Source organism: Oceanicaulis sp. HTCC2633, from assembly GCF_000152745.1.
In the GTDB taxonomy this organism is placed as follows: Bacteria; Pseudomonadota; Alphaproteobacteria; order Caulobacterales; family Maricaulaceae; genus Oceanicaulis.
The window spans coordinates 2,838,115-2,892,939 of the sequence record NZ_CH672428.1; the positions used below are offsets into that span (position 1 = coordinate 2,838,115).

Sequence of the window (54,825 nt, forward strand, 5' to 3'; positions counted from 1 at the left end):
GCGGTCTTGGCCAGAACGCCGATCTCGTCCCCGCGATCCGCGCCCTGAACCTCGACATCGGTTTCTCCGGCCGCCAGCCTGCGCAGGCAATCGGTGATGTTGGCGAGCGGGCGGACCACGGACCACATCAGGGTGATGGTCGCCGCCAGGGTCAGCAGGATCAGAGCCAGGGTCATGCCCAGCATCACAAGGACAGTGTTGCGCGCCTCAGTCCGTCGAGCAGACGTGTTCATGACAATGTCGCGCGCCAGCGTCTCTTCGAGTTCCATCAGCAATTCGATGCGCCGGGTCGTGAGTTCAAACCATTCAACCCCGGTCATGTCCGCCAGCGGAGCGCCGTAGCCGGCTTCGGCAATGTTCTGTCGAGCGGCGTCAACCGCCAGGGAATCCGATTGCGCCAGAACGGCGTCCAGCCGCTCTGCCCAGGGTTCGCCCAGGATTTCGCGGAATTCCTGGAAATAAGCCCGCTGCCGCGCCGCCAGATTCAGGGCGTTCTGATGCAACGCCGGCGAGATGGATCCGGAAGCGTAGATGTTCGATCCCACAGCCCGCTCTATGCCGGCGTTTTCCTTGGCGGACATCAGGTTCAACAGGCCGATCAACTGCGCCGAGACGTCGCTTGAAGCGCCCAGATGAGACAGATCAGCCACGCTGTTCAGCATTGCCGAGATCGTCTGTGTATAGGGGCCTACGGTTTGTCCCATGTTCAGGTTCAGCGAGTCGATCTGCCTGCGGTGCTCGGGAAGCGCCGCCAGAAAATCGTCCACTTGAGACAGGGACTGAGCCAGATCAGGATCCTCAAGCGCTTCGCCTGCTTGCAGACGCGCTGCGGCGTACCGGGACATGGCCGTGTCGGTGGCCTGTCGCTGATCCTGCATGAATCCCTGATAGCTGGCGTCGCCGCCGCTGCCGACAAATCCTGCGGATCGGCCGCGCTCGCGTTGTAGCTCATGGACAAGCTGGCTGATGTCCCGGGAGAACTCTGTCGCCTGCTCAGCGTCGCGCATATTGCCCGCAATGCGCCATTCCTGGAGCACCAGGCTGGAAGAGAAGTACAAGAGGGCAAGCGTCGGCAACAGGGCGGACACGATCATCCGCCAGGTGACGGGGATGTTGGACAGCATGGCGAGAGTCTCCCGGAGTGCTTGCAGAAGCCTTGCCTGCTTGGGTTGATGGGCTCTTAATCACTCGCGCAGGGCGGGTGTGGATTCCGAGCGGGGGCGCCTTCACTCGGGATCAGGAATGTAGTTTCCGAGATTGTCGGTGCGCGTTTCGCGATCGCGACGCATGGCGCGGTTCACGCCCGGCGTGTTGATGGCGTCGCGCCGGGACTCGCGCAAGGCGAGCATGATGCGTTCAACTTGCGAGGGATTTGCGCCGAGCTGCCTGAGCTGGAACTCCATCCGGTCCAGATCCTCAAGAAATTCCGGCGGTTTCTCTCCAAGACCTTGCAGGCCAAATCGCGCCAGATTGGGGGCGTTGGGATTGGGACCTTCCGGACAGTCGCCGGCTTCCAGATTGGCGGCTGAGGATGACAGGCAGAAACTCTCTCGCACCATCTCCCGGACGCCGCCCAGTGACAGAACCACCCGGAAGTCATCCGGATCCAGCCGGGTTTCCGCGCGGGCCAGAATATCGGCGAAGCTGGGCGGCGGAGCGGAAGCGCTCCCGTCAACAGGGCGTTGCTGGGTCGTGGCCACGGGGGCGTCCGGACGGGAGGCGCTGGCCGCGGCGGGGCTGGGCGCGCCGGGTGAAGGCCGCAAAGCGTCTGAAGACTCATCGGACGCGATTGCAAGACCGTCCGGAGAGAGGGCGGGCTCCGGTTCGGACTGACCGACAGGCTCTGTGTCCGGGGTTTCGGGCGCGGCGGGCGGAGCCGCGATTTCGGCGGTCTGATCCTCGGTCACAGGCGCCGGGGTCTCACGCACAGGCTCGCGCGTCTCTTCACTGAGCGGGGGTTCGACCAGCTGGGCGTCGCTCTGAGCGTCAGGCGCGCTGATAGTGTAAAAGCGCACATCCAGCCGCTCCACATCCCCATGGATACGCAGCAACTCACCCGGCGGGGTGCTGAGAAGCAGCGCGATCAGTCCCGCATGCAGACCCAGGGCCAGGCCGTAGGGCAGGCTGCGCCGTGTCGCATCGCTGAGCCGGTCGCGGCTGAGGGCGGGAGACATGAGGGAAGACCGGCTCACGACCCAACAGATGAGGCCATTGCGCCGGGCTTTCAATCGTCAATCAGTCAGACACTGTGCTCTGGACGACGCTCTGGTAACTGTCGCTTGAGACGTAAAGCGATTCCGCGCTGGCCGGTCCGGCGTGGAAGGTCCAGCCAATGGCGAGCAGACACAGGGCGGCAAGGCATAATCCCAGAAGGCCTGCGCTGGATGTGTCGTGCTTCATGGTGCGGCCTCCCTGCTGTCGGTTTGATGAACCGGCGATGAATCAACACTCACGCGATGTCGGGGCGCGTCTGGGGCTCAAATCGGGCGCTGGCGTGATCAAATGTGTTGATTTGCGGGCAAGGCGGTTGTCCGCCGCGAAGAGGGGCGTAGGGTGTCGGCGAGACAGCCGAGGACGCCAACATGTTGACCGCCTATCTGGGACCTGAAGGCAGTTTCACCCACCAGGCGGCTCTGGCCCTGGCGCCTCAACCCACCCATCTCGATCCGAAACCCGATCTCGTGTCCGTGCTGGACGCCTTGCGCTCTGGCGCGGCGCGCTATGCCGTCGCCGCCATTGACAGCGCTGCAGGGCCCATTGCCGAGACCGTCGCTGCGATCGAGGCGGGGTGGGCCGAGCGCCTGGGCGAGCATGCGATCGCCGTGAGTTTCGACCTGTATCGCAGACTGGATGACGACACGCCGCTGATCGGTCTGGCTGGACATGAAAAAGCCCTGGCGCAGCTGAGCGCCTATATAGACAACAAGCGCTTGCTTACGCGGGTGTTTGCTTCGAATACTGCCGGCCTGGCGGGGATCGCGGCTGAGTCCGAGCCGGGCTGGGGCGCCGTGGGGCCGGCCGGGCTGGGATCGGCCTATGGATTGCGGGTGGCCGAGCGCGCCCTTGAGGCGCCGACGCAGCTGGTGACTCGCTTTGTTTTATTGCAGCGTAAGTCGGCATGATGCGCCGCAGCGAAGATTTTGATCGAGGAGATTTCCATGTCCGCTTCCGCCTCTGACCTGTTCCGGTCTTCTGAAGCGCTTGCACGCGTACAGCCGTCTGCGACCATTGCGGTCAGCCAGAAGGCGCGCCAGCTGAAAGCGGAAGGCAAGGACGTCATTGGCCTGGGCGCGGGCGAGCCCGATTTCGATACGCCTGATCATATCAAGGAAGCGGCGATCAACGCCATTCGCACTGGCCAGACCAAATACACCAATGTGGACGGCATTCCGGAGCTCAAGGACGCGATCTGCGCCAAGTTCAAGCGCGATAACGGCCTGGACTACAAACCGTCCCAGGTGAACGTGTCGCCGGGCGGCAAGCCGGTTATCTATAACGCTTTCCTCGCCACGCTCGATCCGGGCGACGAGGTGGTGATCCCCGCGCCGTACTGGGTGAGCTATCCTGAAATGGCGGTGATGTGCGGCGGTACGCCCGTCTTCGCGTCCGCCGGCGTCGAGGACGGTTTCAAGCTGACGCCGGAAGCCCTGGAAAACGCCATCACGCCGAAGACGCGCTGGGTGCTGCTCAACTCGCCCTCCAACCCCACCGGCGCCGCCTACACGGCGGACGATCTCAAAGGGCTGGCAGAGGTGCTGGAGCGCCATCCTCATGTGCTCATCCTGACCGACGACATGTATGAGCACCTTGTCTATGACGACTTTGAATTCGCCACCATCGCTCAGGTCGCGCCGAACCTTTATGACCGCACCCTGACGATGAACGGCGTGTCGAAAGCCTACGCCATGACCGGTTGGCGCATTGGTTACGCCGCCGGGCCGGAGAAGCTCATCAAGGCCATGGCCAAGGTGATGAGCCAGACCACCTCCAACCCCTGCTCGATCAGCCAGTGGGCCTCGGTTGCGGCGCTCAACGGCGATCACAGCTTCCTCAAGCCGCGCAACGCCGCGTTCAAGGCGCGCCGGGATTCCATGCTCAGGAAGTTCGAGACGGCGCCGGGTCTGATCGCGCCGACGCCGGAGGGCGCCTTCTACATCTTCGCCGATTGCGGCGGGCTGATCGGCAAGACCTCCCAGGGCGGGCATTTCCTCAAGACCGATCTTGATGTCTGCGAGGCGCTGCTGACCGAAGAGGGCGTGGCCGTGGTGCCGGGCACCGCTTTTGGCGCATCGGCCGGGTTCCGCTTGTCTTACGCCACCGATGATGCCGCACTGGAAGAAGCCGGAAAGCGTATTGTCCGCTTCTGTCAGGCCGCCGTTGGCGAATAGACAAAATCTATAGCTCTGTTCGAGAAACTCAGTTGGCGTTTGTGAGGCTTCATCCCCACATTCTCCTTATGGGTTTTTTACCGCAAAGGAGGCGGCAATGGACATCAATATGGGCCTGAGCAAGGAGCAGCGCGAAACCATGGCCAAAGCGGTCACGGCTTTTCTGGCTGACACCTATGCGCTCTATTTCAAGACGCACGCCTATCACTGGAACGTCACCGGCCCGCGCTTCCACGATCTTCACGCCATGTTTGAAGAGCAATACACCGCGCTCTGGACCGCGACCGACGAGATCGCCGAGCGCATTCGGGCGCTGGGCGTTCTGGCCCCGATCTCCTATGACGAGATGGCCGCATCGGCGAAAATCAAGCATGACGGCTCGACCCCGGACGCCAACACCATGGTCGCCAATCTGGTGGCGGGCCACGAACAGGTCGTCCGTACAGCGCGCGAGGCGCTGAAGCTGGCTGAAGAGCATGGGGACGAGGCGACGGCCGATCTGGTCGCGCCGCGCATCACCGAGCATGAGAAGACCGCCTGGATGCTGCGCGCCACCCTGGGCTAGGCGCTGCTCATTGCAATCAAGAAAAACCCCGCCAGCGCTTGCACTGGCGGGGTTCTTTGTGACGTGCGCTCGAGGGGGAGGGTGCGCACGTCCATGACGTTCGGAGCGGCTGAAAAAGCCTTATATAAAAAGAAAAGAGCTGGCCCCGCGTCGGCGGTGACCAGCTCAGTTTAGCATACCTAATCGGGGAGGAGACGGTATGCGCTAAAAGGGGAAAGCAGATGAAGCACCCGCTGTCGGGGGGCTATATGCCTCCTTCGCGCATGCCGCACAACAGCCCCTTCGCCATAGCCGTTATGCGTTTTTGCGGACCTGCAACAATTGCGTCAGGTCATTGCCGCATTGCTGTCGCAATTGGCTCAAAACGTCTCGAAATGGGACGAAAGTCCTACTCTCGCCAGAGTTTGACCTCTTCCATGATGAAATCGCGGAAGGCTTTCACCCGGCGCGAGGCGCGCAATTCTTCAGGAAAAATGAGATAGACCTCGAAGGGCGGGCCCTCGATCTCATCAAACAGGCGTTTGAGCCGGTCATTCTCGCGCGCCACATAATCGGGCAGGCCCACAAGTCCCAGCCCGGCTTCGGCCAGACGCATCATGCCGTGAATGGTGCTGGCTTCGGCGAGCGCTTCGCGCGGCTTCTGCCCGGGCTCCCGTCCCAGATCCAGATGCCAGTTCAGATTGGGGATGGGCGCCAGATTGCGCGGCCCGTAGCCGACAAAGTCATGCCGGTCGAGATCCTCAAAGCTGTCCGGCGCGCCCTTGCGCTCGAGATAGGCGTCAGACGCGTAAAGATGCTGGTCCACGACCATCAGCTTGCGTTGGATCAGATCGTTCTGGGTCGCGGCCCAGGGACGAAGGGCGACATCGGCTTCGAGGTTTGAAATATCGAGCTCGTGATCGACCAGGAGCAGGCGCACGCGGATTTGCGGGAACAGCGCATTGAAGCGCGCCAGACGCGGCGCCAGCCAGGTCGCCCCCATGGCGGTCGGCGCGGTGACGCGCAACAGGCCGCTGGGCTCGTCCCGGCAGTCCAGCACATTGGCTTCAGCCAGCGCGATCTTGCCCGCCACGTCCTTGCTGGCTTCAAACAGCACCCGGCCTGGCTCGGTCAGCAGAAGGCCGCGGGTATGGCGGTGAAACAGCTTCACCCCCAGCTCGCCTTCCAGCGCCGAAATCTGGCGACTGACGGCCGATTGCGACAGGGCCAGCGATTCCGCCGCGCCCGTCAGTGACCCGACCTCCGCCGCGGCGTGGAAGGTTTTGAGCTTGTCCCAGTCCATGTCGGGCCTTCTACAATCTGATGGTCATGCCGTCGGCGAGCGAGTTGCGATATGCGCGCCAGGCGGGGAAAAAGCCCAGCACGGCGGCTGCGCCCGTAACAGCGCCGATAATGCCCAGATCGTAAAGTCCCGGCGTCAGCCCCGGCAAGACAAGACCGAAGCGCGCTTCGAGAAGCGGGGCGAGGGCGTTGAGCGCGCCATAGGTGGCGATTGTCCCCAGCCCGGCCCCCGCCAGCGCGATCAGCGCTGCTTCGGCGACCAGAAGCAGGAAGACGTGGTGGGGGCGGGCGCCGAGGGCGCGCAGGATCGCCATTTCCCGCCGCCGTTCATTCAGGCTGGTCAGGATGGCCGTGAGGATGGAGACCAGCCCCGTGAGGACCACAAAGGCCGCCACAGCGGCGAGGGTGCGCTCGGCCACGCCGACAATGCTCCACAACTGGGCCAGCGCCACGCCGGGGATCACCGCCTGAAGCGGCTCCTCGGGATAGGTGTTGATCGCGCGCTGCAGACGCAGGGCGGCGACAGGGCTGTCAAGACCCACATAGAAGGCCGTCAGCTGATCCGGTGTCAGGTCTCGCGCCCGCAGCTCTTCTGCGGACAGGGTCGAGCCCGACCCGGTGGCGCCGCCAAGATGGATGGCCTCGATGGCGTCCAGCGTCACCATGACCGACTGGTCGAGCGGCGTGCCGGTGGGCTCAAGCACGCCCACCACGGTGAAGGGGTTGCTGTCATGCTCGATGAAGCCGACCTCGCCCATGCCGTGCGCGACGACGATTTCGTCGCCGGTCCGATAGCCCAGATCGCGGGCTACAGCCGCGCCGATCACGGCGTCAAACAGATCCTCGAACGGTGCGCCGCTGGCGAATTCGAGATGCCGGCCGCCGCCATATTCATAATGCTCGAACAGGCCCGGCGTGGAGCCGATCACCCGGTGGCCGCGATGGGAATCGCCCAGGCTGATCGGCACGGTCCAGGCGACGCCAGGCGCGCTGGCGACGGTCTCATAGCTTTCCCAGGTGATGTTGTTGGTGGCGTCGCCAATATGAAACACTGAATAGAGCAGCAGATTCACGGGACTGGAGCGCGCGCCGACAATCAGGTCAACGCCCGAGATCGTGTTTTCGAAGCTTTCGCGCGCGCCGTGGCGCACTTTCTCGACGCCCAGGAACAGCATAACCGAAATCGCGACGGTCAGGACGGTCAGAATGGCGGTGGCGCGACGATTGCCGATGGATCGCAGCGCGAGATTGAGAATGGGAAGGCGCGCCATCAGACCGTCTCCTTCACGCTGGCGGTGTTGATGGTCTGAAGATCAAGCGCGCGGTCGAACTGGTCCGCGAGCCCGCCATCATGGCTGACGAACAGAAGCGCCGCGCCCGACGCCGTGCATTCCTCTTTGAGAAGCGAGATGAAGGCGTCCCGGCTGTCCGCATCGAGCGCTGAGGTGGGCTCATCGGCCAGGATCAGGCCCGGCTTGCCGATCAGCGCGCGCGCGGCGGCGACACGCTGCTGCTGGCCGACGCTGAGATTGGAGGCGCGCTGGGACCAGACCTCTTTGGCGTCAAGGCCAAGGCGCTCGAGCAACCGTTTCGCTTCAGCCTGCTCGCCGCCGGCCGCTTGCGCCTGTTTTGCGCGTTCGTCGGAGAACCGGCAGGGCAGCATGACGTTCTCGCCCACCGGCAGATAGGGCAGCAGGTTGAACATCTGGAAGATGACGCCCAGATGGGCCGCCCGGAAGGCGTCGCGCCGGGACGAGGAGAGGGTCTGCATGGACTGCCCCAGAATCTCCAGCTCGCCGGAGCGCGGCTCGAGAATGCCCGAGATCAGGCCCAGAAGCGTCGACTTGCCCGACCCGCTGGGACCGCGCAGGAAAATCCGCTCGCCGGCTTCAACGCGCAGCGTCTCTATCGCTATGACGTCAGCCGAACGCCGCGTGTAGGCGAAATGCAGATTGGAGAGGGCGAGGGCGGGGGGCGCAGTCGTGGTGCTCATGCGCTATTGTGTAACGTCGCCGCCGCGCTCCGCCAAGTGAAGAACCGGTTACGCGGCGTCGGACGCCTTGTCGCGGGCAGCGTCCAGGGCCGCCAGATAGCGTTCGGCTTCCAGAGCCGCCATGCAGCCCATGCCCGCCGCCGTGATGGCCTGACGATATTTGTCGTCGGTCACATCGCCCGCGGCGAAGACGCCGGTGATGGAGGTGGACGTCGAGTCCGGCGCGGTCACCAGATAGCCGCCATCCTTGGTTTCAAGCTGGCCGGTGAACAATTCGGTCGCCGGGGCATGGCCAATGGCGATGAAGACGCCGTCCGCCTTGCGTTCGGTGACTTCGCCGGTGTTGACGTTCTTCAGCTTCACGCCGGTCACCGCCTTCACGGGCTTGTCTTCGCCCGTCACCTCTTCGAGCACGCTGTCCCAGACCACTTCCACCTTGGGGTGGTTGAACAGGCGGTCCTGCATGATTTTCTCGGCGCGAAGGGAATCGCGACGGTGCACCAGCGTCACCTTGGAGGCGAAATTGGTCAGGAACAGGGCTTCCTCGACCGCGGTGTTGCCGCCGCCGACCACGACCACTTCGCGGCCGCGATAGAAAAAGCCGTCGCAGGTGGCGCAGGCGGAGACGCCATAGCCCTGGAATTCCTGCTCGCTCTCAAGGCCCAGCCATTTGGCGCTGGCGCCGGTGGCGATAACCACGGCGTCCGCGGTGTAGATATTGCCGCTGTCGCCCTTCAGGGTGAACGGACGCGCGCTGAGATCGGCCTCGACGATCAGGTCATCGGCGAAGGCCGTGCCCATGTTTTCCGCCTGCGCCTTCATCTGCTCCATCAGCCACGGGCCCTGAATGGGATCGGCGAAGCCGGGATAGTTCTCGACATCGGTGGTGATGGTCAGCTGACCGCCCGGCTGCATGCCCGAGATCAGCAGCGGCTCCAGCATGGCGCGGGCGGCGTAGATCGCGGCGGTGTAACCGGCGGCGCCGGATCCGATGATGACAAGCTTGGCGTGGCGGGTGTCGGCCATGGCCGGCTCCTTCGTCTGTAATGGCCGCGCAGAATGCCCTGAGTCGGACGGCGCGCAGGCGAGTGTTTGAATTGCCCCTGATGTCGCCTTCCTAGGCGAGGATTTCAAGCACGGCTTGCGCCGCTCTGTCGGTTTCGTGAAGCGGCTCGTACTCCCAGCTCTCCAGCCGGCCCAGATACGGGCGGACTGCGCCAACGCCTTCAAGACCCGCATACAGATGGCGGAACTTGCCCGGATCGCCCTCCACGCCCAGCCGGTAGACGGGCGCGCCGGTGGCGGCGGCTTCACACAGCATGTTGGTGGAGTCTTCGGTCACGCAGATCCAGTCCGCCGCGGACAGGAAGGCGAAATAGGGGTTCGGGCCGTCCCCTTCATGAAACCAGACCCGCTCGGCCTGGCCATAGCGTTCGCGCAAGGCGGTCGTCAGTGCGTCGGGCGTGCGTCGCGAGACGGTGATCATCAGCGAGCCGGCCTGACGGCGAATGGAATCCACTTCCTCCAGCAAGTGCGTGCAGGCGGCGTCAGTGAAACGGTGATGCTTGCTGTCTCCGCCAATCAGGATCGCGGCTTGCGGGCCGGGCAGGGCTTCCAGGCGCTGGGCGAAGGCGCTCGCGCCCTCGTTCAGCCGTTGCGGCGTGATGCGATTGGGCGAGCCCAGAATATTGAGCACTTTCGGCCCGCTCATCCGGTCATGGCGTGGCGCGATGATCAGGTCAAACAGGTCGGCATGACTGCGCGGCTTCTGCACGTAGACAAAACGGGTGCGTCGCCATTGCTTGCGATGCAGAGAGGCTGCGCGCACTGCGGCCCGCCCGCAGCCAATCCACAGATCGGGCTCGATCATGCCGGCGTCCGGCAGTTCGCCCGTGCGCGGCACATGGATGGGCAGAGTTTGCAATGGTGTCAGACGCCCCACCGCTTCGGCCAGACCAAGCGCCTGATTTTCAATGCCTCGACGCCCGTCGGACACCACAATGCATGAGCGAGTTTCCATGCCCGTCATGGTGATCGGAATGCCTGCATCGTCAAGCGCGAAGGGCGGTTCGGTCGATTGGGAGTTGACGTCCGCCAGAATCGTGCGACAGTTGTAGCGTAAACAAGCGAGGTGTCACATGACGACCGAACCCAATCCCAGCGAGCTTGAAGTGCTCAAGGCGCTCTGGTCCTCCCAAAGGCTGAGCGCGCGTGAAATCCACGACCGGATCGGCGAAGCCCAGGACTGGTCCTATTCCACCACACGCACCGTCATCCAGCGCATGGTCGACAAGGGGCTGGTCCACAAGGATAGCGTCCATGGTCTCGCCGTCTTCGCGGCGGCCGATCGCAAGGTCGATCTGATCAGTCGTCTGGTGCGCAGCTTCACCGCCCGCGTTCTGGAAGCTGATCCGAGCGCTTTGCCGGCGTCCGCCTTTGCAGGCAGCCGCCTGTTGGACGAGGCCGAACGCGCCGAACTCGACGCCCTGCTGAAAGCCGGCGCGGGCGGGGCATCTGATAATGATAATGAGGAGGAGGCAGGGCAATGACCCTCATGGATTTGATCTGGACGAGCGCGGCTAGCATTCCCGCCGCCCTGTCCGCCTGGCTCGCAGCTCGCGCGCTGGAGCCGCATCTGTCGCCTCGTCTGGGCGTGCGCCTGTGGCAAGCCGCCCGGCTCGCCGCCTTCGCGCCGGTTCTCGTGGTGCTGGGGTCAGGCTTGATCCCCCACCTGAAAAGCGCCAATGCGCCAAGCGCGCCGGTCACACTGGGGGTGGGAACGGAACAGACTGTGCCAGTCGCCATGCCGCTGTTCCAACCGGTTCTGGACTTCGCTGAGCTGAGCATTTCATCCATCCCTGCGGCGCTGCTGCCGCTGATCGCCGGGCTTTATCTCGTAGGGCTCGCCTTGATGGCGGTGCGGGGCGTGATCCAGCGCGGGCAGATCCGCACCCTGATGCGGGCCTCGATCGCGGAAGAGGGGCGTCTGTCCCAGCTGGCCCAGGTCTGGCGGGCGCGCCTTGGCTTGCCGCAAACCCTCGCTCCGGTGCGGGTGGTGGACGCGGTGATCTCGCCCTTCGTGGTGGGGTTCAAGCCGGTCATTCTGGCGCCCGATACGCTGGCGAAGCGTGACGACGCCGAAGCCGCCATCGCTCATGAGCTGATGCATATCAAGCGCGGCGATGAGCGCGACCGTCTGATCGGAGAGGCTCTGAGCGCCCTGATGTGGTTCAACCCGGTCTATCGCGCCATCGAGCGTCGCCTCGCGGCGGCGCGGGAGCTGGCGTGTGATGCGGACGTGCTGGACGCCATGGGGCCGGAGCATCGCCAGCATTACGCCGAGGCGATCGCCGGGCTGGCGCCCATGCCGGCGGTGGCGACGGGCTTTCTCACGGACCTTGAACGCCTGCGCCTGCGTCGGGTCCGGGCGGCCTTGAGCCATACGGGCCGCAAACCGCGGATGCTGGTCGCGATGATGGCAGGCGCCGCGATCTTGCTGGCGGGCGCGCCGTCTGCAGCCCTGGCGGTGATGTTGAGCGGGCAGGATACCGTTCAGATCGTGGAGCCGCGTGTATTGAGCGAATCAGTTGGGGCGCAAATACTTGCGGCGCAGGAAGCGACCAATGCCGGAGAGTATCAACAGGCCTTGGATATCCTCAGCGAAACCAGACCAATGACGCCGTATGACCGGTATGTCGTTGAGGAGCTTCGAGCGCGCGCCCTATTTCGTATGAATGACTATGCTGGCACGATCACGGCTTTTCAGGCTGCGCTTGAGAGCGGCGGCGCCAGTAGGTTGGATCAGGGGCGAAATATCTTTGCGCTGGTGCAGCTCTATCTTGTTCTTGATCGCGAAACCGAGGCGGCCTTGTGGGCTGAACGGTATCGGTCAGAAGGTCATGAAGTCTCTGATCGGGTGGCCCTGACCTTCGGCCAGCTCTACCTGCAAATGGAGCGCTTTAATCAGGCGCGCCAGTATTACGAGCAGGTTGTTGAAAATGATCCAGAGGTGAGCGTCGACACGCTCATTGCTTTGGACTTCGTTTATCAGGAGCTCGGTGTGCCCGCGACATCGGACCTGCGGCGCTATCTCGAGGCCCGCATCGAGGCAATGGGCGGCATCGAGGCTTCAGAGGCAGTCATCATCGATACCGAGAACTGATCGTTCCCATTTCCGGATAAACTTACGGCCGGCGCATCGCGCCGGCCGTCTTGTATTCAGAGCATGAAGGCCGAGCCTATTTCCACTCGACCTTGAGGATCTCGTAGCTTTTCACGCCGCCGGGCGCGTTCACCTCGACGACATCGCCTTCTTCCTTGTTGATCATCGCGCGGGCGATGGGGGAAGACAGCGAGATCTTGCCCGATTTCACATCGGCCTCGTCATCGCCGACGATCTTGTAGGTGCTTTCCTGATCGGTGTCCTCGTCGACCACGGTGACCGTGGCGCCGAACTTCACCTGCGTGCCCGACATCTTGGAGACGTCGATCACCTGGGCGCGCGCAATCTTGTCCTCAAGCTCCTGCACACGGCCTTCGATCCAGCCCTGGCGTTCCTTGGCGGCGTGGTACTCGGCGTTCTCGGACAGATCGCCATGTTCGCGCGCTTCTGAAATCGCGGCGATCACGGCGGGCCGTTCCACGCTCTTGAGGTGCTTGAGTTCTTCGTCGAGCGCTTTATGGCCCTCGGCGGTCATCGGAATTTTCTGCATGAATGTCCGGTCTCGTGATCAGTGCTCTGGCGAACTGACAACTCTGTTCAGCCGCCAGATGGCCCATTACGATAAGATTGCAACGAGCGCGGTTCAAGCTGGCCTGCATCAATCGCCGCAATTGACTTCACCGCGGCGCGTGAGGCGGAGGCTGTCGTATAGCACGGAACCTTCATTTCCAGCGCCGTCCGACGGATGGAATAGCTGTCGATCATCGAACGCTGGCCCTCGGTAGTGTTGAACACCAGCTGGACCTCGCCATTCTTGATCGCGTCCACGATATGCGGACGCCCTTCGAACACCTTGTTGATGCGCTGGACGGGAACCCCGGAGTCTTCCAGCGTCTTTGCGGTGCCGGTGGTGGCGAGGATCTTGAAGCCCAGAGAGGTCAGGCGATGGCAGGACTCGATCATCATCGCCTTGTCTGATTCCTTGAGCGAAATGAACACGGTGCCTGATTTGGGCAGGTTCACGCCCGCGCCCAGCTCTGCCTTGGCGAACGCCGCTTCAAAGCGTTCGTCAATGCCCATCACCTCGCCGGTGGAACGCATTTCCGGGCCGAGAATCGGGTCAACGCCGGGGAAGCGCGAGAATGGCATCACCGCTTCCTTCACCGCGATATGGCGGGTCGGCATGGACGGGGTGTCAAACTCGGTCAGCTTGGCGCCGGCCATCACCTTGGCGGCGATCTTCGCGACCGGCGCGCCAATGGTCTTGGCGACGAAGGGCACGGTGCGGCTGGCGCGCGGATTGACCTCGATCAGGTACACCACGCCGTCCTTTACGGCGTACTGCACATTCATCAGGCCCTTGACGTCGATGGCCTTGGCCAGCGCCTTGGTCTGGCGACGCAGTTCGCTCACGGTCTGATCCGACAGCGAGTGCGGGGGGAGCGAACAGGCGCTGTCGCCCGAGTGCACGCCCGCTTCCTCGATATGCTCCATGATGCCGGAGATCCAGACATTCTCGCCGTCACAGACCGCGTCCACATCCACTTCCGATGCGTCCGACAGATAGCGGTCAAGCAGCAGCGGCGCCTTGCCGGACACATGCACGGCCTCGCGGATATAGCGGCTGAAGCTCTCGATATCGCGCACGATCTCCATGCCGCGTCCGCCCAGCACGTGCGATGGACGCAGCACCAGCGGGAAGCCCAGCTCTTCAGCCATCTGGCGGGCTTCCGCCTCGTCATGGGCGATGGCGTTCGGGGGTTGCTTCAGTTTGAGATCATCGAGCAGCGCCTTGAAGCGCTCGCGGTCTTCAGCAAGGTCGATCGCGTCCGGCGCGGTGCCAAGGATCGGCACGCCCGCCGCTTCCAGCTCCGGCGCCAGTTTCAGCGGGGTCTGCCCGCCATACTGGACCACCACGCCCAGAAGCTCGCCTGACTGCATCTCGGTCTCGATCAATTCGAGCACGTCCTCGGCCGTCAGCGGCTCGAAATAGAGCCGGTCTGCGGTGTCATAGTCGGTGGAGACGGTTTCGGGGTTGCAGTTCACCATGATGGATTCAATGCCCATCTCGGCGAAAGCGTAGGCCGCGTGACAGCAGCAATAGTCAAACTCGATGCCCTGGCCGATCCGGTTCGGACCGCCGCCCAGAATGATCGCCTTCTTGCGACCGGTGGGCTGGCTCTCGCACTCCCCGCCGCGCTCATAGCTTGAATACATGTAGGGCGTGGGCGCGGAGAATTCGGCGGCGCAGGTGTCCACGCGCTTGTAGACCGGACGGACGCCGAACCGCTTGCGCAGGGCTTTGACCTCGGTCTCCTCGATCTTTGCGAGGGTGGCGAGCCGCTTGTCGGAGAAGCCCATGGATTTGAGCGTCAGCAGCTCGTCGCCATTTTGCGGCAGACCCAGCATGCGCACCTGATCCTCGGCATGGATCAGGGTTTCGATCTGGCGCAGGAACCACGGCTCATAGGAACAGGCGGCGTGGATCTGCTCCACGCTCAGGCCCTCGCGGAAGGCCTGAGCGATGACGAGCAGGCGGTCCGGAGTCGGGCGCGAGAGGGCGGCCAGCACCGCCTGATGGCGGGCGGCTTCGTCCTCGGCCTGGTCCAGCCCCTCGATCTCGATCTCGTCAAAGCCGGACAGCCCGGTTTCGAGGCTGCGCAGGGCTTTCTGCACGCTTTCGGTGAAGCTGCGGCCCATGGCCATCGCTTCGCCGACCGACTTCATCGAGGTGGTCAGGGTCGCCTGGGCGCCGGGATATTTCTCGAAGGCGAAGCGCGGGATCTTGGTGACCACATAGTCGATGGTCGGCTCAAAGCTCGCCGGGGTCGCACCGCCGGTGATGTCGTTGTCGATCTCGTCAAGCGTGTAGCCGACCGCCAGCTTGGCGGCGACCTTGGCGATCGGGAAGCCAGTGGCCTTTGACGCCAGAGCCGAGGAGCGCGACACGCGCGGGTTCATCTCGATGACGACCATGCGGCCATCAGCGGGGTTCACGGCGAACTGGACGTTCGAGCCGCCGGTCTCCACACCGATCTCGCGCAGCACGGCGATCGAGGCCGAGCGCATGCGCTGGTATTCCTTGTCGGTCAGGGTCAGGGCCGGGGCGACGGTGATGGAATCGCCCGTGTGCACGCCCATCGGGTCGATGTTTTCGATCGAGCAGATGATGATGCAGTTGTCCGCTTTGTCGCGAACCACTTCCATCTCGTACTCTTTCCAGCCCAGAACGCTTTCCTCGATCAGCACTTCTGTGACCGGGGAATTGTACAGGCCCGAAGTGACGATCTCGCGGAACTCTTCCACGTTATAGGCGATGCCGCCGCCGGTGCCGCCCATGGTGAAGGAGGGGCGGATCACGGCCGGCAGGCCCAGCTCCTCAAGCACGACCTCGGCTTCGGCCATGGTGTGCACGGTGCGCGATTTGGGGCTTTCAAGGCCGATGGAATCCATGGCGTTGCGGAAGCGCTCGCGGTTCTCCGCCTTGTCGATGACGTCCGCTTTCGCGCCGATCATCTCCACATTGAAGAGGTCGAGCACGCCGCGCTTGTCGAGCTCCAGCGCGCAGTTGAGCGCGGTCTGCCCGCCCATGGTGGGCAGAAGGGCGTCGGGGCGTTCCTTCTCGATCACCTTGGCGACCATTTCCGGGGTGATCGGCTCGACATAGGTGGCGTCGGCAAGGTCCGGATCGGTCATGATGGTGGCGGGGTTGGAGTTCACCAGGATGACCCGGTAGCCCTCTTCCTTCAGCGCCTTGACCGCCTGAACGCCGGAATAGTCGAACTCGCAGGCCTGACCGATCACGATAGGTCCAGCGCCGATGATCAGAATGGACTGGATGTCTGTGCGCTTGGGCATGGCCGGCCTCTTCGAGTTTTGCACGCGCGCGCGAAAACGCAGCCTCGGACGTGCCCTTTGCGGGCGGAGGCGGCGTGCGGCGCTGATGATGTACGCTGAAACCCGTCCTTAGACCCTAATGCGTCGCTTGGCGAGACCTGAATGCCGTGTTTCCCACACCTCGGTCTGTCAGGCCTGCATTTGGGGAAAAGGGGAGAAAAGGACTTGAAAAATCGCCCCCGGCGCGAAAAGTTGGTCGTCATGAGGGGGAGAATATCAATGAAAAACCTGGTTCTAACGGCCGTCCTTTCCGGGCTGGCCCTGATGTCGGGCGCGGCAAGCGTCCAGGCGCAATCGATCGATGATTTCGCGTCGACGCCGCTGGACGCCCATCCGCGTCTGTCGCCCAATGGCCGCTGGCTGGCCACGCACTGCACGCAGCGATCTCGTGTCGCGGCCTGCGTCTATGACCTCCAGGCCAATGCCCTGGCTCATATCATTCCCGCGCCGGAAGGCGCGTGGCTGGACAGCGCCTCTTTTGCGTCTGACGACTTTCTTCTGCTCAGCCTGTCTTCGTACAACACGATGAATACTGGCAACGGCATTCGCCGTTTCCAGGTCTCGCGCACATTGTCCCTGGATGTTGCGAGCGGCGAAGTCGCCCTCCTGGCGCCAGACCTGCGCGGCAGCACCAATACGACCAATATCGTCTCGCTGAACATTGATGATCCGGACACGGTCATCATGGAGATGAACTATTATCGCGATTCACAGGCCCAGACGGGGTCGCGCTATGCCTCCGCCTCGGGCTTTGAAAGCCTTCTTTATGAAGTCGACCTCGCCTCGGGAGACACCGACCGTCTGGATCGCTCGGAGATCATGGGCCGTGTCGTGGACGCGCAGGGCGAGGTGGTCGCGGAAATCCATTTCGAGGAAAGCTCCAGCCTGTATGAAATCCGCGAACCGGGGCGAAACGGCGATGTGATCTACTCGCGCACCCATCTCAGTGATGCGCCCTCTATTCTGGGCTTCATCGGAGAGAACGCGTTCCTCGCCATCTTCCCGAGTGAGCGCGGCGGCTATCGCCGGATCGACCGGAGCACGGGCGAGATCTCCATGCTCGGCGACATCGAGCTCGATATTGTCTCCTGACCCATCTGGGATCAGGACAAGCGGCTGGTGGGGTTCTCCGGCGAGCGCGACGGGCTGAAGGCGCAACATCTGTTTGATGAGGGATTGCGCAATGACGCCCGGGCGCTCGGCAATGCGCTGGGGGCGCCTGTCATCATCGAATCCTTCACGCCGGACCGGAACATGCTGCTGCTGACCCTGTCCGAGCCGGGGCGTCCGCAAACCTATTATCTGTACGAGCGGTCTGCGGGCAGTGTTGCGATCGTGGCCGAGGGCTATCCCAACCTGTCCGAAGCCGACCTCCCGCAACGGCGCTTTTACGCTTATGAGGCGTCGGACGGGCTCCAGCTGGAAGGGGTGCTGACCACGCCGCCGGGCTGGACCGAAGCGGATGGCCCGCTGCCGCTCATCGTACTGCCCCATGGCGGTCCGGCCAGCCGGGATGATCTGGACTTTGACTGGTGGTCACAGGCCTATGCCTCTGAGGGCTATCTGGTCCTGCAACCCAATTTCCGCGGCTCCACCGGCTATGGCGTCGAGTTCCAGCAAGCCGGTTATGGCGAGTTCGGAGACCGGATGGTCGAGGATGTGCTTGATGGCGGCCGCGCGCTTCAGGCGGCGGGCCTCGCCCGACCCGACCCATTCTGCGTCGCAGGGGCGTCCTATGGCGGTTACGCAGCGCTGAGAGCTGCGATCATGGCCCCGCAGGAGGTCGCCTGCGTGGTCGCGGTCGCGCCCGTGACGGATCCGGTCGACCTTCTGGCCGAGGCGCGCAGTTTCGGCGGCAGCGTCTTCGCCTATGACTTCTGGGAGCAATATATCGGCGACATCGTGTTCGACCGCGATGAAGCGTCCCGGATTTCGATCGCCCGAAACGCCGCTCGCTTGACGGCCCCGGTGCTGCTCATGCACGGCGATGATGATGCGGTTGTCCCGCTGGAGGCTTCCGAAGCATTGCGGCGGAACATGTCCCGCGATCAGTCGCTGGACTATGTCGAGCTCGAAGGAGAGAACCATTTCCTGCATCTGGGCGCGTCACGCCAGGTCCTGCTGACCCGGTCTCTGGCCCTGTTTGACGAGACGCTCCGCTAGACGCGTACGGGTGCAGCGTCCTGACAAGCGTCTTGCACCCTCACAATTCCAGGCGCTAAGAGGATAAAGTCTGACTTTATCCTCGAGGGCCCCATGTCCGAGCTATCGCGTTCAGCGCCAGAACAAACCGGCAAAGGGTCGGGGCTGGCCACCTTCCTGGCGTGGGTCTGCCTCGCCGGGGCCGCCCTGGCGCCGCTGTTTCAGACGGTGAGCTGGCTGCTGACGCCGGCTTTCATCGAGAGCCTCATCCTCAACGCCAGCGGCGCACAGGACCTGTCCTGGCTGGAGCTTCCCATCCGGCTGGGCGCGCTGGCGATCTGCCTGCCCGTCGCGCTGGTGACCAGCTATGCGCTGTTGAACCTGCGCAGCTTCTTCCGCCACACCTCGCATGGCCGAACCTTTTCAAGGCGCGCGCTGTCGGGGTTCAAGGTGTTCGCCTGGTCAATCGCTGCGCTGGCGGTGCTGGCCCCGCTTCAGGGCGCGGCGCTGAGCGCCTTCCTCTCCTGGTGCGCGCCGGGCGAGGGCGGACAGCTCCAGCTTGAACTGGGTTCGGATGACCTGACCACCCTGTTCGTGGCGCTGGTCTTTGTCAGCGTGGCCCATCTTCTCGATCGCGCCTGCGCCCAGCAGGATGAGCTGGACACCTTTATATGAGCGCACGCATCGAGGTGCGTCTGGACGTGATGCTGAGCAAGAGACGCATGACGTCCAAGGCGCTGGCGGAACGGATCGGGGTCTCCGAAGTCGCGCTCTCCCAGATCAAGACCGGCAAGATCAAGGGTATGCGCTTCTCCACGCTGCTTGCCCTGTGCGAGGTGCTCGATTGTGAGCCGGGGGATCTGCTGGTTCTGGTGCGCGACGAGGACTAGCGCGACAGCGCCGCGCGTTCACGCTCCAGATTGGCGCGGGCCTGCGCCTCGAAACGCTGGCGATAGGGCTCGGTATGAAAGATCGCCGGGCGGTCGAGCTGAGCGCTCACAAAGGCCAGCCGTCCCTTGCGGAACGCGCCTCCGGGCGCCCAGACATGCTCCTGCCGGACCTGTCTGACATGGCGGTCATACTGTTCAGCGGACGTGCCCAGAATCGCGCAATCCATATCCAGAAACAGCGCATCGTCGGCATCGTGACCGCCGCCGGCATGATCAGCGGTCGCAAGGATCAGCATGTGCACCCGCCGGGCGAGCTCAGCATCAGCCCCCATTTCGACGAGCGCGCTCTGCGCCCAGCCCGCGCTGCGGGCCTCATTGTCCTTGCGCCAGCTCTTGTAGATCGCGTCCTGAAACCAGGCGGCATAGGTCAGGCGCGGCAGATCCTTGATGCGGTCCGCGTGCGCCTCGATTTCCTGGAACAGGAAGGCCAGATGCTCCAGCCCGTGATAGCGCCTGAGCCAACCGGCATGATTGGCGATCACGGCTTTGCCGGTCTGGAGCTGGCGGTCCTCCAGCCCGAAGCGGACAAGGTCGGCGCGCCAGAGCGTCAGGGCGTAGTCGCGGTTCATGGTCTAGCTGTAGGAGAAGAAGCGGGCGAGACGGGCCGAGGCGGCTTGCGGGTTGCGTGCGCCTTCCAGCTGGGCCAGCAAGGCGGGAGACAAGGCGCTTTCATCAAGAGCGTATGCCGAGCTTGTCTGCGCGCCGATCACATGGGCCGAGGCCGATTGCTGGGCGGTGACGCCCCGCTTTGAGTCGTTCTCGTCCGCCTGCTCGGCGGTCTCCCCGGTTGCGCCGCCGGTGGCGGCGTCGGCCTCGGTCAGATTGGCGCTGCCGCCCTTCACGCTGGTTGCGCCATTGGCGGGCGCATCCTGTGTGCTGGTGTCGCCATTGGGGTTCGCCTGGGCGAAATTCTGTTGATCGAGGAGCGCGGCGAAAAGCTGTGCGGACAGGCTCTCATTGAGTTTGCCGGCCCGCTCTTTCTGGGACAGTTCCGCCGCGGCGGACGCCTCTTCGGTCTTGCGAGCTTCCTCGGCCGACTTGGTAGGGTTGGGCAGGGACATTTCGCCCAGGGCGGCGCCCTTGGCGTGCTTGCTGTCCCATGGCGTCCAAGACGGGCCGGTGATTGCGCTGGCGCTCATCAGGGTCTCCCGATATGCGGGCTGCCGAATGGGGGCAGGCCTTGCCTATCAAAATGTGCTGAGCGGCAGATTCTTCCGCCTGTGTCACCGTCCCGGAGAGAGCGGCTGAACGGCTTTGCGTTCGCGTGACCGGCCTTGTCAGACAGGTCTGATCGAGGTCCCGCGCCTCTCATCAGAGTGCAGGCGCGAGGGGATTCATTGCCGGAAATGCAACCGTCGTGCCGGTCTTCGTCTAGCGCAGCGACAGGTCGCGCCAGAGCTGGGGCTGGATGTCTGCGGATGTGCGGGTGCGGTCCGAGACCAGCCAGTAGGCGCGCTCATGCAGAAGCGGAATATTGGGCATGGCCTCGAGAAACACCGCTTCAGCCTGTCGAAAGTGCTCCGCACGCGCCTCGCTGTCGATCACGGCGAAGGCGTCCGCCATGATGGCGTCAAACCGGTCGCGCTCCGGCCCGGTCCAGTTGGTGTTGTCGGCGAAGCCGTCCCGGCTGAAGGGTTGGAGCATGAAGTCGGGATCGCTTTTCAGCCCCCGGTCAAACCGGGCGAGCGCAATGTCGAATTCGCCCGCATCCACCGCCTGATAGAGATCGAGCGGATAGCTCGCCAGCAAGTCACCTTGCACGCCGATACGCGCCCAGTCATCCAGAATGGCGATCGCTAGCCGGTCCCGGTCGCCGGCGCTGGCGCGAACCGTCAACCGTAATGGAGATGCTTCGGAGAAGCCCGCCTCGGCCAGCAGGGCGCGCGCCGCTTCGGGATCATGCCGCGGCTCCCGCCGTTCCTCGCCACGGCGAGGGATGACGCGGTCGGTGGTTCTCGCTTCGCCATTGAAGAAGTGCGTGTTCAGAAAGTCCCGGTCGAGCCCCAGGCTGAGCGCGCGCCGGACCCGCGGGTCGGCCAGATAGGGCTGGGCGCAATTGATTTTCAGATAGGACAGGATTGGCGCGGGATAGGCCTGCAGCTGATCGCCCACGGTGTCGCGCAGAAAGCCGATCTGGTCGGTGGGCGGGCGCTCGGCGAGGTCGTAATCGCCCGCCCGAAAGCGCCGGGCGCGGGCAGCGGGCGTGTCCACAACGTCCACGGCGATTGCATCAATGCTGACGCTGTCTGCAGCAGGAAAGTTGGGGTTCTTGCGCAGCTGAAGCGACATGGCTTCATGACCAGCCAGAATGTAGGGGCCGGCGGAGACCCAGTGCTCGGGTCGCGTCCAGTCTTCAGGATGGGCCTCAACGGCATGACGCGGCAGCGGGTAGAATTCGCGCATCAGCACCGGGAAATTGCCCACCGGACGGTCCAGCTCGAACACTACGGTGCGCGGGTCTGGCGCTGTGACGGCGATGCTTTCAGGATCGCGTTCGCCCGCCAGCGCTTCGCGCGCCCCGATGACGGCGAAGAAGTCGCCCAGATCTGCAAAGCCTGTGGTGGGGTCCACTGCGCGCTGCGCCGTCCAGACCACGTCCTCAGCGGTCAGGGGCGCGCCGTCAGACCAGACAAGGTCAGGCCTCAGCGTGAAAGTCCAGCTGCGGGCGTCTTCGCTGCGCCAGGTCAGGGCGAGGCCAGGAGCCAGCCCGCCTGACGGGGCGTATTCCGTCAACGGCGCATGCAACTGCTTGTAAAGCAGAGCGGCGGAAGCGAACTGGCCGCGCAGCGGATCAAGGCTGTCCGGCTCGGTCTCGATGGCGACGCGCAAAAAGCCGTCCGGCGCGCCGGTGCGACCCGAACACCCTGCTGCGGCCAGGGCGGCTGCGCCCGCCACGCCACTCGCCAGTGTCTGGCGTCGGGTCAGACCCGCCATGCTCCCCTCCCGCGACTAATTACGGGAAGGGTAGCATTGCGTCTGACTGCGCCGCTAGCGGCTTAGGCCGTTTTCAGGGCGCTGACGAAGCGTTCAAAGACCTTGAAGCTGTCTTGCGGGCCCGGGCTGGCTTCGGGGTGGTGCTGGACCGCCCAGACCGGCTTGTCGGTCAGCTTGAAGCCGCAATTGGTGCCGTCAAACAGCGACACATGGGTTTCGATCGCGCCTTCGGGCAGGCTGTCGCGATCCACAGCAAAGCCGTGGTTCATCGACACGATCTCGACCTGGCCGGTCTCGAGATTCTTCACCGGGTGGTTCGCGCCATGGTGACCCTGAACCATCTTGGCGGTCTTGGCGCCCAGCGCGAGCGCCAGCATCTGATGGCCCAGGCAAATGCCCAGCACCGGCACGCCGGCATCAATCACGCCTCGGATGGTGTCGAGCGCGTACTGGCCGGTTGCGGCCGGATCGCCCGGACCGTTGGAGACCAGCACGCCCGCCGGGTTGAGCTTGAGCACATCGTCCTTGCTGGCCTTGCCCGGCACGACCTGGACGCGCGCGCCGGCGGAGACGAGACGACGCAGGATGTTCGCCTTAACGCCATAGTCGAGCACCACCACCAGAGGGCCGTCTTCAGGGCCTTTGGCGAAGCCTTCCGACCAGCCCCAGTCGCCATCCGTCCAGTCATTGGCGGCGTCACAGGCCACAGCGCCCGCAAGCTCCGCCCCTTCCATGGAGGGCGCGTCCTTGGCCAGGGTCTTCAGCGCCTCGATATCGAGCTTGCCGTCCCGGGCATGAGCGATGGTCGCCATGGGCATGCCGGTCTCGCGGATGCGGCGCGTGATCGCGCGGGTATCCACGCCGGTAATGGCGATCACGCCGCGGGCGGCCAGCCATTCGTCAAAGCTGGTCTCGGCCCTCCAGCTGGCGGGCGGGGTGATGTCCTCGCGGCTGACCATGCCGACAGCGGCCTTGCGGGCGATGGCGCTGGAGGCTTCCTCGTCCTCGGCATTGGCGCCCACATTGCCCACATGGGGGAAGGTGAAGCACACGATCTGGCCCGCATAGGAGGGATCGGCGAGGATTTCCTGGTGCCCGGTCATCGCGGTGTTGAAGCAAAGCTCGGCGACGGCGCTGCCGGTCGCGCCCGCGCCTTTGCCGTAAAACACTGTTCCGTCTGACAGAACCAGCGCAGCCGTGGCCCAATCGGGTTGTGCGCCAGAAGAAGTTGATTGCATCGGCTCTTGATTCTTGATCGCTTCCGGCATAGGTGCTCGCCTCCTGACACGCGCGGGGCCGCGAGCTGGGCTCCAGCGGCGGGCGGTTAAACGCGCGGAAAGTAGGCGAGCAGCTGGTCTGGGTCAAGCAAAAGCCCGAGCTGCAAAGAACTTTAAAAACAATGGCTTGGCGCTTATCTGCAGCGCCGCCGCAAATAGGTGCTCCCATGTCGCTTCGCGACCGCATCCTCTCTGATCTTAAAGACGCCATGCGCGCCAAGGATGACACGCGCGTCTCCACGCTGCGCCTCATCCAGGCCGCCATCAAGGATCGCGACATCGCTGCGCGCGCGGAAGACCGCTGCGAAGGTTGTTGCGTGAACGAGATCCAGGCGATCTTGCAAAAGCTGCTCAAGCAGCGCGAAGAAAGCGCGGACACGTATGAAAAGGCGGGGCGTCTGGACCTGGCCGAACGCGAGCGCGCCGAAGCGGAGATCGTCCGCTCCTATCTGCCCGAGCCGATGAAGCCTGCCGAGATCGCTGAAGCCGCCAAAACGGTTGTGACCGAGCTGGATGCAGGCGGCCTGAAGGACATGGGCCGTTGCATGGCGGCGCTGAAAGAGCGCTACACCGGCCGCATGGATTTCGCCAAGGCGGGCAAGGAAGTCAAAACTCTGCTGCAGGGTCAGGCCTAGGCTCCTAGCGCCTTGGCCTGCCTGAGCGTAAGCTGTCGGGCTGGAGGATGTTCAGCACGTGGCGATTCCTGACGGGTTCAAAGACGAGATCAAGGCGCGCATCCGCCCATCCGAGCTGATCGGGCGAACGGTGGCGCTCAAGCGTCAGGGCCGGGAATTCGTGGGCCTCTCCCCGTTCAAGAAAGAGCGCACGCCCTCGTTTTTCGTCAATGACGAGAAGGGCTTCTACCATTGCTTCGCCAGCCAGGAGCATGGCGACATCTTCACCTGGCTTCAAAAGACCCAAGGGCTGAGCTTCATGGAAGCGATCGAGGCCCTGGCTCAGGAAGCCGGGCTTGAGGTTCCGCGCATGGAGCAGCGCGACCCCAAGCAGGAAGAGCGCCGCAAGACGCTGCTGGACTGGATTGCGCTGGCCCAGGACTATTTCGCCCGGTCGCTGTTTGCGCCCGAGGGCGAAGAGGCGCGGATCTATCTCGAACGTCGCGGCCTGAGCCGATCCGACATGGAGCGCTTTGGCCTCGGTTTCGCGCCGGACAATCGCCGTGGCCTGACCCGCGCCCTGATCCAGAAGGGTGCGACAGCTCAGGAGCTGTCGGAGGCCGGGCTGTCGATCCTGCCCGAGGATGGCGGCGAGCCCTATGACCGCTTTCGCGGCCGGGTGATGTTCCCGATCAAGGATGCGCGCGATCGTCTGGTGGCCTTTGGCGGCCGGGCGATGAGCAAGGAGGTGCGGGCGAAATATCTCAACTCGCCCGAGACCGAGCTCTTCCACAAGGGGTCTCTGCTCTATCGCTATCCCGAAGCGCGCGCCTTCGCCCACGATCCCAAGGTCAAGGCCAGGGGGCTGATCGTGGCGGAAGGCTATATGGACGTCATCGCCTTCGCCCGCGCCGGGTTGGGCCAGGCGGTCGCGCCGCTGGGCACGGCCCTGACCGAGAACCAGCTGCGTCTGTTGTGGCGTGCGGGGCCTGAGCCGGTGGTGTGCCTGGATGGAGACGCGGCCGGCACGCGCGCCGCGGCCCTGGCGGCCGAGCGGGCGCTGGAGCTTCTCGAGCCGGGCCGGACCTTGCGCTTTGTCTTTCTGCCGGACGGGCAGGATCCCGATGACCTGCTTCGAGAACAGGGCGCGCAAGCGCTCAAGGACGCCATCGCCGACGCCAGACCTCTCATTGATGTGCTGTGGCGGCGCGAGGTTGAGCTCGAACCGCTTGATGATCCGGATCGCCGGGCGGGATTCCGCAAGCGCATCAAGGCGCTGGTGGCCAGGATCAAGGATCCCGACATCAAGGCGGAATATCGCGCCGAGTTCGACCAGCGCATCGAGACCCTGTTCGGGCGTGCGCCGCAGGCCGGCTTCCGCGCCGAGGGGCAGCGCGGCGGGTATGGCGGTCGCGCCGCCGGGCGACGGTTCAATGCGCTGCAGCCGCCAACGGCGGAGCTGGTCGCGCAGCGCAAGCAGAAACCCCCGCCCGCGAGCGCTCGACAATTGCTGCTGGCGGTGATCGAATACCCCGAAATCGCCGAAGCGGAGGCCGAGACTTTGCTGCAAATGTCCTTCGGGACGCTTGACAGCCTTAGGGACGCGATTCTAGACGCGTGTTTCTCTGGGGAGCCTCTGCCTGTCGGCGGACTGCGCGATGCGTTGTCACGACGGGGTTTCGCGCCCCAATTGACACGTTTGGCCGTGGACAGGTCGCCCATGCGCGCCAGTCTCGGGGGGAGTGAGGCGGATGCCGACAGCCGGCTAGAGGCTTGGCGCAGGCTTTCGGCTTCTTATATGGAAAGAGTTGCGCAAGACACTCAGGACCGACCACGACACGCCGATTTCTTTGAAGAGGGCGATTCCGACGCTCTCAAGAATTACCTCGTCGCCGAACGACGGGGCCGACAGCGCTAGCGCGCCACCTCGCCGCCCTTATGTGCGCGCAGCCATGAAATCCTCCGGGAGCACGATCACCGAATGAGCAAAGCCGCCGCTGAAAACGCCGAAGCGACCTCTGAAAATCAGGACGGGCCGCTGCTCGATCTGACCGATCAGACCGTCAAAGCGATGATCAAGACCGCCAAGAAGCGCGGTTACGTCACCCATGACGAGCTGAACAAGGTCCTGCCGAGCGAGGAATTCAGCTCCGAGCAGATCGAGGACATTCTCGCCCAGCTCTCCGAGATGGGGATCACGGTCGTGGATTCCGAAGAGGATGTGGACAACGAGGCCTCCAGCTCTGACGACGAGGAGGACGACGAGGACGAAGAAAAGTCCACGGCCGTCGCCAAGAAGGCCAAGAGCGAAGTCGCCGCGGGCCAGAACACCACGTCTGCGCAGGACCGCACCGACGACCCGGTGCGCATGTATCTGCGCGAGATGGGCTCGGTCGAATTGCTCTCTCGCGAAGGCGAGATCGCCATCGCCAAGCGCATCGAGGCCGGCCGCAACGCGATGATCCGCGGGCTGTGCGAAAGCCCGCTGACCTTTGAAGCCATCATGGTCTGGCGCGACGAGCTGCAGGAAGGCCAGGTCCTTCTGCGCGACATCATCGACCTCGACGCCACCTATGGCGGCGTGCGTGAAGACGCCACCGCGGTCTCTGACGATGAGGAAGAGGGCGAAGGCGACGAGGCGAAGGCGGATGACGCCGAGGCCAAGTCCGATGATGAGTCTTCTGACAGCGAGGATGGCGAGAAGTCCGAGGGTGAGAGCGACGAGGACGGCGACGACGAGGATGACGGCGCGAACATGTCTCTCGCCGCCATGGAGGCCGAGCTGCGCGACGGGGTCATGGAGACCCTCGACGCCATCGCCACCGATTTCGACGTCTTCCGCCAGCTTCAGGACCGTCTGGTGTCCTCGCGTCTGTCCGGCAAGCATCTGAGCGACAAGGATCAGGCCGCCTATGACGACGTGTTCGAGCGGATCGTGGCGAATCTGAATTCGCTGCACCTGAACAACGCCCGGATCGAGGCGCTGGTCGAACAGCTCGACGCCATCAACAAGAAACTGATGGGCTTGGAAGGCAAGCTGCTGCGCATGGCCGAAGCCCATGGCGTGCCGCGCACCGACTTCCTCAAATCCTATCAGGGCCACGAGCTTGATCCCAACTGGCTCAAGGATATGGCCGGCAAGTCCAAGGCGTGGGGCCGGTTTGTCGAGCGCGAGGAGAAAGAGGCGGGCGAGCTGCGTGAGCAGATCGCGACCCTGGCTCAGGAATCCGGCGTGCCGATCGACGATTACCGGCGCATCGTCGCCACCGTCCAGAAAGGCGCGCGTGAAGCCCGCGTGGCCAAGAAGGAAATGGTGGAGGCCAACCTGCGCCTGGTGATCTCCATCGCCAAGAAATACACCAATCGCGGCCTGCAATTCCTCGACCTGATCCAGGAAGGCAATATCGGCCTGATGAAGGCGGTCGATAAGTTCGAATATCGCCGCGGCTACAAGTTCTCCACCTACGCCACCTGGTGGATCCGTCAGGCGATCACCCGCTCGATCGCCGACCAGGCGCGCACCATCCGTATTCCGGTGCACATGATCGAGACGATCAACAAGATCGTGCGCACCAGCCGTCAGATGCTCCACGAGATCGGTCGCGAGCCGACCCCGGAAGAGCTGGCGGAAAAGCTCTCCATGCCGCTTGAGAAAGTGCGCAAGGTGATGAAGATCGCCAAGGAGCCGATCTCCCTCGAAACCCCGATCGGGGACGAGGAAGACAGCCATCTGGGCGATTTCATCGAGGACAAGAACGCGGTTCTGCCCATCGATGCGGCGATCCACTCCAACCTGCGTGAAACCACCACTTTGGTGCTCGCCTCGCTCACTCCGCGTGAAGAACGCGTGCTGCGCATGCGCTTCGGCATCGGCATGAATACCGACCACACCCTTGAGGAAGTGGGCCAGCAGTTCTCGGTGACCCGCGAGCGGATCCGCCAGATCGAAGCCAAGGCCCTCAGAAAGCTCAAGCACCCGAGCCGCAGCCGCAAGCTGCGCTCCTTCCTCGACAGCTAGAGCGCTGGCGACAGGTCAACACGAAAAGCCCCGCTGGTGACAGCGTGGCTTTTTGCTGTTGGGGCGCAACCAACGCCGCGGCGGGGCGTTGGGTCTGCAAGCGCCTTTCCTTTTCCTGCGCTCTGCGCAAGGCTTGCCGGATGAATCTACTGACCCTGTTTCGCCCTCTCGCCCTGTTGATCCTTCTGGCGAGCGCCTTGGCGCTGTGTTCAGCGCCTGCATTCGCGCAAACAGAAGACGAGCCAGCTGGCGGCGAGATCGCGCTTGAGACCGACGCGCCGTCGGACGCCGCCATCGCCCAACGCATCGCGACTATTTTTGACGAGATCGATACCCTGTCCGCGGTCGAGATCACCGTTGAGGCCGGGGTCGTCACCCTGACCGGGCAGACCGTGACCGCGGATGCGGCCAACCGCGCGGAGACGCTGGCGCTGCGCGTTGAAGGCGTGGTGACGGTGGAGAACCGGATCGGCCGGGACGTCTCTGTCGCCACACGCGTCGCGCCGGCCGTGGGCGAGCTGGAAACGACGGTGCAGGACCTGGTGCGCGTGCTGCCGCTCCTGGCGCTCGCGGTGCTGGTGTTCATGGCGTTGAGTCTTCTGGGCTGGCTGCTGAGCCGCTGGGATGGACTGTGGCGCGTTCTGACGCCCAATCGCTTCGTCGCCGAGCTTGTGGGCTCGACGGTGTTTGGTCTGTTTGTGGTGTTCGGATTGGTCTCGGCCCTGAACCTGCTGGACGCCACGGCGTTCCTGGGCGCGCTGTTGGGGGCGGCGGGCGTGATCGGTCTCGCTGTGGGCTTCGCCGTCAAGGACACCATCGAGAACTATATCGCCTCGATCATGCTGTCGGTGCGCCAGCCTTTCCGCCCCAATGACCATGTGGTCATCGACGGCCAGGAGGGGCGGGTGATCCGGCTGACCTCCCGCGCAACCGTCCTCATGACGCTTGAAGGCAATCATCTGCGCCTTCCCAATGCCCTGGTGTTCAAGGCGGTCATTCTCAACTACACCCGCAACCCCGAACGCCGTTTTGACTTTGTGCTGGGCGTGGACCCCGAAGACGATCCGTTGTCGGCGATTGAGACGGGGTTGGGCGCGCTGAAATCACTGACTTTCGTGATGACCGAACCCGACCCGTCCGCGGGCATTCGCGAGGTGGGGGATTCCACGATCAACCTGTTCTTCGCCGGCTGGATCGACCAGACACAGTCCGACTTCATGAAGTCGCGCTCGGTCGCGATCGCGACCGTGAAAGCGGCGCTCGACGCGGCGGGCTTCACCTTGCCAGACCCCACCTATCGCCTGCGCATTGATAGCGGCGCCCTACCGGCGGCGTCCCCGTCAGTAAAAACGCCCGCGAGGACGGCGAAGCCGCCCTCAGCGCCGGCAAAACCCGAGCTTGCAGACGCTACGGACGTGGCGCCGGACACCTCGCTGGCCGAGCGCGTCGAGGAAGAGCGTCGAGAGGTCAAGTCGGGCGACCTGCTTTCAGAGGACGCGCCCAGCGAATAACCGGGCCTATCCCGTCCCAATACAGGAGATACCATGAGCCAGTCAGACCTGACCGTCCGCGCCGCGCGCCCCAAGGATGCAGCGGCCATCGCCCGTCTGTCGCGAGAACTCAATGAGGTGGTGGGGGACTCCACCGAGCACTGCACACCAGAAAACATCAAGAGCACGCTGTTCGGTCAGGATGCGAGCTTTCATGTGCTGGTGGCCGTGCCGGCTGATGGCGAACCCATTGGCTATGCGGTGTGGCATGCCTATTACGACAGCGGACATGGCGGCGCCGGCGCCTGGCTGGCCGAGGTTTGCGTGGGCAAGGCCGGTCGCGGCGAGGGCGCCGGGCGTGCCCTGTTTGAAGCCGTCGTCGAGGATGTGCGCGAGAGCCCGGCGACCTTCCTGATGTGGACCAGTTCTGAAACCGAGGCCGCCGAGGCGCTCTATGAAAGCTCGGGCGGTTACGCCAAGCCTGTGCGCCGCTGGGAGCTCAACGGGCTCTGAACAGGTTTTCAGACCTTGATGGACTGTCATTTGGGCGTGGGGCGATTACCCGATACGCTGAGCGCGACTGGGGGATTCATGCTCAAAACCGCTTTGATCATGCTTACGCTGACGGCTCTGCCGGCTACCGCGCAGGAGCGGGCGACGCCGCATCTGGACGCTGTGGACGACGCCGTCGCGCCGATCATGGAGGCGGGGCGGTTTCCAGCCGTTGTGGTGGCGGTGCTCGATCAGGGCGCCCCCGTGCATGTGGGCGAATATGGCTTTGCGAGCCTTGAGCACGCCGCGCCCGCTCGCGCTGACAGCGTGTTCGAGCTGGCCTCATTGACCAAGCATATGACGGCGCTGATGGTGCTCAGCCTGGCTGAGGAGGGGCATCTGTCGCTCGATGATCCGCTTTCGCGCTATGTCGAAGACACGCCGGAGGCCTGGTCCGCCATCACGATCAATCAGCTCCTGAGCCATATGGCCGGGCTGGCGCATCGATTTGAGGCGCGGCCCGACGGTGAGTTCCAGATCGCCTACAGCACCGAGGACATGCTGGCGTCTGCCAGGTCGACCCCGATGGAATCGGAACCGGGGACCGATTGGGGCTATTCGGATCAGGGCTATTTCCTGCTCGGACTCGTGATCGAAGAGGTGACACGCCAGTCTTTTGAAGCCGCCCTGCGTCAGCGTTTCTGGGCGCCGCTGGGCATGAGCCAGACACGCATGCTCGATCAGTCCGCCATCGTGCCCCATCGCGCGGAAGGCTATGGCGTTTATGAGGGTGAGCTGGCGCGCAATCGCCGGGTCTGGCAGTTCGGCCTGACGTCGCATTTCGGCGTCACCTCCTCGCTTCAGGATCTCATGATCTGGGAGGCGGAGCTGGATGATCCGCAGGTGCTTGATCCTGACGTGATCGTGCAGGCCGCCGAAATCCAGCGCGCCTTTGATGCAGGCGATAGCTGCGAGCGCTGGGGCTATGCCCGCGGCTGGTGGAGCCACGACGTCAACGGCCATCAGATCACCAGCCATGCCGGCTATTCGGGCACGGCCTATGTGCGCGACATGACGTCGGGGCAGTCGGTGATCGTGCTGACCAATCGCGAGGATGGGGAAGGGTTGGTTTCCCCCATGGCCATCGCCTGGGCGGCGGGCCATGCCGCCGGGATGGACGTGCCCGAAAACGGTCTGACCTGCTGGCGCTAGCGCTCTAGCCGCAGCACGTGCCGCTGGACGGCGCGTGCGGGGAGGGGAGCTCGAACGGATTGCCGGTTGTCTTGCAGCAGGCGCTGCTGGCGCCAGCCGGACGCAGCTCGACGGTGGCGGAGACGAATTTGAGGCCGTCGAGCTTCGCGATCAGCGCCTCATCGGTGATCGCCAGCGGGCGGTGATCGACGAGATCGGGCGCCTCAAAACCGCTCTCCCTGGTGATGGTAAGGAAGTCGGTCCAGGCCAGCGCGCCCGCCAGGCATTCTCCGTACAGGATCGGGTCTGTGCGCAGCTCGGCGGGCACTTCGCGCTCGGCATAGACATCGGCGAAATGCATCACGCCATCGGGCTTCAGCAGATGGCGAACGCCGTTAAACACGGCAGGTTTGTCGGTGGAGAGGTTGATCACGCAATTGGAGATCACGAGATCAAAGCTCGACGGTTCGAGATCGAGCTGATCGAGCTCCTCGATATAGCCCTTGAGGAAGCGGGTGTTGGGCTTGGCGTAGCCGAAGCGCTCGGCGTGCCAGGCTTCATGCTCAAGCGCGACCTTGAGCTGATTGTCGGTCATGTCGACGCCGACGACCTCGCCGGTCTCGCCCACAAGCTGGGCCAGCAGGAACACGTCCCGGCCCGTGCCGCAGCCCAGATCGAGAATGCGTTTTCCCGCAAGGCCTTCGGGGGCGATCAGACCGCAGCCATAATACTTGCTGGCGACCTCGGGGTGGATGTGTGTCAGAGCCTCGAGGATATGCGGTTCCGGGGTGGAGATCTCGCAGCAGGCGTCCGATTTCAGATCGCCGCTCGACTGCAGCACATCGCCGTAATAATCCCGAACCTGATCGCGCATGATGACCCTCGATTGTCTGTGTGCGGCCGGACTGTTTCAGATTTCAGGCGGTCGGTCGATACACGGAATGGTGAAACCGAAGAGAGGCTGCACGTATGGCTCAGCACACGCTTGAGATCGAGACCCGCGGGCCGGGGCTTTACGAATTCACGCGCGAGGCGCAGCGCTTTGTGGCGGCGTCCGGCGCAGACGAAGCGCTTCTGACCTGTTTCGTGCGCCATACCTCGGCACCGGTGGTGATCCAGGAGAACGCGGACCCGGATGTTCAGCGCGATCTGCAGGCATTCTTCTCGCGTCTGGTTCCGCGGTCTGACGAGCCGTCCATGAGCTGGCTGAGCCACACCACCGAGGGGCCTGACGACATGCCCGCCCATATCAAGTCCGCCCTGACCGCGTCTTCGGTGGGCGTGCCGGTCAGCGGCGGCCGGTTGATGCTCGGAACCTGGCAGGGGCTCTACCTGTTCGAGCATCGCGACCGGCCGCATGTCCGGCAGATGGTGCTGCACCTGTCGGTCTAGCCGGCGGCTTTCTTCCGGCGCAGCAGGCGGCGGAAGCCGATGATGACGCCGGAGATCACCGGCACCGCGATCACCAGCCAGGGCAGGGCGCCGGCGAGGAACAGGATCAGGCTGGCCACAGATTCGGCGAAGACATCGCCCATCTCCTTGAACGCGCGACCGATCGGGTTGAAGGTTTCGGGCTCCACCACCTGGCGCTCGGCCTGGTAGTTCAGCGTCAGCAGGGAGGTGTCCACGCGCTGGCGCAGGGCGGCGAGGACGCTGGCCTGCGCATCAAGATCAGCCTGCACATTCGCCAGTTCCCGCTCGACGGCCAAGAGGTCAGACAGATCCCCGTCACGGGTTTCCAGCAGCTGCTGCAGCCGGTCGCGCAGGGTGGTCTGGGCCTGAACGCGGGCGGCGGTGTCGACAATGCGCGTGGTCAGATCCTCGACCGAGGTCTGGTCGGACAGCACCTGGCCGCCCAGCTCTTCGGCCTCGGTTTCAAGCCCGGCGCGGAATTCGACGATCCAGTCCGGCGCGGCGCGCAATTGCAGATAGGCGCTGGGGCGCGGCCCGTCCGCATTGTTGACCTGGGCGCGGATCACCTGACAGGTGGCGGGCCCGGCGTTCTGGCAGGCCTCCACATGGGCGGCATGGGCGCCGCCCAGAATGTCGGCGGGCAGCTCGAGGCTGGTCTGGTAGGTATAGGCCAGCAGCGGCCCTTGAGCCGCCTCCGTAGCGCCGTCAGGGCGCTGGACCCGGCTGCCCGAGACCGTGATCTCGTCCGCGCTGGCGCGCATCCGGGCGGCGGGGGGCGGCGGCGCCGGTTCAGGGGCGGCCTCCCGGATCGCGTATTCGGTGGAGGCGCCGCCCGAGACGGGCCGGTTCGCCTCTTCGCCACAGCCTGTCAGAACAAGGCTTGCGGCCATTAGTAATCCCGCTTCACGCCACATGGTCATCCCCTCATATTGGCCCGGTTTCACCCTATCATGCGCAGGGCGAACCTGAACCAGTCTTGAAGCGCGTGAGGCGATTTTGAGGCGCGGCCCTGTCCGCCCCGAGGCGAAGGGGCGCAGCTTGCCGCTTCAGTTGGGCGATGCGTCCGCGCCCCAGTTTGCTAGTCTTCGCCAAAGCGCGATCCTCCGATTCGCGCCCCGCCTGCCAAGGAGCTCGCCATGACCACCGCCCCGCTCGGCTCGAAAGCCAATCCCAGCCAGTATGACTGCCTGCCGGATCTTGCCGAGGACGAACCCTATTTCGTCATCCGCGCCGATGACCCGCTGGCCAACGCCCTGGTCGAGCTGCACGCCTATATCGGCGCGGGGCAAGCGGGCGCCGCGCACAACAAGCTCGCCGAGATCATGGAATTGACCCGCGAACAGCCGCCGCGCCCCGCCGGCAGCCCGAAATACCGCGAAACCTTCGCCATCTCCCTGTCCATGGAAGCCTGGCGCGGCAAACACCCCAAATAAGCCCGACCGCGCGGACTTATCCCCCGTGCGAGTCGCATGGGGGTGACTCCTCCTACGACGACTACCATTCGGCTCTCATCCGGGCTCTCAGGACTCGCGCGACTCCGATACCGGAGTCGCGCCGCCTCGCCTTTACCTACCAACCCTGAGAAAGAACCGGGCGGAGTCTAGGCGCGGTTGCGGGGGAGGGGGATGAGTTAAAACTTGAGAGCTGAATTCCTGGGCGAGCAAAGCGATGACCCGGGACCTCCCTCCGCTTGAAGCGCCCTGTTTTGCACGAGGCCCCGGCTCTGCGCTGCGCTTGGCCGGGGTTTCACTCACATACCCCCGTCATTCACCGGTATATCCGGTGAATCCATGCCGTGACCTTTGATCCAACCAACCGGCATGGATCCCCCGCATGAAGCGGGGGATGACAGGATTGAGCCTTTAGAGATCGTCATCCTGACGAAGGCCGGGACCCGGAGACCATCCAGCGTTGCGCATCCGGCGCTGGACCCCGGTCTTCACCGGGGAAGAGAATAATACCTCGGTCCTCGGACTTGATCCGGGGACCCATACCTAGCCGAGCCGCCGCATGGGCCTCCGGGTCAAGCCCGAAGGCCGAGAGGCTGGGGGCACGCTTTCCAACAGTCCCACCGGTCATCCCGGCCTTGAGCCGGGATCTGCTGAAGGCGTCTCTGTGATCAGAACAGAGTGGTTTCGGTAGATCCCGGATCGCTTCGCGTCCGGGATGGCGAAGGAGCGGAAATAAGTGATTATAAGTCCCGCCGTCAGGCCCTTATTATTTTAATCACAATATTTCAGTTGCTTGGGCTGAGGCGTGGCGCGTGAGTGACGCCGCGAGTGCGGCTTGTGTAACGCGAGAATTTGCAGTCAGGTGTCAGCTGTACTTGCTTTTCCTTAACGCGATGGCGACTGTCGAAATTCCGGCCCCATCTTGTCTATAATTGAGATGTGGTCGTCGCGATTCATATCTATCCGACCGATAAGTAGAGGGAGCAATCGCGTTCATGAGTGACGGGCACGAACAGGGTCACTTGTCCTCTCGTTGGACAGGAATAGTAGGAAGCGCTGACCGTATTTACTTTATCGGCTTGATAGTTGGCGCAGTCTCAATTGTCGGGTGGTTTGTAGCGTCCGTTGTGGCGCCGCAGGAATTCGTCCCGAACGTAATTACCGAGTTCTTCGGGATCGCCCTTGAAGTTTCTCTTATCGTGACGCTGTTGGATTGGTTGTCTGCACGCAGAGAGAGGAAAAAGTGGGAGAAGGCAACGCATTTGGTGACTGATGATATCGTTCACCATTTGCATTGGACGCTAAACGTTGTTGAAGAATTTGAAGTCGCGTTACGTGCTCACTCAGGCAAGTCAGATGGTTCGCTGCCTTATAACTGGTGGGACTTGGGAAACTCGGCTGATTGGACAAAAAAAGAAGGCCGCTCCATCGCGACACAGCATCTTGGAGCCTTGGCGATAGCGCCGGAATATTCTTTCCTGCTGGCGCAAACAACCGAGTTATGCGGGGCTATTGAGTCTGCTTGCGACCAAGTTGTAGGGTCAAATTGCACTCCGTTCGATTTAGAGTTTCAGTTCGAGAATATTTGTGCGGTTAGTTTGCGCCTCAGAGATATTTGCAAGGCAAGCGTTCCCTATGCTGAATTTGATAATACGTGGTCTAATCATTTGATGAAGCGCGCCGAAGCGATGCGTGAGCGCTGGGATGTGCTTCTTGAAGATTTTCACGAAGAATATTCCGCTCGCGAGGTGCGCTAGGACGAATAGAGACAGCGTCCGAAAACAAACATTTCTGGGAGGCTCATTGAGCAATTTGCCAGAGGCTATCGAAGGCATGAATTTCAACCTCAATATGCCTCCTGAAATGTCCGCTTCCGGGATAGAGCAACCAAGGCCCCCCAAAGCCACCCCCTACCCAAACACCCCCTTAATCCCCACATGACAAATATGTCAGTGCGAAACGGGTGTTTTTTCCGGCGCGATGGAGTATATCGCACTGCAGCACACTCATGTTCATGACGAGGGCGGAATGCAACTCACCATGATGAAGACCAAGCTTCACCGCGCGGCGGTGACGCAGGCGGACCTTCACTATGAAGGCTCCATCTCCATCGACCAGGACCTGCTGGATGCGGCGGGCATACTGGTCAATGAGCAGGTGGATGTCCTGAACATCAACAATGGCCAGCGCTTCACGACCTACGCCATCTCGGCCCCGCGCGGCTCGAAGATGTTCGGGATCAATGGCGCCGCAGCGCGCCTGGCGCAGCCGGGCGACCGCATCATCGTGGTGGGCTATGCGGGCATGGCGGCGGAAGAAGCGCGCCAGTTCGTCCCCACGGTCGTGCTGCTCGATGAGAACAATGACGTGGTCAGCGTCGAGGAAGGCTCGGGCCGCAAGCTGGATGCAGCTTAGGCGGTTTTTTGCGGGGCGCTTTTTCGAACGGTAAAACCGGTCCCCACTTTTACTGAAAAAGCGCCTGCCTCGTTATATCAAAAGTAAAACGCCCCGCCGGGATCCGGCGGGGCGTTTTGCATGCGCTCAGGGGGAGTGCATGAAGGTCTGTTTCTGGTCGCTTTTCCGAACCACAAAACCGGTTCCCACTTTTGTTGGAAAAGCTCTGATGTCTCTGGTCGCTTTTCCGAACCACAAAACCGGTTCCCACTTTTGTTGGAAAAGCTCCTAGTCGAACAGGGCGTCGATCGCGTCCTGATCCATCGCCAGCAGGTCGTCCACATTGGTCTGGTCCGTCTCCGGGCCGCCAATGGCGGGACCGTTGAGGTGGAGCTTGGCCTTGCGTTCTTCCTCGGCCTTCTCGTTGGCCGTGGCTTCGGCGTCGTTCACGCCCATGGTCTGAGCGAAGCGGGCCACGCGCTCCTCGATATGCTTGAGCGAGCTGACCACCTTGGACACGCGCTGACCGGTGAGGTCCTGGAAGGAGCACGCCTCGATGATCTTCGTCATCGCGTCGCTGACTTCCATCTTGTAGGCGTCCAGATCGTCGGTCTCGCTGATCATGAGCGCTTCAGCCTCGCTCATGATGGTCTCGGTCGCCCGTTCGGTGTCGGCGATCAGCGCTTCCAGTTCGGCGCCCGCGCCCGGAAGCCGGGATTCGCGGATGTCGTTGGGGCGCAGATGGGCGATTTCATCACGGGTTTTCGCGATGTACTCGGCGATGGAGTTGAATTCGGCGTGGATCGACTTGTCCAGCGACCCGAAAAACATCTGCATGGTGTCGGTGAGCTGCTGCGCCATGCGCAACACCTCGATCAGCTGCACGTTTTCGAGATCGGAAACCTTTACCGACTCCAGAGACTGGCGTACGCGTGCGGCGACTTCTGCGGCAGGCATGTCGGTCTTCCTTTCAATCCAGCCCTTGCGGGAATTACATCGGACCGTCCCTAATGAGCCGTTAGCCATAGGGGCGGCGCGGGCTCTCCCGGCCTAGAACTCGCCGATGACGGCGGTCATCTTGGCTTTCAGCGTGCCGGCGTTGAACGGCTTGACGATGTAATTGTTCACACCCGCCTTTTTCGCCGCGATCACGTTCTCGGTCTTGGATTCCGCCGTGACCATGATGAAGGGGGTCGCCTTGGTCGATTCGTCTGCCCGCACTTTCTGCAGCAGCTCGTAACCGGTCATCGGCTCCATGTTCCAGTCAGAGATGACCAGACCATATTTCTTCTTCTTCATCTTCTCGAACGCTTCGGTCCCGTCCGAAGCCTCGTCCACATTCTCGAACCCGATCTGCTTGAGCAGGTTCTTGATAATGCGAACCATGGTTTTGTAATCGTCCACCACCAGGATCGGCATCGTCATTTCGACCGCCATGACCCTTCCTCCATCCAATTAACGACCATAAGGACCCCTTAAAAGCTCCACTTTAAGGGCTCCGTACGAACGAGACTGTAGACAAGCGCGGTCAAAATTCGGTTAAACACGCGCCGCAACAGGAAAGGCGGTTACACCATGAGTGAATTTGAAGGCTTCGGCATCACCGAACTGGAAGTGGGTCAAACCGCTGAGATCACCCGGCTGGTCGATGAGAACACGGTGCGGCAGTTCGCCGAGGTGTCGGGCGATTTCAACCCGCTGCACATGGACGAGGCCTATGCCGCGCGCTCGCCCTTCCGCGGGCGGATCGCCCATGGCGCGCTGGTGGCGAGCTTCATTTCCTGCGTGCTGGGCAATCATCTGCCGGGGCCTGGCGCGGTGTTCGCCGGCATGACCATGCGGTTTGAACGTCCCGTCCGGATCGGCGATACCGTCATTGCGCGCGCCACGGTCACAGACGTTGACGTCAAGGCGCGGCGCGTGAAACTCGCCTGCGTGTGCGAGGTGGAGGGCCAGACCTGCATGGAAGCCGACGCTGAAGTCATCGTTCGCAAGCGCCGCAAGAGCACGGCGTAAGGCGTGGCGGTCTATCACGGCTATTCCGACCTGCCCGAGCTGTCGCGCGGCTGTGTGGCGGCGCTGGGCAATTTTGACGGCGTGCATCGCGGCCACAGGGCCGTGATCGAGACCGCCTGCGCCTTCGCAAAAAGCCTCGACGCCCCGTGTGCGGCGGCGGTGTTCGCCCCGCATCCGCGCCAGGTGTTCGCCCCCGACGCGCCGCCCTTCCTGTTGATGAGCGACAGCCAGCGCGTGCGCGCCCTGAAGGCGGCCGGCGCGGAAGCCGTGTTTCACATCCCGTTTTCAAGGGACATGGCGGCGATGACGCCGGAGGTCTTTGTCCGCGACGTGCTGGCGGACGGGCTGGGCCTGAAGGGCGTGGTGACGGGCGCGGATTTCTGTTTCGGCAAGGACCGGGCGGGCGACGCCGAGGCGCTCAAGACGCTGGGCGAACGATATGGCGTGGCGGTGAAGATCGCCGATGCGGTCAATCTTGAGGACGCCTCGGGCAAGATTTCCTCGACCAATGTGCGCAACGCCCTGCGTGAGGGCGATGTGAAGACCGCGGCGGCGCTGCTCGATCGTCCCTTCGCCATCGAAGGCGAAGTGTCCCAGGGCGATCAGCGCGGGCGCCTCCTGGGCTTTCCGACAGCGAATATTGCGCTGGGGGAGTATCTGCGGCCGAAATTCGGCGTCTATGCCGTGCGCGCGCATCTGCCGTCAGGGCGGACTGTCCCCGGCGTCGCCAATCTGGGCTCCCGCCCGACTGTGAACGGGACCGAGGCTAGGCTCGAGGCGCACCTGTTTGATTTCAGCGGTGATCTCTATGGCCAGGTGCTGGAGGTCGAGCTGATCGACTTCATCCGCCCTGAGCAGAAGTTTGACGGGCTGGATGCGTTGAAGGCGCAGATCGCGGCGGACAGCGCCACGGCGCGGCAGATGCTGGGGGTTTAGGAAAAGAGGCCTCTCTCTGCCTCTCTCTCTCCCGTGTCATCCCGGACGCGCAGCGATCCGGGATCTACCGGAACCGCTCTGTTCTGATCACAGAAATGAAGCTGGCAGATCCCGGCTCAAGGCCGGGATGACACGGGAGAGAGAGAGCGAGGACCTAAGCCGCCCGCTTGAAGAAGCGCACCATTGTGTCGCCCGCTTCCAGCGTGTCCAGAAGCTCCCAGCCTGTCGCACTGACCTCCACGCCCTTGCGCTCTTCCAGCACGGCGATGGCGTCGTCCTTCACCCACGCGCCCTCCACCAGGCGGGCGAGGGCGGTGTCGCCCAGCCCTTGCGCGTAGGGCGGATCGAGGAACACCAGATCAAAGGGCGTGCCCATATTGGCGGGCTTTGGGCCGAGATCGGTGGCGCTGCGCCGGTGCAGCTTGGTGCAGCCAAAGAGCTGCAGGCTGTCCACATTGGTGCGGATGGCGCCGCGGGCGGCGGGATCGGTCTCCACAAACAGGGCAAAGCTCGCGCCGCGGCTGATCGCTTCCAGGCCCAGAGCGCCCGAGCCGGCGAACAGATCCATCACGCGCAAGCCCTCAAGCTCCACGCCCCAGGCGGCGTGGGTGAGCTTGTTGAAGACGCTTTCGCGCACGCGGTCGGTGGTGGGCCGGGTCTTGTCGCCCTTGGGGGCGGTGATGGCGCGGCCCTTATGAGCGCCGGCGACGATCCGCATCTGATTTGCCTTTGGAAGCCTTGCCGCCCGAGCCCTTGGGGTCAGAGCGTTTGGAGGATTTGGGTTTCTCGTTGGCCTTGGGTTTGGCTTTCGCCCAGCCCTTGGCGGTTTTGGACTTGCCGCCCGCGGGCATGATGGAGTCCGCGTCGAGACCCGCCCTGGGCTTGCCGCCGGATTTCTGATGCGGACGGTTCGCCTTGGGCTTGGCTTTCGCCGTGCCGGTGCGGGTGTCGGGCTTGGCGGTCTCGCCGGGCTTGAGCGGCAGGCCGTCGGTGTCGAGCGGGTAGAGCTTGCCCAGCTGGTCGCGCAGGACGCTGAGCTTGCTTTCAGAGATTTCCCCGCGCTTGAGCGAGCCGAGCTGGAAGGGGCCATAGGCGACCCGCATCAGCCGGTTCACGGTCAGACCGACGCTTTGCAGCACCTTCCTGACCTCGCGGTTCTTGCCTTCCTTGATGCCCACGGTCAGCCAGACATTCGCGCCGGTGCGGCGATCGACGGTGACTTCGACGGGGCCATAGACCACGCCGTCCACCACCGTGCCGTTTTCCAGCTCGGCCAGCGCCTTGTCGGACGCATTGCCATAGGCGCGCACGCGATAGCGGCGCGTCCAGCCGGTGGAGGGCAGTTCGAGCACCCTTGCCAGCTCGCCGTCATTGGTGAGCAGCAAGAGGCCCTCGGAATTGAGGTCGAGCCGCCCGACCGAGATCACCCGGCCCATATCCTGGGGCAGGGTCTGGAACACCGTGTCCCGGCCCTGAGGGTCGCTGTGCGTGGTCAGAAGGCCCACCGGCTTGTGGTAGCGCCAGACACGCGTCGGCGGGCGCTGGCCAATGCTCTCGCCGTCCACGCGCACATCATCGCCCGCCATGACCTTGAAGGCGGGGGTGCGCAGGATCTCGCCATTGACGCTGACCCGGCCCTTCTCGATCAGCCGTTCGGCCTCGCGCCGCGACGCAATCCCGGCATGGGCCAGAACCTTGGCGATGCGTTCTCCGCCCTCTTCTTCAGGCGTGTCGGGGGTAGACGGGGTGTCGGTCAAAACTTGCCAGCGCTCCAGGCCAGAGGTAAGGCCCGCTCATGACGACGATGAAACCGACGCCCGAGCAGGATCGTGAAACCGGCTTTATGCGGCGAGCACTGGGTCTTGCGCAAGCCGCCGCTGCCGCGGGCGAGACGCCCGTGGGCGCGGTCATTGTCGATCCGCAGACGGATAACATCATCGCCGAGGCGGGCAATGCCCCGATTTCAGACTGCGATCCCACCGGCCATGCCGAGATCCGCGCCCTGCGTCTCGCCGCGCAGAAACTCGGCAATTACCGTCTGACCGGGCTGGAACTCTATGTCACGCTCGAGCCCTGCGCTATGTGCGCGGGCGCGATCAGCCATGCCCGCATCGGCAAGGTGATCTATGGGGCATCCGACCCCAAGGGCGGGGCGGTCGATCATGGTCCGCAATTCTTTGCACAGCCCACCTGTCATTGGCGTCCCGAGGTTCAGGGCGGCGTGCTGGCCGATGAAGCCAGTGAGATGCTGAAAGCCTTCTTCCGAGCGCGGCGCAAGGCGAAGGGCTAGGCCCAGCCAAACCACATCATGAAGCCGCGCAGGGCGCCCAGCGGGGCGAGCACCAGGTCGAAGATCAGCCACAGCCATTTGACCATCATGGCGTCGCGGACCACGGCGGTGATCCAGCCTGCGAGCGCGACAACGCCCAGACAGCCGCTGCCGAAGCATCCCCCGCGTTCGCGGACCTGAATAATCATCATGATGTCTTGCTCCTGTCCCCCGACCGGCCTTCAGACCATGTCGGGACGGAGGGGGAGCGGGTCAAGGCTTGGACTTGGGCGGCGTGGCCTGACCGGCCTCTTCCTGCTGCATGTCGAAGGCCTCCACTGTGGCGTAGATCTCGTCCATGGCGATGAAGGCATAGGGCTCTCTGTCATCGCATTGATGGCCGGGCGCGAAGGTGTCCGCCAGGATGCGGGCGGCGTTGTTGGCGTCGCTGATGGTGCTGGCGTCCACCACATAGAGCGGGCAGGCGACGGTCTGGTAATCGTCCGGGGTGAGCGCCGTGATCAGCAGAAGGTCCTGGCGCTGCATGGGGGGCTCGCCTGCGGGCTCCTCCGTTTCGTTGGGGTCCGCATCCATGTTCGGCCCCTCGCTGATATAGCGATGGATGGTGGCGTAGACGCCCTCGGCATCCATGCGCCATTCGATCGTATTGTGGAAATTGCCGAACAGAAGCTGGGCCGGCGGACGATAGAAATCGGTGCGCTCGCTGCCGTTGAAGGCGTAGGAAATCCCGCTGCCATGCTCGCTGGCGCGGAAGAACACGCTCCAGTTTTCATAGCCGGGGCAGGCGCTTTCCCAGACCGGCTCGCCTTCGAGCTGATAGCTGGGGCAGGCGTCGATCTGCACGTAGGCGCTGGACGGCTCGCTCTGGGCGAGGGCGGAGGTGGAGTAAGCGCCGAGTGCGGCAAGCGCCAGAGCCGTGCGAAGCATGATGTCGTCCCCTGTAAACTGCCCGCTCATACTCGCCTGTTGGGGCGGAAACTCAAGCGCCTGCGAGCCGCAGGTCGAGCCCGGCCTGAACGCCCGGCCATTCTTCAGGCAGGATGGAGAAGAAGACAGTATCCCGCCGATCCCCGCGCCAGGTGCGGGTATGACTGCGCAGCGCGCCTTCCCGGATCGCGCCCAGCTTGAGCATGGCGGCCTGGCTGCGCTCATTGAGGTGATGGGTCTTGAGCTCCACCCGTTCCGCGCCGCCGGAGAAGGCCTGATCGAGCAACAGCGCCTTGCAGGCCGGGTTGGTGACCCCGCCACGCCAGGCCGCGCCATACCAGGTCCAGCCGATTTCCACGCGCTGATTGTCGCGGTCTATCTGCAGGAAGGCGGTGTGGCCGGCATAGGAGCCCGTCGCCCTGGACCAGACCGCATGGCTGATCTGGGTCCGGCTCTCCTGACCCTTCAGCATCATGTCGAACCAGGGATCAAACCAGACGCCGTCGCCGCGTTTGGTGGTCAGCGCCCAGATCTCTTCATCCTGTGCCAGCGGGCGCAACGCCTCGCGATGGCTTTCCTTGAGCGGTTCAAGGCGCACATGAGCGTTCTCAAGCAGTTCAGGCTCAAGCAGCATTGTCCGCCTCCAGGTCAAGCGTCATGAAGACATTGAAGTCACTCGCCTGATAGCCGCCAAAGGGCGGGCATTCAGAAAAGCCCAGCCGGGCGTAGAGGGCCAGCGCCGCCTCGAACCCGGCTGTATTGCCGGTTTCCAGCCAGAGCGAGCGATAGCCGCGGCTGCGCGCTTCATCGATCAGATGCGCCATCAGGGCCCGCCCGGCCCCCTTGCCGCGTGCGGCCTCGGCCACATGCATGGACTTGACCTCGCCAGAGCGGTCATCGAGCGCCTTCAGGGCGACAACGCCCAGCAGGGTCTCGCCGTCACGCGCGCTCCAGAAGGTGATGTCGGGCGTCTTCAGGCCCGCCACGTCGAGAAAATGACAGGTGTCGGGCGGGGATTCTTCGAGCGCGAAGGCGGCGTGAACTTCAAGAAGCGCGGTTATGTCATCGCGGGCGGGGTCGTCCGGTGCAATCAGAATGGAGGACATGACGGGGCCTTTCACCCTTGAAATTGCTGCACATGCTAGCACGACACTCCGCAGGCGCCATTGTGACGCAGGGTTTTAAGGCTGGATTTCTGCGCCGACATGTCCATAATTAGATAAGCTCTTAAGAACTGATCGTCGGTCCCGCTCCGGATCGTCGCCAAGGGGAGGCCTGTCGCCATGAATTTTGAATACTCCGACCTGTGCAAAGACTATCTGGCGCGCGTCCGCGCCTTCATGGACGAACACATCTATCCCAACGAGCCGGTGTATGCCGCCCAGATGGCGGCGTTCGGAACCGATCGCTGGCAGGTCCCCGCCATCATCGAGGACTTGAAGGCAAAGGCCAAGAGCGCGGGTCTGTGGAATCTCTTCCTGCCTGACAGTGACGAGGGCGCGGGCCTGTCCAATTCCGATTACGCGCCGCTGGCCGAGGAAATGGGCCGGGTGCCGTGGGCCAGCGAGGTGTTCAACTGCGCCGCGCCGGACACCGGAAACATGGAAGTCTTCGTGCGCTACGGCACTGAAGAGCATAAGCAGAAATGGCTCAAACCGCTGCTGGCGGGCGACATCCGCTCGGCCTTCCTGATGACTGAACCGGCCGTGGCCAGCGCCGACGCCACCAATATCGAATGCCGGATCGAGCGCGATGGCGACGAATACGTCATCAACGGCCGCAAATGGTGGAGCTCGGGCGCCGGTGATCCGCGCTGCAAGGTCTTCATCGTCATGGGCAAGACCAATCCGGACGCCGATGTGCACTCCCAGCAGTCCATGGTCGTGGTCCCCGCCGACGCCAAGGGCATCACCATCGAGCGCTTCCTGCCGGTTTTCGGCTATGACGACGCGCCGCACGGCCATATGGAGATCAAGCTCGAGAATGTGCGCGTGCCCGCTTCCGCCATCCTTCTGGGCGAGGGCCGGGGCTTCGAGATCGCTCAGGGCCGGCTTGGCCCGGGCCGCATCCACCACTGCATGCGCACGATTGGCGCCGCCGAGCGGGCGCTGGAGCTGATGGTCAAGCGCCTGATGAGCCGGGAAGCCTTCGGCAAGCCGATCATCAAGCATTCTGTGTGGGAAGGCCGCATCGCCACCGCCCGCATCGAGATCGAGCAATGTCGTCTTCTGACGCTGAAGGCGGCGTGGATGATGGACACGGTGGGCAACAAGGTCGCCCGCGGCGAGATCGCCATGATCAAGGTGGCTGCGCCGCGCATGGCGCTGAAGGTGATCGACGACGCCATCCAGGCCCATGGCGGCTGCGGCGTCAGCAATGACACCCCGCTGGCCTATTCCTATGCCGGCATCCGCACCCTGCGCATGGCGGACGGCCCGGACGAGGTGCACGAACGCACGATCTCCCGGCTCGAAGCCAAGAAATGGCTCAACGGCTGAGCCCCCTCTGAGACGCCTGAAGCCCCGGTCCTCGACCGGGGCTTCCTGTTTCTGACGATATGACTGCACATAAAGTGATCTGGATCGCGCATGCTCGCGTAAAGGCGATCAAGCAATCCGTGAGATGACAATGTTCGACTATCCTGCGCCCTGGATCATCGCCGGCCTGGCCGCCCTTTTGGGCTTCGGCATGGGCTTCGCCGCCCTGGTGACGCCGCGCTGGGCGCAAAGCGTTGTGCGTCTGGCGCCCGACCCCCGCTGGAAGGGCGGCTGGGCGGAGTTCCGCGCCAGCTTTGGCGGCGCGCTGTGCCTGCTGCATGGCGCGGTGCTGCTGACCCTGGTCATGAGCTTCCAGGCGGGCGCCGGCGCGGTGATGGGATCGAGCTTCGCCGCCAGCCTGTACTGGCTGGGCATGGTGATCGGTCGCGGACTCTCCATGCTGGCGGACGCCGAGCAGGAGACGCGCACGAGCTATAACCTGATGGGTCTGGGCTTCGAGCTGGTCATGGCGGGCGCGCTGGGCGCGCCCTTCCTGAGCCATCTGGGCGGCTAGGCCCCTTCGGCAATGCTCCAGGCGTATTCGGCCATCGGCTTGACCAGAGCGCCCATTTCCTTGGCCTTTTCATTCGACGCATTGCCCTGCAGCGAGCGGGCATAGACGCCCTGAACGATGCTGGTCAGGCGGAAGATGTTGTAGGCGAAGTAGAAATCGAGCTTCGGGATGCCGTTGCGGCCCGTGCGCTCGCAATAGGCCTTCACGTATTCCTCTTCGGTGGGAATGCCCATCGCCTTGAGATCCTGACCGAGGAAACCGTTGCGGATGTCCTTGGGCGTGCGCCATTGCATCAGCTGATAGGTGAAGTCCGCCAGCGGATCGCCCAGCGTGGACAGCTCCCAGTCGAGCACCGCGATGACCCTGGGCTCGGTGGGGTGGAAGATCATGTTGTCCAGACGATAATCGCCATGCACCACGCTCGTCCGCTCCTGCGCCGGGGCGTGTTCAGGCAGCCATTCGATCAGCTTGTCCATCGCCGCGACCGTCTCGGTTTCCGCCGCCTTGTACTGCTTGGACCAGCGGCCGATGGAGCGCTCGAAATAATTGCCCGGCTTGCCGTAATCGCCAAGGCCCGCCGCCTCATGGTCGATGGAGTGCAATTGGGCGAGGGTGGCGTTGGACGCGTCATAGATCGCGCCGCGCTGATCGGGGCTGAGATCGGGCAGATACGGGTCCCAGAAGATCCGGCCTGCAACGAAATCCATGATGTAGAAGGCCGTGCCGATGACGCTGTCATCCTCGCACAGGCCGAACATGTGCGGCGCGGGGAAGCCCTGTTCGCCAAGCGCCTTCATCACCCGGTATTCGCGATCCACCGCGTGCGCGGACGGCAGCAGCTTTCCCGGCGGCTTGCGGCGCAGCACGTATTGCGCCCCCGGGGTGGAGAGCTTGTAGGTGGGGTTCGATTGCCCGCCCTTGAACTGCTCGACCGTCAGCGGTCCCTTGAAGCCTTCCACATGCTCGGCCATCCAGCGCTCGAGCGCAGACTGGTCAAACTTCAGCGCGTCAGCGACCGGCTTGGTGCCGGAGAAGGTCTCGTCAAGTTGGGACATGGGTCGGGGTCACTCTTGCTTGTCTAAGTGGAAATCCCGGACGGTCCTCTAGACCGGTCCGGGACCTCTATGCCGGTTTTGCACCAAAGCCTTGATAGCCCCGGATCCGCGCCCTGCGCCGTCCGGGGCCAGGCCTTACTCTTCGTTCTTGTGCACCACGCCGCGGGCCATGACGAAGTCGATGTCCATCAGCTCTTCGATGTTCTCGAGCGGATCGCCATTGGTCGCCACGATGTCGGCGGAGAAGCCCGGCGCGATGCGGCCGATCTCGTCCTCCAGCTGCACATGGCGCGCGCCCACGGTGGTGGCGGTGGCCAGCGCTTCCATCTCGGTCATGCCCGCCATGGTGTAGAGCAGGAATTCGCGCGCATTGTCGCCATGGGCGGAGACGCCCGAATCGGTGCCGAAGGCGATGGTGACGCCGCCCTCATGGGCGCGGCGAACCATTTCCAGCATCAGCGGGCCGACGACGCGGGCCTTGGCGGCCTGGAAGGGCGTCATCCAGCCGGCATCGGCCTGGTTGGCCACCCATTCGCCGGCCATGACGGTGGGCACGAGGACTGCGTCATTGTCACGGAACAGACGGATCGATTCGCGATCGAGATAGGTGCCGTGCTCGATGGAATCCCCGCCGGCGCGCAGGAAGGCGTTGATGCCCGTCACGCCATGGGCGTGGGCGGTCACCTTGCGGCCCATCATGTGCGCGGCGCCGACAATGGCGTCCAGCTCTTCCTGGAAGAATTGCTGCTCGACGCCTGCGCCAGTGGAGGACAGCACCCCGCCGGTGGCGGTGATCTTGATGACGTCCGCGCCTTCCTGCACCAGCTGGCGCACGGCGCGGGCGCAATCATCCGCCCCGTTGCACGCATAGGGGCTGCCATTGGCGCGCATCACCTCGACGCTCCAGCCATTGATGTCGGCATGGCCGCCCGTGGGGGTCACGGCGCCGCCGGCGATGCGCATGCGCGGACCGGGGAATTCGCCCGCCTCCACGCCGGCGCGCAGGGCGCGCACGGCTTCCATATTGCCGCCCACATCCTGCACGGTGGTGAAGCCCGCCATCAGCGTCCGGCGGCTGTAGAGAACGCCGTGAATGGCGTCGTCCGCGCTGCTGTCGGTAAAGGTCGACAGACGGCTTCCCGCGCCCTGCTGGCTGGTGATGTGCACATGGGCGTCGATGAAGCCCGGCATCACCCAGGCGCCCGTCAGATCGACGATCTCGGCGCCGTCCGGCGTGACATAGCCGTTCTCGATGGCTTCGATCTCGTCGCCCCGGACCAGAATGGACACCTGGTCGCGGACGCGCTCCTCGCCGGGCGCGGCGATCAGATGGCCGGCATGAATGACGGTAAGCGGTTCAGCCTCTTGCGCCAGAGCGGCGGCGGGCCAGACGGCGGCGAGCGCGCCAAGCGCGGCGATAGTGCGGATCATGTCTCTCTCCCCTTTGCTCTTCAGAGCTTAACCGCAAAAGTGTCCGGCTCCGGGGCGAGTGTCAAACCTCAAACAACATCAAATGCGACCGCGACAATGCAAATCGCCCGGCGCGAGGGCCGGGCGTTTCGTTAAAAACAGTCCTGTCGGCTTAAAGGCCGGGCAGTTTGCGACGCACGGTGCGCCGGCGTTCGATCTCCACCTCGCCGCCGCCGGTGACGGTCTCGATCGCGGCGGTTTCCTCGGCCGGGTCGATCGGCTGGCCGCCCTGCTGGATCAGGCGTTCATTGTCGCGCCAGAAAAGGATGCGGTTGGCGAAGCTTTCATCCTTGCGCACCAGAGCGGCGGATTCGCCGTCGATGATGGCGCGGACATTCGGATTGGCGTCCGCCGCGCCGGCGCGGGAGGCGAACAGGATTTCCGCATCCGTGGCGTTGGAGGAGGACTGGGCGCCGAACAGGGCGCGGCGCGCCTGCTGGTCCTGGAACATGTCCTCGGCGCGCAAGTCACCCGGACGCGGCGGGGTCAGATTGTATTCCGGCGGCACCGAGAGCGGCGCAATCGTGACGACGCGAAACTCGTCCGGCGTGGTCTTGTCCACGCCAAGCGCCTGACGGACGCCGGAATTGCAGCCGGTCAACGCGAACAGGGCGGTGGCGGAAAGGATCAGGGCGGTGCGCATACGCATGGTCGAAAGCTCGCTTTCAGAGGCGGTTCTCACCGCTTGTATCAGACTGGCGCACGCTCTGGCCAGAGGCCGGGGCGCCGCGCGAAACCGGTCAGCGGTCCCCGTTCAGGACCAGGTCCAGGACCATGACCGCGACGCCGACGCAAATGCCGGCGTCCGCGACGTTGAAGACATAGGGGAAATAGAGCCCCGAGAAATCGAAAAAGTCGACCACGGCGCCATAGATGAAGCGGTCGATGACATTGCCGATGGCGCCCCCGATGATCAGGCCGAAGGCCAGCGCCTGCAGACGGCGCGTGGTCTGGAACATCCACACCACCAGCATGCCCGCAATGGCGAGCGAGACCCCCGCCAGCAGATAGCGCTGGGCCGGGCTGTCGGCCTGGAACATGCCGAAGCTGACGCCGTGATTCCACACCATGGTGAGGTTGAACCAGGGGGAGAGGACTTCGACCTGCTGCGGCGTGCGTCCGTCAAGATCAAGCCCGTACAGGATCCAGTATTTGCTGGCCTGGTCAGCGATCAGAACGAGCACCGCGGTGATGAAGCCGAAGATCGTGAACGATCCGGCGGGGCGTTTCCGCGCGAACATTCGCTGCATGATCAAGTCCCTGCATTCCCTGTTTGAATAGGCTTAGCAGGGCCCGCCCCGCCCGGTCCAGTGAAAGCGCCGCAATCTGGCTGCGACAGAGTGCGGGGAGGGGCCTCGAGGAGTAATCTGATCCAGTCTTGCCACCGGGGAATAGGGGTAATATTGACTTCCGAATACAGGAGAGGACACTGCTAGTAAGGTTGGAGCGGAACGCCCCTATTAGTAGCGTTGTCTTAGCTCTGTTAAGGGCAGGGAATTGAAAGTTGATAAATAAAAAATCTTACATTCCAGCTCTAGATGGACTCAGAGCGATATCTATTGTTTTTGTGATTGTTTTTCATTTGAATGAAAAATACTTGCCAGGTGGATACATCGGTGTTGATGTATTCTTCGTTATATCTGGTTATATTATTACCAAAAATATTCTGTCCAGTAGTAAGTCAAATAAATTTAACTTTATAGACTTCTATTGGAAAAGGGCTGCCAGACTTCTTCCTGCGGCTGCAGTGCTCGGAGTTTTAACATTAATATTCTCTTACGTTATATATGGCCCAAATGGCCTATACTCGAATTTGTATTCATTTTTATCTTCGCTTTTCTGGCTGTCAAACGTCTACTTTTATGCGAATTCAGGGTATTTCGACCCGGTTTCTCTTTCGAACCCATACCTTCATTTTTGGTCGCTCTCTGTCGAGGAGCAGTTTTACATCTTTTGGCCGTTGCTGATCTCTTTTGTTTTGTTAGCAAAGTTTTACAGGCACATTGTATTTTTCATCGCTTCCTTGTTGACTGCTTATTTAATATATAAGTTCGATTCAAGTGCGATGTTTTATCTAATGCCGGCGCGTGTGTTCCAGTTTTCTGCTGGTGCACTTGTCGCGTGTATTCGCCTGAGTGGTCATGAGAAAGGAAATAAGTTTTCTGCGATTGGTGTAACCGCGCTAGGTTTTGTTCTTCTCGTATTTAGTGCTGTATTTGTTAGCGGTCATGACTACGATATAATTATGTCTGCATTCGTCCCTACTATGGGTGCGTCATTTATTCTGTTTTATATCAATTCATCGTTCTCAATTGCTACTCTAGGAAATGATTGTCTTACCTGGATCGGCAGGAGAGCTTACACGCTTTACCTGGTCCATTGGCCGCTTACGGTCTTCTATTCATATTATTTGGGACCTAACAGGCCCTTGTTTCTAGAGATTCTATTGGTTCTATCTTTTTTGGCGGCTGCCGAGCTATTGCATAAACTTGTCGAGGAACCTGTTCGAGTCTGGTCTTATCGAACTGAACGCAAGGGTTTGCATTTGGGGGTGTTCGCGGCGTCTTTTGCCATTGTGGGAGCTGTCTCATTAATCGTGGCTCCTCTTCTGGTTCAGATGGGGCGTGCTTCTGAGGGGGATGAACAGCGCTCAGAACTGGCTTCCGCGGCTGAAAGCGGGCAGCCAGCTGCGGGTGTTGGCGATCAGGGCCTGTTTCTTGCCGATGTTTCTTATGTACAGCTGGGGCGGGAAGTCAGTGCGCGTCGATACCAAAGCGGGCGCATCGAACGTGGCTGTCATCTGGGCTATGACCAGCCTTTCGAGCGTTTCAATATGGAGGCCTGTTTGCCGGCTGACCTGTCGAGCAAAAAGGTTCTGCTAATTGCTGACAGTTATGGTGCGGAGACTATCCCTCTCTTGGAGAGATGGCTGCCTTCTGACCAAATTATAAGCATCGTGACGGGCGGCTGCGTCCCCATCTATCCTGAGTCTGGGGCTTCCAGCCGACCTGAAAGCTGTCAGCGTCTAAACCGCTTCCGTTATGATTACATCGCTGAGCGTGAAGATTTGGAAGCCATTGTCATCGTCAGCAATTGGCGGCACTGGCGCGAGATAGATATGGTCTCCACATTCGACTATATTTCATCCTTGGGTCTGAACTTATTTGTGGTCGGAGCGCGGCCTCAATATTCGGAAAATATTCCTGAATTGTTGGATTCGCCCATCGGCCCACAGGTCTACAATGACTTGAGCCGCTATCATGTTTATGATGTCCATGAGAAAAATGCTCAGCTGTCTGAGATTGTAGGAAGTTATGACAATTCCTATTTCCTGAACGTGCTCCGAGCATTTTGCGATGAAGTCTGCCCTGCACTGATGCCAGACGGGCAACTAATTTACATGGACTCCGCGCATACCGGGCCTGTGTTTGCTAATTATATTGCTGACCACCTTGAAGCCGCGCAGCCTGATGTCATAGCTGCGCTGCAAAGCGTGACTTCGAACAACAATCGCGAAACTTCAGTTGTTGAGGCGGAGGCTTCAACCGCGCTGAGTCTGCGGTTGGAGTGCGAAGCCATCAATGAATCTCTACCTGCCATAACGCGAAGGTTTGCGTCCTCACTGGAACAGGGTGCGTTTGCGGTCCGTTTAGGCGGTCCTGATGAGGATCGTTATGAATACTGGGATGGGACGATTGGTGCAGACGGAACCGTGAGTGTCCGCGGTGAATACATTGAGGGTTTAAGTGGCCTCAGGGATATTCAGCTGGATGGACGCGTACAAGACAATGGCGTTGTCGCGTCGGGAAATCGCGGCGTCAGGAGTTGTGAGCTGTTCTTTGATTAAGCTACCGTCGCCCGAACAGGCGTTCGATGTCCGCCAGTTTCAGCTCCACATAGGTGGGGCGGCCGTGATTGCACTGGCCCGAATGAGGCGTGGCTTCCATCTCGCGCAGCAGGGCGTTCATTTCATCGCCCGTCAGGCGCCGGCCCGAGCGCACCGAGCCGTGGCACGCCATGGTGCCCACCACTTCCTCGAGCTTTTCCTTCAGCGACAACGCCTCGTCATATTCGGCGATCTCGTCGGCGAGATCCCGGATCAGACCCTGCACGTCGAGGCGCTTGAGAAGGGCGGGGGTTTCGCGCACGGCCAGCGCGCCGGGGCCGAAGGGTTCGATCACAAGACCCAGCTCGGCGAGCTGCTCGGCGCGGTCGAGCACGCGGCGCGCCTCGGCTTCATCGAGCTCGACAATTTCGGGCACGAGCAGCGCCTGGCGCGCCACGCCCGTATCGGCGAGCTGTTTTTTCATCCGCTCATAGACAAGGCGTTCATGGGCGGCGTGCTGGTCCACGATCACCAGCCCGTCCTCGGTCTGGGCGATCACATAAGTCGCATGCACCTGCGCGCGCGCCACGCCGAGCGGGAAGTCCGGCGTGTGCGTTTCGGCCGCGGGCGCGCCGTCCGCCGGTTCGCCGCCGTAAGAGGGTTCGGTGCGGGCGGACATGCCGGGCGCGAGATCGCCGCGCCCATATTGGGACGCTTCGGTCTGGGACTCGCCATAGCCATAGCCCGACGTCTCGTGATGCTCGGAGAGCTGGCTTTCCCAGGCCGGGGAGGGCCGGTTGGCCCAGCCGCTGGAGATCGAGCTGCCGCGGGTCAAAGGCAGGGCATGGGTCGGCGCGCCTTCGGGGCGGGCGCGTCCAAGCGCGTATCCGGCCACAGTCGTGGAGGCGCGATGGCCCGCCCCCGCCAGCGCATGGCGCAGAGCGCCGACGATCAGACCGCGCACCAGCCCTGAATCGCGAAAGCGCACTTCGGCCTTGGCCGGGTGGACGTTCACATCCACATGGCTGGACGGCAGGTCCACATAGAGCGCGACGACCGGATGGCGGTCACGGGCGAGAAAGTCCTGATAGGCGCCGCGCACCGCGCCGACGATCAGCTTGTCCTTCACCGGGCGGCCATTGACGAACAGGAACTGGTGCTGGTTCGAGCCGCGATTGTATGTGGGTAGGCTGGCGAGCCCGGTCAGGTGCACGCCTTCGCGCTCCTGATCGATCACGAGGGCGTTCTCGCCAAAGTCCGCGCCCAGAATGGACGACAGCCGCCCCCGGCGCGCCTCGTCGCGATCCTCTGTGCTCTCGGCCGGGGCGGAGACGCGCGAGCGGCCATCCACGGACAGGAAGAAGCCCACATCGGGCCGCGCCAGCGCCAGCCGCTTGATGACATCGGAGACGGCGGTGCTTTCCGCACGCTCGGACTTGAGAAATTTCAGGCGCGCGGGCGTGGCGTAGAAGAGATCGCACACCTCCACCCGCGTGCCGCGACGGCCCAGCGAGGGGGCGGGGCGAGGGCCGGATTTCGTTCCGCCTTCGACCGAAAGCTCCCAGGCGCCGCCCAGCTCCTCATCCTGGGTGGTGATGTTGAGGCGCGCGACCGAACCGATGGAGGGCAGGGCCTCGCCGCGAAAGCCCATGGAATGGATGTTCAGAAGATCGTCCTGCCCGTCCTCACCCACGGGCAATTTGGAGGTGGCGTGCCGCTCGATCGCGGTTTCGAGCCCTTCGGCGTCCATGCCCGAGCCGTCATCCTCGATGACGATGCGGGTCAGCCCGCCGCCCTCGATGCGGATGTCGATGCGTTGCGCGCCTGCATCGAGCGCGTTCTCCACCAGCTCCTTGACGGCGCTGGCGGGGCGCTCGACCACTTCGCCGGCGGCGATGCGGTTGACGGTTTCAGGTGACAGGCGGCGAATGAGGGTCATGGCTTCAAAGTCGCGAGCGGGTGTGAGTCGGTCAAGGCGCAGCGCTGTTTGCCGTCTTCCGCTCGCCAAGGCTCTCGTGATAGGAAAGCGACATGACCGATACTGATCTGCCCTCCTTTGATCGTGATTTCGCGGGTGAAGCCACGCTGGAATTCGGCGATGCCGATTTCATGATCCTCAAGCCCGGCGCGTATGTGAAATGCGCGGTTACGGGCGAGAAAATCACGCTCAACAATCTGCGTTACTGGTCCGCCGAGCTTCAGGAAGCGTATCTGGACGCCAGCGCGGCCACCCAACGCTGGCGCGAGGTCTATCAGGGCCCCGGCGCCGCCAAGCAGCAAAAACCCGGATAGGGACAGGATAGCTCTCATGGTTCTGATCGCCGCGCTCGCCCTTGTTCAAGCCGTCGCCCCCGCGCCGGAGGGCGCGGCTGATCCCATGGCGGCCCTGATCGCAGAGACGGCGCCCGCCGCCGCCCCCATCAACTGCGCCGGAACCCATCGCCAGGGCGCGATGATCGTCTGCCGGACGCAGCCGGGCGCCAGCGTGACGCTAGGCGATATCAGTGTTGAAGCGGATGATGCGGGCTGGGTCGTGCTGGGCCATGACCGGGATGCGGAGGCGCAGACCACGCTCAGCGTCGCTCTGCCTGATGGCCGCTAT

Annotated in this window: 56 protein-coding genes (2 of these 56 cut by a window edge); 27 read left to right on the forward strand and 29 right to left on the reverse strand. The window is 63.2% G+C overall.

The genetic code is table 11. From position 1 onward, the window contains the following. The 3 genes from OA2633_RS13335 to OA2633_RS16190 all read right to left on the reverse strand — a co-directional run. Positions 1–1,124, reverse strand: the beginning of a protein-coding gene (locus tag OA2633_RS13335) for a methyl-accepting chemotaxis protein (protein ID WP_009803094.1). The gene continues 1,219 nt to the left of window position 1, outside the view; only the first 1,124 of its 2,343 coding nucleotides appear in the window; its start codon is at positions 1,122–1,124; its stop codon lies off the left edge, out of view. A 102-nt stretch (positions 1,125–1,226) separates the two neighbouring features. After that, on the reverse strand, positions 1,227–2,174 hold the full coding sequence (locus OA2633_RS13340; protein ID WP_040612744.1) for a hypothetical protein: 948 nt from the start codon (positions 2,172–2,174) through the stop codon (positions 1,227–1,229). 61 nt (positions 2,175–2,235) lie between these two features. Continuing rightward, a complete protein-coding gene (locus OA2633_RS16190) occupies positions 2,236–2,400 on the reverse strand; it encodes a hypothetical protein (RefSeq protein WP_009803095.1) in 165 nt (54 codons plus the stop codon). Between the two features lie 182 nt (positions 2,401–2,582). Between OA2633_RS16190 and OA2633_RS13345 the strand changes: the two genes are divergently transcribed. From OA2633_RS13345 to OA2633_RS13355, 3 genes are all read left to right on the forward strand, one after another. After that, positions 2,583–3,122: a prephenate dehydratase domain-containing protein gene (locus OA2633_RS13345; RefSeq protein WP_009803096.1), complete on the forward strand. Its 540-nt coding sequence runs from the start codon at positions 2,583–2,585 to the stop codon at positions 3,120–3,122. Between the two features lie 36 nt (positions 3,123–3,158). Further along, a complete protein-coding gene (locus tag OA2633_RS13350; protein ID WP_009803097.1) occupies positions 3,159–4,388 on the forward strand; it encodes a pyridoxal phosphate-dependent aminotransferase in 1,230 nt (409 codons plus the stop codon). A gap of 97 nt (positions 4,389–4,485) precedes the next feature. After that, positions 4,486–4,953, forward strand: a complete 468-nt coding sequence (locus OA2633_RS13355) for a Dps family protein (RefSeq protein ID WP_009803098.1) — start codon at positions 4,486–4,488, stop codon at positions 4,951–4,953. Positions 4,954–5,341: 388 nt separating this feature from the next. On the opposite strand, the gene OA2633_RS13360 is transcribed toward OA2633_RS13355, so the two are convergent. The 5 genes from OA2633_RS13360 to OA2633_RS13380 all read right to left on the reverse strand — a co-directional run bounded on the left by OA2633_RS13360 (position 5,342) and on the right by OA2633_RS13380 (position 10,247). Beyond that, positions 5,342–6,235 carry a LysR family transcriptional regulator gene (locus tag OA2633_RS13360; protein WP_009803099.1) on the reverse strand — a complete coding sequence of 298 codons (894 nt, stop codon included), beginning with the start codon at positions 6,233–6,235 and terminating at the stop codon, positions 5,342–5,344. A gap of 10 nt (positions 6,236–6,245) precedes the next feature. Next, positions 6,246–7,505, reverse strand: coding sequence for an ABC transporter permease (locus OA2633_RS13365; RefSeq protein ID WP_009803100.1), 1,260 nt, complete (start codon positions 7,503–7,505; stop codon positions 6,246–6,248). After that, positions 7,505–8,227, reverse strand: a complete 723-nt coding sequence (locus tag OA2633_RS13370; protein ID WP_009803101.1) for an ABC transporter ATP-binding protein — start codon at positions 8,225–8,227, stop codon at positions 7,505–7,507. The genes OA2633_RS13365 and OA2633_RS13370 overlap by 1 nt, the downstream gene beginning before the upstream one ends. Before the next feature lie 48 nt (positions 8,228–8,275). After that, entirely contained in the window at positions 8,276–9,253 is a 978-nt protein-coding gene (trxB, locus tag OA2633_RS13375) for a thioredoxin-disulfide reductase (RefSeq protein WP_009803102.1), read from the reverse strand. 91 nt (positions 9,254–9,344) lie between these two features. Continuing rightward, positions 9,345–10,247, reverse strand: a complete 903-nt coding sequence (locus tag OA2633_RS13380; protein WP_241760714.1) for a mitochondrial fission ELM1 family protein — start codon at positions 10,245–10,247, stop codon at positions 9,345–9,347. 118 nt (positions 10,248–10,365) lie between these two features. Between OA2633_RS13380 and OA2633_RS13385 the strand changes: the two genes are divergently transcribed. Both OA2633_RS13385 and OA2633_RS13390 read left to right on the forward strand, forming a co-directional pair. Further along, positions 10,366–10,776 carry a BlaI/MecI/CopY family transcriptional regulator gene (locus OA2633_RS13385; protein ID WP_009803104.1) on the forward strand — a complete coding sequence of 137 codons (411 nt, stop codon included), beginning with the start codon at positions 10,366–10,368 and terminating at the stop codon, positions 10,774–10,776. Then, entirely contained in the window at positions 10,773–12,389 is a 1,617-nt protein-coding gene (locus OA2633_RS13390) for a M56 family metallopeptidase (RefSeq protein ID WP_009803105.1), read from the forward strand. The genes OA2633_RS13385 and OA2633_RS13390 overlap by 4 nt, the downstream gene beginning before the upstream one ends. A gap of 76 nt (positions 12,390–12,465) precedes the next feature. Here the strand turns inward: OA2633_RS13390 and greA are convergent, their stop codons facing one another. Both greA and carB read right to left on the reverse strand, forming a co-directional pair. Next, positions 12,466–12,939, reverse strand: coding sequence for a transcription elongation factor GreA (greA, locus tag OA2633_RS13395; protein ID WP_040612747.1), 474 nt, complete (start codon positions 12,937–12,939; stop codon positions 12,466–12,468). Between the two features lie 47 nt (positions 12,940–12,986). After that, entirely contained in the window at positions 12,987–16,247 is a 3,261-nt protein-coding gene (gene carB, locus OA2633_RS13400) for a carbamoyl-phosphate synthase large subunit (protein ID WP_009803107.1), read from the reverse strand. 258 nt (positions 16,248–16,505) lie between these two features. Between carB and OA2633_RS13405 the strand changes: the two genes are divergently transcribed. From OA2633_RS13405 to OA2633_RS13420, 4 genes are all read left to right on the forward strand, one after another. After that, the gene (locus OA2633_RS13405) at positions 16,506–17,378 is read left to right on the forward strand and encodes a hypothetical protein (RefSeq protein ID WP_009803108.1); all 873 of its coding nucleotides are present in this window, start codon (positions 16,506–16,508) and stop codon (positions 17,376–17,378) included. Positions 17,379–17,405: 27 nt separating this feature from the next. Further along, positions 17,406–18,449: a S9 family peptidase gene (locus tag OA2633_RS13410; protein ID WP_009803109.1), complete on the forward strand. Its 1,044-nt coding sequence runs from the start codon at positions 17,406–17,408 to the stop codon at positions 18,447–18,449. A gap of 93 nt (positions 18,450–18,542) precedes the next feature. Then, positions 18,543–19,103 (forward strand): DUF2975 domain-containing protein, encoded by a 561-nt coding sequence (locus OA2633_RS13415; protein ID WP_009803110.1) that lies wholly within the window; start codon positions 18,543–18,545, stop codon positions 19,101–19,103. Then, entirely contained in the window at positions 19,100–19,318 is a 219-nt protein-coding gene (locus OA2633_RS13420) for a helix-turn-helix transcriptional regulator (protein ID WP_009803111.1), read from the forward strand. The genes OA2633_RS13415 and OA2633_RS13420 overlap by 4 nt, the downstream gene beginning before the upstream one ends. Here OA2633_RS13420 and OA2633_RS13425 read toward each other — a convergent pair. From OA2633_RS13425 to carA, 4 genes are all read right to left on the reverse strand, one after another. Further along, a complete protein-coding gene (locus OA2633_RS13425; RefSeq protein ID WP_009803112.1) occupies positions 19,315–19,947 on the reverse strand; it encodes a hypothetical protein in 633 nt (210 codons plus the stop codon). The genes OA2633_RS13420 and OA2633_RS13425 overlap by 4 nt on opposite strands. 3 nt (positions 19,948–19,950) lie before the next feature. Continuing rightward, complete coding sequence (locus OA2633_RS13430) at positions 19,951–20,517, reverse strand: hypothetical protein (protein WP_009803113.1); 567 nt, start codon at positions 20,515–20,517, stop codon at positions 19,951–19,953. Positions 20,518–20,749: 232 nt separating this feature from the next. Continuing rightward, positions 20,750–22,312: a peptide ABC transporter substrate-binding protein gene (locus OA2633_RS13435; RefSeq protein ID WP_009803114.1), complete on the reverse strand. Its 1,563-nt coding sequence runs from the start codon at positions 22,310–22,312 to the stop codon at positions 20,750–20,752. Positions 22,313–22,374: 62 nt separating this feature from the next. Then, the gene (carA, locus tag OA2633_RS13440) at positions 22,375–23,550 is read right to left on the reverse strand and encodes a glutamine-hydrolyzing carbamoyl-phosphate synthase small subunit (RefSeq protein ID WP_040613701.1); all 1,176 of its coding nucleotides are present in this window, start codon (positions 23,548–23,550) and stop codon (positions 22,375–22,377) included. A gap of 206 nt (positions 23,551–23,756) precedes the next feature. Between carA and OA2633_RS13445 the strand changes: the two genes are divergently transcribed. The 6 genes from OA2633_RS13445 (at position 23,757) to OA2633_RS13470 (ending at position 31,415) form a co-directional block, all read left to right on the forward strand. Further along, the gene (locus tag OA2633_RS13445; protein WP_009803116.1) at positions 23,757–24,224 is read left to right on the forward strand and encodes a GatB/YqeY domain-containing protein; all 468 of its coding nucleotides are present in this window, start codon (positions 23,757–23,759) and stop codon (positions 24,222–24,224) included. 58 nt (positions 24,225–24,282) lie between these two features. Then, entirely contained in the window at positions 24,283–26,121 is a 1,839-nt protein-coding gene (gene dnaG / locus OA2633_RS13450; RefSeq protein WP_009803117.1) for a DNA primase, read from the forward strand. Between the two features lie 63 nt (positions 26,122–26,184). After that, positions 26,185–28,221, forward strand: coding sequence for an RNA polymerase sigma factor RpoD (rpoD, locus tag OA2633_RS13455; protein WP_009803118.1), 2,037 nt, complete (start codon positions 26,185–26,187; stop codon positions 28,219–28,221). A 140-nt stretch (positions 28,222–28,361) separates the two neighbouring features. Continuing rightward, positions 28,362–29,732: a mechanosensitive ion channel domain-containing protein gene (locus OA2633_RS13460; protein ID WP_009803119.1), complete on the forward strand. Its 1,371-nt coding sequence runs from the start codon at positions 28,362–28,364 to the stop codon at positions 29,730–29,732. 33 nt (positions 29,733–29,765) lie between these two features. Beyond that, positions 29,766–30,224 (forward strand): GNAT family N-acetyltransferase, encoded by a 459-nt coding sequence (locus OA2633_RS13465; protein ID WP_009803120.1) that lies wholly within the window; start codon positions 29,766–29,768, stop codon positions 30,222–30,224. A gap of 78 nt (positions 30,225–30,302) precedes the next feature. Then, positions 30,303–31,415 carry a serine hydrolase gene (locus OA2633_RS13470; RefSeq protein ID WP_009803121.1) on the forward strand — a complete coding sequence of 371 codons (1,113 nt, stop codon included), beginning with the start codon at positions 30,303–30,305 and terminating at the stop codon, positions 31,413–31,415. 4 nt (positions 31,416–31,419) lie between these two features. Here OA2633_RS13470 and OA2633_RS13475 read toward each other — a convergent pair whose 3' ends face one another. Continuing rightward, a complete protein-coding gene (locus tag OA2633_RS13475) occupies positions 31,420–32,268 on the reverse strand; it encodes a methyltransferase domain-containing protein (RefSeq protein WP_009803122.1) in 849 nt (282 codons plus the stop codon). Between the two features lie 95 nt (positions 32,269–32,363). Between OA2633_RS13475 and OA2633_RS13480 the strand changes: the two genes are divergently transcribed. After that, positions 32,364–32,786, forward strand: coding sequence for a secondary thiamine-phosphate synthase enzyme YjbQ (locus OA2633_RS13480; protein WP_009803123.1), 423 nt, complete (start codon positions 32,364–32,366; stop codon positions 32,784–32,786). Here OA2633_RS13480 and OA2633_RS13485 read toward each other — a convergent pair. Next, positions 32,783–33,721 (reverse strand): DUF4349 domain-containing protein, encoded by a 939-nt coding sequence (locus tag OA2633_RS13485; protein ID WP_162010998.1) that lies wholly within the window; start codon positions 33,719–33,721, stop codon positions 32,783–32,785. The genes OA2633_RS13480 and OA2633_RS13485 overlap by 4 nt on opposite strands. Before the next feature lie 222 nt (positions 33,722–33,943). Between OA2633_RS13485 and OA2633_RS13490 the strand changes: the two genes are divergently transcribed. From OA2633_RS13490 to panD, 3 genes are all read left to right on the forward strand, one after another. Then, a complete protein-coding gene (locus OA2633_RS13490; protein WP_009803125.1) occupies positions 33,944–34,240 on the forward strand; it encodes an aspartate decarboxylase in 297 nt (98 codons plus the stop codon). 1,013 nt (positions 34,241–35,253) lie between these two features. Beyond that, positions 35,254–36,015, forward strand: coding sequence for a hypothetical protein (locus OA2633_RS16195; protein WP_156776263.1), 762 nt, complete (start codon positions 35,254–35,256; stop codon positions 36,013–36,015). A gap of 271 nt (positions 36,016–36,286) precedes the next feature. Beyond that, positions 36,287–36,673, forward strand: coding sequence for an aspartate 1-decarboxylase (gene panD / locus OA2633_RS13495; protein WP_009803127.1), 387 nt, complete (start codon positions 36,287–36,289; stop codon positions 36,671–36,673). A 267-nt stretch (positions 36,674–36,940) separates the two neighbouring features. On the opposite strand, the gene OA2633_RS13500 is transcribed toward panD, so the two are convergent. Continuing rightward, positions 36,941–37,609, reverse strand: coding sequence for a protein phosphatase CheZ (locus OA2633_RS13500; RefSeq protein WP_009803128.1), 669 nt, complete (start codon positions 37,607–37,609; stop codon positions 36,941–36,943). Positions 37,610–37,702: 93 nt separating this feature from the next. Next, complete coding sequence (locus OA2633_RS13505; protein ID WP_009803129.1) at positions 37,703–38,089, reverse strand: response regulator; 387 nt, start codon at positions 38,087–38,089, stop codon at positions 37,703–37,705. Between the two features lie 138 nt (positions 38,090–38,227). Between OA2633_RS13505 and OA2633_RS13510 the strand changes: the two genes are divergently transcribed. Then, the gene (locus OA2633_RS13510; RefSeq protein ID WP_009803130.1) at positions 38,228–38,668 is read left to right on the forward strand and encodes a MaoC family dehydratase; all 441 of its coding nucleotides are present in this window, start codon (positions 38,228–38,230) and stop codon (positions 38,666–38,668) included. A 3-nt stretch (positions 38,669–38,671) separates the two neighbouring features. Next, positions 38,672–39,604, forward strand: coding sequence for a bifunctional riboflavin kinase/FAD synthetase (locus OA2633_RS13515; protein ID WP_009803131.1), 933 nt, complete (start codon positions 38,672–38,674; stop codon positions 39,602–39,604). A 154-nt stretch (positions 39,605–39,758) separates the two neighbouring features. On the opposite strand, the gene rsmD is transcribed toward OA2633_RS13515, so the two are convergent. Further along, positions 39,759–40,322 (reverse strand): 16S rRNA (guanine(966)-N(2))-methyltransferase RsmD, encoded by a 564-nt coding sequence (gene rsmD / locus OA2633_RS13520; protein ID WP_009803132.1) that lies wholly within the window; start codon positions 40,320–40,322, stop codon positions 39,759–39,761. Next, positions 40,297–41,361: a pseudouridine synthase gene (locus OA2633_RS13525; protein ID WP_009803133.1), complete on the reverse strand. Its 1,065-nt coding sequence runs from the start codon at positions 41,359–41,361 to the stop codon at positions 40,297–40,299. Before OA2633_RS13525 ends, rsmD begins: the two co-directional genes overlap by 26 nt. A 47-nt stretch (positions 41,362–41,408) precedes the next feature. Between OA2633_RS13525 and tadA the strand changes: the two genes are divergently transcribed. Continuing rightward, positions 41,409–41,894 carry a tRNA adenosine(34) deaminase TadA gene (tadA, locus tag OA2633_RS13530; RefSeq protein WP_206740542.1) on the forward strand — a complete coding sequence of 162 codons (486 nt, stop codon included), beginning with the start codon at positions 41,409–41,411 and terminating at the stop codon, positions 41,892–41,894. On the opposite strand, the gene OA2633_RS13535 is transcribed toward tadA, so the two are convergent. The 4 genes from OA2633_RS13535 to OA2633_RS13550 form a co-directional block, all read right to left on the reverse strand. After that, the gene (locus OA2633_RS13535; protein ID WP_009803135.1) at positions 41,891–42,085 is read right to left on the reverse strand and encodes a hypothetical protein; all 195 of its coding nucleotides are present in this window, start codon (positions 42,083–42,085) and stop codon (positions 41,891–41,893) included. The two genes, tadA and OA2633_RS13535, sit on opposite strands and share 4 nt — an antisense overlap. A gap of 61 nt (positions 42,086–42,146) precedes the next feature. Next, positions 42,147–42,821, reverse strand: coding sequence for a hypothetical protein (locus tag OA2633_RS13540; protein WP_009803136.1), 675 nt, complete (start codon positions 42,819–42,821; stop codon positions 42,147–42,149). A gap of 52 nt (positions 42,822–42,873) precedes the next feature. After that, entirely contained in the window at positions 42,874–43,455 is a 582-nt protein-coding gene (locus OA2633_RS13545; protein WP_009803137.1) for a GNAT family N-acetyltransferase, read from the reverse strand. Beyond that, positions 43,445–43,927, reverse strand: a complete 483-nt coding sequence (locus tag OA2633_RS13550) for a GNAT family N-acetyltransferase (RefSeq protein ID WP_009803138.1) — start codon at positions 43,925–43,927, stop codon at positions 43,445–43,447. Before OA2633_RS13550 ends, OA2633_RS13545 begins: the two co-directional genes overlap by 11 nt. Positions 43,928–44,104: 177 nt before the next feature. Here OA2633_RS13550 and OA2633_RS13555 point away from each other — a divergent pair, with 177 nt between their 5' ends. Then, the gene (locus OA2633_RS13555; RefSeq protein WP_009803139.1) at positions 44,105–45,319 is read left to right on the forward strand and encodes an acyl-CoA dehydrogenase family protein; all 1,215 of its coding nucleotides are present in this window, start codon (positions 44,105–44,107) and stop codon (positions 45,317–45,319) included. 130 nt (positions 45,320–45,449) lie between these two features. After that, positions 45,450–45,872, forward strand: coding sequence for a hypothetical protein (locus OA2633_RS15595; protein ID WP_050752881.1), 423 nt, complete (start codon positions 45,450–45,452; stop codon positions 45,870–45,872). Here the strand turns inward: OA2633_RS15595 and OA2633_RS13560 are convergent. The 4 genes from OA2633_RS13560 to lspA form a co-directional block, all read right to left on the reverse strand. Continuing rightward, complete coding sequence (locus OA2633_RS13560) at positions 45,869–46,927, reverse strand: phosphotransferase family protein (protein WP_009803141.1); 1,059 nt, start codon at positions 46,925–46,927, stop codon at positions 45,869–45,871. The two genes, OA2633_RS15595 and OA2633_RS13560, sit on opposite strands and share 4 nt — an antisense overlap. 135 nt (positions 46,928–47,062) lie before the next feature. Next, on the reverse strand, positions 47,063–48,358 hold the full coding sequence (locus OA2633_RS13565) for an amidohydrolase family protein (protein WP_009803142.1): 1,296 nt from the start codon (positions 48,356–48,358) through the stop codon (positions 47,063–47,065). A 151-nt stretch (positions 48,359–48,509) separates the two neighbouring features. Beyond that, complete coding sequence (locus OA2633_RS13570) at positions 48,510–49,046, reverse strand: DUF3035 domain-containing protein (protein ID WP_040612750.1); 537 nt, start codon at positions 49,044–49,046, stop codon at positions 48,510–48,512. A 91-nt stretch (positions 49,047–49,137) separates the two neighbouring features. After that, the gene (lspA, locus tag OA2633_RS13575; RefSeq protein WP_009803144.1) at positions 49,138–49,638 is read right to left on the reverse strand and encodes a signal peptidase II; all 501 of its coding nucleotides are present in this window, start codon (positions 49,636–49,638) and stop codon (positions 49,138–49,140) included. Positions 49,639–49,901: 263 nt separating this feature from the next. On the opposite strand from lspA, the gene OA2633_RS15930 reads away from it, so the two are divergent. Continuing rightward, on the forward strand, positions 49,902–52,244 hold the full coding sequence (locus OA2633_RS15930) for an acyltransferase family protein (protein ID WP_083783285.1): 2,343 nt from the start codon (positions 49,902–49,904) through the stop codon (positions 52,242–52,244). Between the two features lies 1 nt (position 52,245). Here OA2633_RS15930 and mutL read toward each other — a convergent pair whose 3' ends face one another. Further along, positions 52,246–54,162, reverse strand: a complete 1,917-nt coding sequence (mutL, locus tag OA2633_RS13585) for a DNA mismatch repair endonuclease MutL (protein ID WP_009803147.1) — start codon at positions 54,160–54,162, stop codon at positions 52,246–52,248. Positions 54,163–54,254: 92 nt separating this feature from the next. On the opposite strand from mutL, the gene OA2633_RS13590 reads away from it, so the two are divergent. Continuing rightward, on the forward strand, positions 54,255–54,515 hold the full coding sequence (locus tag OA2633_RS13590; RefSeq protein WP_009803148.1) for a DUF2093 domain-containing protein: 261 nt from the start codon (positions 54,255–54,257) through the stop codon (positions 54,513–54,515). Positions 54,516–54,531: 16 nt separating this feature from the next. Continuing rightward, positions 54,532–54,825 carry the 5' end (the start) of a M23 family metallopeptidase gene (locus OA2633_RS13595; protein ID WP_009803149.1) on the forward strand. 573 nt of this gene lie beyond the right edge of the window, so only the first 294 of its 867 coding nucleotides appear in the window; it begins with the start codon at positions 54,532–54,534; the stop codon falls past the right edge of the window.

Excerpts from the sequence above, each read along its gene's own strand:
- OA2633_RS13350 (WP_009803097.1), top strand. The coding sequence starts at position 3,159 with ATGTCCGCTTCCGCCTCTGACCTGTTCCGGTCTTCTGAAGCGCTTGCA.
- panD (WP_009803127.1), top strand. The coding sequence starts at position 36,287 with ATGCAACTCACCATGATGAAGACCAAGCTTCACCGCGCGGCGGTGACG.
- OA2633_RS13510 (WP_009803130.1), top strand. The coding sequence starts at position 38,228 with ATGAGTGAATTTGAAGGCTTCGGCATCACCGAACTGGAAGTGGGTCAA.
- OA2633_RS13555 (WP_009803139.1), top strand. The coding sequence starts at position 44,105 with ATGAATTTTGAATACTCCGACCTGTGCAAAGACTATCTGGCGCGCGTC.
- OA2633_RS13465 (WP_009803120.1), top strand. The coding sequence starts at position 29,766 with ATGAGCCAGTCAGACCTGACCGTCCGCGCCGCGCGCCCCAAGGATGCA.
- OA2633_RS13505 (WP_009803129.1), bottom strand. The coding sequence starts at position 38,089 with ATGGCGGTCGAAATGACGATGCCGATCCTGGTGGTGGACGATTACAAA.
- greA (WP_040612747.1), bottom strand. The coding sequence starts at position 12,939 with ATGCAGAAAATTCCGATGACCGCCGAGGGCCATAAAGCGCTCGACGAA.
- OA2633_RS13390 (WP_009803105.1), top strand. The coding sequence starts at position 10,773 with ATGACCCTCATGGATTTGATCTGGACGAGCGCGGCTAGCATTCCCGCC.
- OA2633_RS13590 (WP_009803148.1), top strand. The coding sequence starts at position 54,255 with ATGACCGATACTGATCTGCCCTCCTTTGATCGTGATTTCGCGGGTGAA.
- OA2633_RS13545 (WP_009803137.1), bottom strand. The coding sequence starts at position 43,455 with ATGCTGCTTGAGCCTGAACTGCTTGAGAACGCTCATGTGCGCCTTGAA.
- OA2633_RS13360 (WP_009803099.1), bottom strand. The coding sequence starts at position 6,235 with ATGGACTGGGACAAGCTCAAAACCTTCCACGCCGCGGCGGAGGTCGGG.
- OA2633_RS13425 (WP_009803112.1), bottom strand. The coding sequence starts at position 19,947 with ATGAACCGCGACTACGCCCTGACGCTCTGGCGCGCCGACCTTGTCCGC.
- OA2633_RS15595 (WP_050752881.1), top strand. The coding sequence starts at position 45,450 with ATGTTCGACTATCCTGCGCCCTGGATCATCGCCGGCCTGGCCGCCCTT.
- carA (WP_040613701.1), bottom strand. The coding sequence starts at position 23,550 with ATGCAATCAACTTCTTCTGGCGCACAACCCGATTGGGCCACGGCTGCG.
- trxB (WP_009803102.1), bottom strand. The coding sequence starts at position 9,253 with ATGGCCGACACCCGCCACGCCAAGCTTGTCATCATCGGATCCGGCGCC.
- OA2633_RS13345 (WP_009803096.1), top strand. The coding sequence starts at position 2,583 with ATGTTGACCGCCTATCTGGGACCTGAAGGCAGTTTCACCCACCAGGCG.
- OA2633_RS13500 (WP_009803128.1), bottom strand. The coding sequence starts at position 37,609 with ATGCCTGCCGCAGAAGTCGCCGCACGCGTACGCCAGTCTCTGGAGTCG.
- OA2633_RS13565 (WP_009803142.1), bottom strand. The coding sequence starts at position 48,358 with ATGATCCGCACTATCGCCGCGCTTGGCGCGCTCGCCGCCGTCTGGCCC.
- OA2633_RS13570 (WP_040612750.1), bottom strand. The coding sequence starts at position 49,046 with ATGCGTATGCGCACCGCCCTGATCCTTTCCGCCACCGCCCTGTTCGCG.
- mutL (WP_009803147.1), bottom strand. The coding sequence starts at position 54,162 with ATGACCCTCATTCGCCGCCTGTCACCTGAAACCGTCAACCGCATCGCC.
- OA2633_RS13370 (WP_009803101.1), bottom strand. The coding sequence starts at position 8,227 with ATGAGCACCACGACTGCGCCCCCCGCCCTCGCCCTCTCCAATCTGCAT.
- OA2633_RS13435 (WP_009803114.1), bottom strand. The coding sequence starts at position 22,312 with ATGGCGGGTCTGACCCGACGCCAGACACTGGCGAGTGGCGTGGCGGGC.
- OA2633_RS13355 (WP_009803098.1), top strand. The coding sequence starts at position 4,486 with ATGGACATCAATATGGGCCTGAGCAAGGAGCAGCGCGAAACCATGGCC.
- OA2633_RS13365 (WP_009803100.1), bottom strand. The coding sequence starts at position 7,505 with ATGGCGCGCCTTCCCATTCTCAATCTCGCGCTGCGATCCATCGGCAAT.
- rsmD (WP_009803132.1), bottom strand. The coding sequence starts at position 40,322 with ATGCGGATCGTCGCCGGCGCTCATAAGGGCCGCGCCATCACCGCCCCC.
- OA2633_RS13340 (WP_040612744.1), bottom strand. The coding sequence starts at position 2,174 with ATGTCTCCCGCCCTCAGCCGCGACCGGCTCAGCGATGCGACACGGCGC.
- OA2633_RS13490 (WP_009803125.1), top strand. The coding sequence starts at position 33,944 with ATGACCACCGCCCCGCTCGGCTCGAAAGCCAATCCCAGCCAGTATGAC.
- OA2633_RS13535 (WP_009803135.1), bottom strand. The coding sequence starts at position 42,085 with ATGATGATTATTCAGGTCCGCGAACGCGGGGGATGCTTCGGCAGCGGC.
- OA2633_RS13460 (WP_009803119.1), top strand. The coding sequence starts at position 28,362 with ATGAATCTACTGACCCTGTTTCGCCCTCTCGCCCTGTTGATCCTTCTG.
- rpoD (WP_009803118.1), top strand. The coding sequence starts at position 26,185 with ATGAGCAAAGCCGCCGCTGAAAACGCCGAAGCGACCTCTGAAAATCAG.
- lspA (WP_009803144.1), bottom strand. The coding sequence starts at position 49,638 with ATGTTCGCGCGGAAACGCCCCGCCGGATCGTTCACGATCTTCGGCTTC.
- OA2633_RS13385 (WP_009803104.1), top strand. The coding sequence starts at position 10,366 with ATGACGACCGAACCCAATCCCAGCGAGCTTGAAGTGCTCAAGGCGCTC.
- OA2633_RS13415 (WP_009803110.1), top strand. The coding sequence starts at position 18,543 with ATGTCCGAGCTATCGCGTTCAGCGCCAGAACAAACCGGCAAAGGGTCG.
- OA2633_RS13540 (WP_009803136.1), bottom strand. The coding sequence starts at position 42,821 with ATGCTTCGCACGGCTCTGGCGCTTGCCGCACTCGGCGCTTACTCCACC.
- OA2633_RS13470 (WP_009803121.1), top strand. The coding sequence starts at position 30,303 with ATGCTCAAAACCGCTTTGATCATGCTTACGCTGACGGCTCTGCCGGCT.
- OA2633_RS13550 (WP_009803138.1), bottom strand. The coding sequence starts at position 43,927 with ATGTCCTCCATTCTGATTGCACCGGACGACCCCGCCCGCGATGACATA.
- OA2633_RS13480 (WP_009803123.1), top strand. The coding sequence starts at position 32,364 with ATGGCTCAGCACACGCTTGAGATCGAGACCCGCGGGCCGGGGCTTTAC.
- OA2633_RS13445 (WP_009803116.1), top strand. The coding sequence starts at position 23,757 with ATGTCGCTTCGCGACCGCATCCTCTCTGATCTTAAAGACGCCATGCGC.
- OA2633_RS16190 (WP_009803095.1), bottom strand. The coding sequence starts at position 2,400 with ATGAAGCACGACACATCCAGCGCAGGCCTTCTGGGATTATGCCTTGCC.
- OA2633_RS13405 (WP_009803108.1), top strand. The coding sequence starts at position 16,506 with ATGAAAAACCTGGTTCTAACGGCCGTCCTTTCCGGGCTGGCCCTGATG.
- OA2633_RS13380 (WP_241760714.1), bottom strand. The coding sequence starts at position 10,247 with ATGGAAACTCGCTCATGCATTGTGGTGTCCGACGGGCGTCGAGGCATT.
- carB (WP_009803107.1), bottom strand. The coding sequence starts at position 16,247 with ATGCCCAAGCGCACAGACATCCAGTCCATTCTGATCATCGGCGCTGGA.
- OA2633_RS13485 (WP_162010998.1), bottom strand. The coding sequence starts at position 33,721 with ATGTGGCGTGAAGCGGGATTACTAATGGCCGCAAGCCTTGTTCTGACA.
- OA2633_RS16195 (WP_156776263.1), top strand. The coding sequence starts at position 35,254 with ATGAGTGACGGGCACGAACAGGGTCACTTGTCCTCTCGTTGGACAGGA.
- OA2633_RS13475 (WP_009803122.1), bottom strand. The coding sequence starts at position 32,268 with ATGCGCGATCAGGTTCGGGATTATTACGGCGATGTGCTGCAGTCGAGC.
- OA2633_RS13560 (WP_009803141.1), bottom strand. The coding sequence starts at position 46,927 with ATGTCCCAACTTGACGAGACCTTCTCCGGCACCAAGCCGGTCGCTGAC.
- tadA (WP_206740542.1), top strand. The coding sequence starts at position 41,409 with ATGAAACCGACGCCCGAGCAGGATCGTGAAACCGGCTTTATGCGGCGA.
- OA2633_RS13420 (WP_009803111.1), top strand. The coding sequence starts at position 19,100 with ATGAGCGCACGCATCGAGGTGCGTCTGGACGTGATGCTGAGCAAGAGA.
- OA2633_RS13430 (WP_009803113.1), bottom strand. The coding sequence starts at position 20,517 with ATGAGCGCCAGCGCAATCACCGGCCCGTCTTGGACGCCATGGGACAGC.